The sequence below is a fragment of the Pseudomonas sp. GW821-FHT05H12 genome (genome assembly GCF_059419385.1).
On the sequence record NZ_JBWKRS010000045.1, the window covers coordinates 1 to 44,548 of the forward strand.

At 61.9% G+C, this 44,548-nt stretch carries 43 protein-coding genes and 1 pseudogene; 22 read left to right on the top strand and 22 right to left on the bottom strand.

Annotated elements, in window-relative coordinates; genetic code table 11:
• Positions 1-100 precede the first annotated feature (100 nt).
• Positions 101-517, bottom strand: a complete 417-nt coding sequence (locus tag AC07SU_RS27515) for a PaaI family thioesterase (protein WP_176997551.1) — start codon at positions 515-517, stop codon at positions 101-103.
• Between the two features lie 157 nt (positions 518-674).
• On the opposite strand from AC07SU_RS27515, the gene AC07SU_RS27520 reads away from it, so the two are divergent.
• Positions 675-1,460, top strand: a complete 786-nt coding sequence (locus tag AC07SU_RS27520; protein WP_494998851.1) for a DUF4349 domain-containing protein — start codon at positions 675-677, stop codon at positions 1,458-1,460.
• On the opposite strand, the gene AC07SU_RS27525 is transcribed toward AC07SU_RS27520, so the two are convergent.
• Positions 1,461-2,546: a DUF1615 domain-containing protein gene (locus AC07SU_RS27525; protein WP_494998852.1), complete on the bottom strand. Its 1,086-nt coding sequence runs from the start codon at positions 2,544-2,546 to the stop codon at positions 1,461-1,463.
• 326 nt (positions 2,547-2,872) lie between these two features.
• Here AC07SU_RS27525 and AC07SU_RS27530 point away from each other — a divergent pair, with 326 nt between their 5' ends.
• The 3 genes from AC07SU_RS27530 to AC07SU_RS27540 all read left to right on the top strand — a co-directional run bounded on the left by AC07SU_RS27530 (position 2,873) and on the right by AC07SU_RS27540 (position 8,464).
• Entirely contained in the window at positions 2,873-7,666 is a 4,794-nt protein-coding gene (locus AC07SU_RS27530; RefSeq protein ID WP_494998875.1) for an RHS repeat-associated core domain-containing protein, read from the top strand.
• A complete protein-coding gene (locus AC07SU_RS27535; protein ID WP_494998853.1) occupies positions 7,666-8,043 on the top strand; it encodes a hypothetical protein in 378 nt (125 codons plus the stop codon). Before AC07SU_RS27530 ends, AC07SU_RS27535 begins: the two co-directional genes overlap by 1 nt.
• 64 nt (positions 8,044-8,107) lie before the next feature.
• On the top strand, positions 8,108-8,464 hold the full coding sequence (locus AC07SU_RS27540; protein WP_494998854.1) for a hypothetical protein: 357 nt from the start codon (positions 8,108-8,110) through the stop codon (positions 8,462-8,464).
• Between the two features lie 111 nt (positions 8,465-8,575).
• Here the strand turns inward: AC07SU_RS27540 and hemB are convergent, their stop codons facing one another.
• From hemB to AC07SU_RS27555, 3 genes are all read right to left on the bottom strand, one after another.
• A complete protein-coding gene (gene hemB / locus AC07SU_RS27545; RefSeq protein WP_178925609.1) occupies positions 8,576-9,550 on the bottom strand; it encodes a porphobilinogen synthase in 975 nt (324 codons plus the stop codon).
• A 127-nt stretch (positions 9,551-9,677) separates the two neighbouring features.
• Entirely contained in the window at positions 9,678-10,520 is an 843-nt protein-coding gene (locus tag AC07SU_RS27550; RefSeq protein ID WP_494998855.1) for a PhzF family phenazine biosynthesis protein, read from the bottom strand.
• 3 nt (positions 10,521-10,523) lie between these two features.
• Positions 10,524-11,222: a glutathione S-transferase N-terminal domain-containing protein gene (locus tag AC07SU_RS27555; protein ID WP_494998856.1), complete on the bottom strand. Its 699-nt coding sequence runs from the start codon at positions 11,220-11,222 to the stop codon at positions 10,524-10,526.
• Positions 11,223-11,450: 228 nt separating this feature from the next.
• Between AC07SU_RS27555 and AC07SU_RS27560 the strand changes: the two genes are divergently transcribed.
• Positions 11,451-12,152, top strand: a complete 702-nt coding sequence (locus AC07SU_RS27560; RefSeq protein WP_494998857.1) for a histidine phosphatase family protein — start codon at positions 11,451-11,453, stop codon at positions 12,150-12,152.
• A gap of 52 nt (positions 12,153-12,204) precedes the next feature.
• Here the strand turns inward: AC07SU_RS27560 and AC07SU_RS27565 are convergent, their stop codons facing one another.
• Both AC07SU_RS27565 and AC07SU_RS27570 read right to left on the bottom strand, forming a co-directional pair.
• The gene (locus AC07SU_RS27565) at positions 12,205-12,957 is read right to left on the bottom strand and encodes a TerC family protein (RefSeq protein WP_176997542.1); all 753 of its coding nucleotides are present in this window, start codon (positions 12,955-12,957) and stop codon (positions 12,205-12,207) included.
• Between the two features lie 31 nt (positions 12,958-12,988).
• Entirely contained in the window at positions 12,989-13,234 is a 246-nt protein-coding gene (locus AC07SU_RS27570) for a hypothetical protein (protein WP_178925604.1), read from the bottom strand.
• A 134-nt stretch (positions 13,235-13,368) separates the two neighbouring features.
• Here AC07SU_RS27570 and nhaR point away from each other — a divergent pair, with 134 nt between their 5' ends.
• Positions 13,369-14,271: a transcriptional activator NhaR gene (gene nhaR / locus AC07SU_RS27575; RefSeq protein ID WP_494998858.1), complete on the top strand. Its 903-nt coding sequence runs from the start codon at positions 13,369-13,371 to the stop codon at positions 14,269-14,271.
• A 4-nt stretch (positions 14,272-14,275) separates the two neighbouring features.
• On the opposite strand, the gene AC07SU_RS27580 is transcribed toward nhaR, so the two are convergent.
• Together AC07SU_RS27580 and AC07SU_RS27585 are read right to left on the bottom strand one after the other, a co-directional pair.
• A complete protein-coding gene (locus tag AC07SU_RS27580; RefSeq protein ID WP_176997539.1) occupies positions 14,276-15,433 on the bottom strand; it encodes an MFS transporter in 1,158 nt (385 codons plus the stop codon).
• A 158-nt stretch (positions 15,434-15,591) separates the two neighbouring features.
• Positions 15,592-16,101: a DUF1993 domain-containing protein gene (locus AC07SU_RS27585; protein WP_494998859.1), complete on the bottom strand. Its 510-nt coding sequence runs from the start codon at positions 16,099-16,101 to the stop codon at positions 15,592-15,594.
• Between the two features lie 116 nt (positions 16,102-16,217).
• On the opposite strand from AC07SU_RS27585, the gene AC07SU_RS27590 reads away from it, so the two are divergent.
• The gene (locus tag AC07SU_RS27590) at positions 16,218-16,868 is read left to right on the top strand and encodes a YceH family protein (protein WP_494998860.1); all 651 of its coding nucleotides are present in this window, start codon (positions 16,218-16,220) and stop codon (positions 16,866-16,868) included.
• A 119-nt stretch (positions 16,869-16,987) separates the two neighbouring features.
• Here AC07SU_RS27590 and AC07SU_RS27595 read toward each other — a convergent pair whose 3' ends face one another.
• Positions 16,988-17,806: a shikimate 5-dehydrogenase gene (locus tag AC07SU_RS27595; RefSeq protein ID WP_494998861.1), complete on the bottom strand. Its 819-nt coding sequence runs from the start codon at positions 17,804-17,806 to the stop codon at positions 16,988-16,990.
• Positions 17,807-17,962: 156 nt separating this feature from the next.
• Here AC07SU_RS27595 and AC07SU_RS27600 point away from each other — a divergent pair, with 156 nt between their 5' ends.
• The 3 genes from AC07SU_RS27600 to AC07SU_RS27610 all read left to right on the top strand — a co-directional run bounded on the left by AC07SU_RS27600 (position 17,963) and on the right by AC07SU_RS27610 (position 19,020).
• Positions 17,963-18,316, top strand: coding sequence for a hypothetical protein (locus AC07SU_RS27600; RefSeq protein WP_078741781.1), 354 nt, complete (start codon positions 17,963-17,965; stop codon positions 18,314-18,316).
• A gap of 235 nt (positions 18,317-18,551) precedes the next feature.
• A complete protein-coding gene (locus AC07SU_RS27605) occupies positions 18,552-18,746 on the top strand; it encodes a hypothetical protein (RefSeq protein ID WP_071483469.1) in 195 nt (64 codons plus the stop codon).
• 91 nt (positions 18,747-18,837) lie between these two features.
• On the top strand, positions 18,838-19,020 hold the full coding sequence (locus tag AC07SU_RS27610) for a hypothetical protein (RefSeq protein ID WP_494998862.1): 183 nt from the start codon (positions 18,838-18,840) through the stop codon (positions 19,018-19,020).
• Positions 19,021-19,023: 3 nt separating this feature from the next.
• Here the strand turns inward: AC07SU_RS27610 and AC07SU_RS27615 are convergent, their stop codons facing one another.
• Complete coding sequence (locus tag AC07SU_RS27615; RefSeq protein WP_176997534.1) at positions 19,024-20,091, bottom strand: AI-2E family transporter; 1,068 nt, start codon at positions 20,089-20,091, stop codon at positions 19,024-19,026.
• 172 nt (positions 20,092-20,263) lie between these two features.
• Between AC07SU_RS27615 and AC07SU_RS27620 the strand changes: the two genes are divergently transcribed.
• The 5 genes and pseudogenes from AC07SU_RS27620 to AC07SU_RS27640 all read left to right on the top strand — a co-directional run.
• On the top strand, positions 20,264-21,043 hold the full coding sequence (locus AC07SU_RS27620) for a creatininase family protein (protein ID WP_176997533.1): 780 nt from the start codon (positions 20,264-20,266) through the stop codon (positions 21,041-21,043).
• 79 nt (positions 21,044-21,122) lie between these two features.
• On the top strand, positions 21,123-21,494 hold the full coding sequence (locus AC07SU_RS27625) for a sigma factor (RefSeq protein ID WP_494998863.1): 372 nt from the start codon (positions 21,123-21,125) through the stop codon (positions 21,492-21,494).
• Positions 21,495-21,530: 36 nt separating this feature from the next.
• The gene (locus AC07SU_RS27630) at positions 21,531-21,947 is read left to right on the top strand and encodes an organic hydroperoxide resistance protein (RefSeq protein ID WP_494998864.1); all 417 of its coding nucleotides are present in this window, start codon (positions 21,531-21,533) and stop codon (positions 21,945-21,947) included.
• 91 nt (positions 21,948-22,038) lie between these two features.
• A complete protein-coding gene (locus tag AC07SU_RS27635) occupies positions 22,039-23,472 on the top strand; it encodes a catalase (protein ID WP_494998865.1) in 1,434 nt (477 codons plus the stop codon).
• A gap of 50 nt (positions 23,473-23,522) precedes the next feature.
• Positions 23,523-24,362, top strand: a pseudogene (locus AC07SU_RS27640) (sensor histidine kinase); the annotation flags it as partial.
• Here AC07SU_RS27640 and AC07SU_RS27645 read toward each other — a convergent pair.
• Complete coding sequence (locus AC07SU_RS27645; RefSeq protein WP_494998866.1) at positions 24,333-25,148, bottom strand: AraC family transcriptional regulator; 816 nt, start codon at positions 25,146-25,148, stop codon at positions 24,333-24,335. The pseudogene AC07SU_RS27640 and the gene AC07SU_RS27645 sit on opposite strands and share 30 nt — an antisense overlap.
• Before the next feature lie 102 nt (positions 25,149-25,250).
• Between AC07SU_RS27645 and AC07SU_RS27650 the strand changes: the two genes are divergently transcribed.
• On the top strand, positions 25,251-26,465 hold the full coding sequence (locus AC07SU_RS27650; protein WP_494998867.1) for an MFS transporter: 1,215 nt from the start codon (positions 25,251-25,253) through the stop codon (positions 26,463-26,465).
• Between the two features lie 67 nt (positions 26,466-26,532).
• A complete protein-coding gene (locus AC07SU_RS27655) occupies positions 26,533-29,376 on the top strand; it encodes an ATP-binding protein (protein ID WP_494998876.1) in 2,844 nt (947 codons plus the stop codon).
• On the opposite strand, the gene AC07SU_RS27660 is transcribed toward AC07SU_RS27655, so the two are convergent.
• The gene (locus AC07SU_RS27660) at positions 29,366-30,658 is read right to left on the bottom strand and encodes an epoxide hydrolase family protein (protein ID WP_176997526.1); all 1,293 of its coding nucleotides are present in this window, start codon (positions 30,656-30,658) and stop codon (positions 29,366-29,368) included. The genes AC07SU_RS27655 and AC07SU_RS27660 overlap by 11 nt on opposite strands.
• A gap of 172 nt (positions 30,659-30,830) precedes the next feature.
• Between AC07SU_RS27660 and AC07SU_RS27665 the strand changes: the two genes are divergently transcribed.
• A complete protein-coding gene (locus tag AC07SU_RS27665) occupies positions 30,831-32,060 on the top strand; it encodes an MFS transporter (protein WP_494998868.1) in 1,230 nt (409 codons plus the stop codon).
• Here AC07SU_RS27665 and AC07SU_RS27670 read toward each other — a convergent pair.
• Positions 32,041-33,012 carry a quinone oxidoreductase family protein gene (locus AC07SU_RS27670; protein ID WP_176997524.1) on the bottom strand — a complete coding sequence of 324 codons (972 nt, stop codon included), beginning with the start codon at positions 33,010-33,012 and terminating at the stop codon, positions 32,041-32,043. The genes AC07SU_RS27665 and AC07SU_RS27670 overlap by 20 nt on opposite strands.
• A gap of 148 nt (positions 33,013-33,160) precedes the next feature.
• Entirely contained in the window at positions 33,161-33,577 is a 417-nt protein-coding gene (locus AC07SU_RS27675; protein ID WP_494998869.1) for an organic hydroperoxide resistance protein, read from the bottom strand.
• A gap of 196 nt (positions 33,578-33,773) precedes the next feature.
• Here AC07SU_RS27675 and AC07SU_RS27680 point away from each other — a divergent pair, with 196 nt between their 5' ends.
• From AC07SU_RS27680 to AC07SU_RS27690, 3 genes are read left to right on the top strand one after another with little or no spacing between them, the layout of a single operon-like run.
• Complete coding sequence (locus AC07SU_RS27680; protein ID WP_176997522.1) at positions 33,774-35,693, top strand: PAS domain-containing protein; 1,920 nt, start codon at positions 33,774-33,776, stop codon at positions 35,691-35,693.
• On the top strand, positions 35,693-36,064 hold the full coding sequence (locus AC07SU_RS27685; RefSeq protein ID WP_176997521.1) for a response regulator transcription factor: 372 nt from the start codon (positions 35,693-35,695) through the stop codon (positions 36,062-36,064). The genes AC07SU_RS27680 and AC07SU_RS27685 overlap by 1 nt, the downstream gene beginning before the upstream one ends.
• A gap of 25 nt (positions 36,065-36,089) precedes the next feature.
• Entirely contained in the window at positions 36,090-36,755 is a 666-nt protein-coding gene (locus AC07SU_RS27690; protein WP_494998870.1) for a response regulator transcription factor, read from the top strand.
• 1 nt (position 36,756) lies between these two features.
• Here the strand turns inward: AC07SU_RS27690 and AC07SU_RS27695 are convergent, their stop codons facing one another.
• The 3 genes from AC07SU_RS27695 to AC07SU_RS27705 are packed head-to-tail and all read right to left on the bottom strand — an operon-like array spanning position 36,757 to position 38,517.
• Positions 36,757-37,965, bottom strand: coding sequence for a cytochrome c biogenesis protein DipZ (locus tag AC07SU_RS27695; protein WP_494998871.1), 1,209 nt, complete (start codon positions 37,963-37,965; stop codon positions 36,757-36,759).
• 33 nt (positions 37,966-37,998) lie between these two features.
• Complete coding sequence (locus tag AC07SU_RS27700; RefSeq protein ID WP_176997519.1) at positions 37,999-38,211, bottom strand: hypothetical protein; 213 nt, start codon at positions 38,209-38,211, stop codon at positions 37,999-38,001.
• Between the two features lie 42 nt (positions 38,212-38,253).
• Complete coding sequence (locus tag AC07SU_RS27705; RefSeq protein WP_176997518.1) at positions 38,254-38,517, bottom strand: DUF2790 domain-containing protein; 264 nt, start codon at positions 38,515-38,517, stop codon at positions 38,254-38,256.
• Positions 38,518-38,742: 225 nt separating this feature from the next.
• Here AC07SU_RS27705 and trhP point away from each other — a divergent pair, with 225 nt between their 5' ends.
• Entirely contained in the window at positions 38,743-40,056 is a 1,314-nt protein-coding gene (gene trhP / locus AC07SU_RS27710) for a prephenate-dependent tRNA uridine(34) hydroxylase TrhP (RefSeq protein ID WP_176997517.1), read from the top strand.
• Here the strand turns inward: trhP and AC07SU_RS27715 are convergent.
• The 4 genes from AC07SU_RS27715 to ctpM all read right to left on the bottom strand — a co-directional run bounded on the left by AC07SU_RS27715 (position 40,053) and on the right by ctpM (position 44,358).
• The gene (locus tag AC07SU_RS27715; protein ID WP_494998872.1) at positions 40,053-41,255 is read right to left on the bottom strand and encodes a pyridoxal phosphate-dependent aminotransferase; all 1,203 of its coding nucleotides are present in this window, start codon (positions 41,253-41,255) and stop codon (positions 40,053-40,055) included. The two genes, trhP and AC07SU_RS27715, sit on opposite strands and share 4 nt — an antisense overlap.
• Positions 41,252-41,911: an RraA family protein gene (locus tag AC07SU_RS27720; RefSeq protein ID WP_494998873.1), complete on the bottom strand. Its 660-nt coding sequence runs from the start codon at positions 41,909-41,911 to the stop codon at positions 41,252-41,254. The genes AC07SU_RS27715 and AC07SU_RS27720 overlap by 4 nt, the downstream gene beginning before the upstream one ends.
• Positions 41,908-42,576: an RraA family protein gene (locus AC07SU_RS27725; protein ID WP_176997514.1), complete on the bottom strand. Its 669-nt coding sequence runs from the start codon at positions 42,574-42,576 to the stop codon at positions 41,908-41,910. The genes AC07SU_RS27720 and AC07SU_RS27725 overlap by 4 nt, the downstream gene beginning before the upstream one ends.
• A gap of 102 nt (positions 42,577-42,678) precedes the next feature.
• Positions 42,679-44,358, bottom strand: a complete 1,680-nt coding sequence (gene ctpM, locus AC07SU_RS27730) for a methyl-accepting chemotaxis protein CtpM (protein ID WP_494998874.1) — start codon at positions 44,356-44,358, stop codon at positions 42,679-42,681.
• Between the last annotated feature and the right edge of the window lie 190 nt (positions 44,359-44,548).

Here is a 44,548-nt window from a genome sequence, read left to right on the forward strand (position 1 = left end):
CCGGTCGCCGGTCGTCAGGGAGAGACTGGCGGCATGAACCTTAAATGGTGTCCAAGAATACTTGACCAGTTCAAGCCGGCTCCTACAAGGATCGTTGTTGTCAATCGGTACGGGGCACGGCAAACACCGCGTTCGCCCGCGCCACTACCTTCTCCCCGACCTGCAGGCTCACCGTGGCAAACGCCATCTGCCGCCCTCGCTTGTGATGCTCCAACCGCACCACAATCCACTCCCCCACTTGCACGGCCCCGAGGTAGTCCAGGGTCATGCTCGCCGTGATCAACGGCAGCGGCGGCTCACTGGAAAACGCCATCGCATAGCCCATGCCGACGTCCGCCAGGGTCGCCAGCACCCCACCGTGTACCGTGCCGCGTCCATTGGCATGGCGGTTATCGGCACGCAAGCCTATCTCCAAATGTAAACCCTCACCCCGGCAGTAGGCCGGGCCCAATAAATCGAGCAGTGGACTGCTGCGTGGCAACGAGACAAAACCTTCTGGCACAGTGTGAGCGATCATGGTGAGTTCTTCCTTGGAGTCAGGCTTGAGGTGTACGCCTGGCCACCTCCGTCGGCCATCACCATCAGCCGCGCAAATCCCCGTTGATGCTTTGCGTTAATGCGCCAGACCCGGTTTAATCGCCGTCAAATTTCCCAGCACCTCCCAAGGAACCGCAATGCGCCATCTGGACGGCAAACCAACCCCTTATCTCCTGTGCTTGCTGGCGGTGCTGACCCTTGCGGGCTGCTCCCCCAAAGACCACTCCCGCGCCCGGGTGATCAACGGCGAGCAAAGCCGGGCCGGTGCGCAATTGGCTTATGAACATGAGCTGACCCTCGCCCTGCCCGGCGCCCTGCTCGCGCCGCGCATGCAGGAAACTCGGGAGGCCTGTGAGACCGCGCGTTTCGGTGCCTGCAACATCCTGGGCATCACCGAGGACGGCAACGGTGGCGAGATCATCCTGCGCATCGCCCCTGCCGGGGTGGAGCCCATGGTTGCCATGGCTGCCGAGGGCGGAAAGCTCGGGCAGCGCACCACCACTGCCGAAGACCTGGCCGATGCCGTCGCTGATGTGCGTCGTCGCCAGGACCGCCTGCAGGCCCAACAGCAACGCCTGGATGAGCTGGCCAAGCGCAAGGACATCACCGTCAGCGACCTGATTGCCCTGAGCAAAGAACAAGCGGCCATCGAGAACGAACTGCAGGAACTGGCCCAGGTCGCCGCCGGCCAGCAACGCCGCCTCGACACCAACCGCGTGACCCTGAACTTCCGCTCCTCCGACGGTGCGAACCAACAATCACGCTTCAGCCGGATGTTCAGCAACCTCGGCGACAACCTGGTCAACGGCACGGCAGACGCTCTGGAACGTGCGAGTTATGTGCTGCCGTTTGTGATCCTGGCGTTCCCGGTGGTGTGGCTCTGGGTGTGGTTGTGGCGCCGGTTTGTCAAACGCCGCACGTGATCAGCGTTTCATACAACGCTGGTACCGTTCATCCACCCGCTTGGCAAACCACGCCGTGGTCAGGTTACGGGTGATCTTGGGGCTCTTGAGCACGATGCCCGGCAGGATCGCCCGTGGCATCGGCTTGCCGGCAGCCTTGTCGGCCAGTGCAAACACACGCTTGTAGAGGGTGGTGTCTTCGAAATCCAAGCTCTCACCCTCCTCAAGCTGGCTGCGGATGCTGGGGTTGCGCATATCCAGCTTTGCCCCCAGAGAGCGCACCGCCAGCTCGGTGGTGCCCGGTAGCAATGAACCGTAGCGAATCAGATCACCATCCAACGCCAACTCGGTACCCGTCACTCGGCTGACCGCAGCCTGGAACGCGGCATTGCGGCTGGCGTACCAGCCGGCGTTGAAATCGGCAAAACGGTACAGCGGCTGGTCGTAGTTGACCGGGTAGCCCAGCAAGTGCGCGATACCGAAATACATCCCACCACGGCGGGTGAAGACTTCGCGTCGGAGGGTGCCATCCACCGTGTAGGGATAACCCCGGGCCTGCTTCTGCGCAAAGTCGATGCTGACCTGCATGGGGCCTGCGGTGTGCACCGGGTTGAAGCCGCCAAACAGGGTGTTGCCCAACGGCACCATGCTGATGAAGTCATCGAAAATGCCGCTCAGGTCCTTCTCGGTGCGCGCGGCGCTCAGGCGGTCGGCGTAGGTTTTCCCGGTGGGCGAGCGCAGTTGCAGCGCGCTGCGGACGACAAACGCCGGTACGTGGACTTTCCCCGCACGCCGCAGGATTTCATCCTGGGCGATCTTGCCCATGTTCGGCACGGGCGGGTCGACCTGATAAGTGGACTCCTGCTCGGTCACCGCCAGCACGGCACAGATATTCTCGGTACTCGGGTAGATTTTCTGGGTATCGAAGGCGGTGTAGATGTCCTGGGCCCAGCCGTTGCGGTCGGCCACCGTCGCCGGCAGCAGGCGCACGATTTGCGCCTTCACCTCGGTTTCGCTGCGCTCGGGCTGCTGCGGGTTGCGGGTTGTGGAGCAACCGGCCAGCACCAGCAAAGCGGCAAGGCACAGGATCAGGCGGCTTGGGAACATAGGGCTTCCTTGAAAGGCGACAGGCCGGGTATTGCAGATATCGACCGGTAAGTCTAACCGGCGTTCGCCGGGTTGCTGGGCTTTCGAGTCTTTTCCAAAAATGACAGGTTCCTCCCCCGCTCAAGTAGCACGCAAACGGCTGAAGTGTCCCACGTGATGACGGGACAAGCTCTACAGATATCGCCCAAAAACCACTGCAAAGTCTTCCGCCTGAATACACAGTGCGAGGGATTGCAGATGGCGTTATTTATTAAGCCCCCATTTCATGGGGCATGCTCTTGATCGCCCTTACCAGCCAAACCATTGGCTTTCTGGTACTGGCGGCCATGGATTCAAAGACGCGCGACGTCGAATCCGTTATCAGCGACTTCAAGCGCTGCCTGAATGCCTACGACGCCTGGGCCGAGAGTTTTTTCAGCTTTTCCGCCCTGGATATCGAGCAGGTCTTCAAAGTCGGTGATGAAGTGGCGCTCGTTGCGCCGATCAACCGCTCCATCCTGCCCAGCAGCACCACCGTAACGTGCCAGGCGAAAGGCACGCTGACCCTGGTGCACATGTTCCAGAGCTCTCGGTTCGTGCCCATTGGCAATACGCCGGTGGTGTTGCAGCGCATCGACCCAAACGGCGGCCCGCTGGGCGACCCCATCCATAAAACCATCGGGCCCAGCGGCATACTCGAAGTCACAGAGTGCGACCGTAACCAGCAATACCGGGTCAACTTCTACCCTAATGTCTCCGCCACACATTTCAAGGCGCTGTATGCCTCTTACCAGACGGTCATCGCCCCCCTGGAAGGTTGGCTGCGCAAGGAATGGCGCGACACCTTCGAGCCGCTTTGGAAGGACTACTCCGAAGCCAACTTTCTCAATCGCTACCTCTCGCTTTATCAAGCCTATGTCCGCGGATTCAACGAGGCGCTGTACTCGCTCTGGGACAACCTGAAACAAGTGCTCCAATGGCTGTCAGCTCCGCTGGTCCATGCCGAACAACTGCTGCATTACCTGTCCCAGGTTGAGTTTGAAAACCTGTTGAAGCTCGACACCGATGCCATCGCAAAGGGCTTGCTGGTACTCAGCGATGAGCCGCTGCTGTTTATCTACCTGGCCGCAATGGTCAGTTGGATGCGGATGTTGCCACCTCCGTACATGAACGAATTGCTGGGTGAAATCAGCTTTGAAGTGCTGATCAACCTGGTGCTTATGCTTGCGACGGCCGGAATGGGCACCGCGATCCGCTTGGGTTCGAAGGTGCTGGCGGGCGTCAAGTCGAAAGCTGCCCGCACTTGGCTGAACCACATGGCCAAGCAATTCGGAAAAGCTCGGGTAGATGACCATCTTGAGATGGGCAAACCGATATGGCTGGGTGGGACTGGAACGCCGATCAAGATGATCCCCGATGTGCCGTTGAAGGCCGGGGGCAATCTGGTTTCAAACCCCGTCCCGGTGGTGCGCGAAAAGGCACAACGCACGGTGTTGGTCAGGCAGGAACAGGTCGATGACGTGCCGGCGTCGGGGAAAAACCAGAACGGCGATGCGGCGACCTGCTCGGCGACTACGTGTACTAACGGTTGTCCGGTGTCGATGGTTACGGGCGAGGAATTGCTCACCCTCACCGATGGCACGCTCGATGGGATATTGCCGTTTGAGTGGACGCGGCTGTATCGCACCAGTGCGGTGGAAGTGGATTGCGGGTTGGGGTTTGGTTGGAGCCATGCGCTGGCGCATCGCCTGGTGGTTACGGGTGATTCGGTGGTGTGGACGGATCATGAGAACCGTTCGACAGAGTTTCCGCTGCCCTCCTCCGCCCGCCCTGCGATCACCAACAGCTTGGCCGAGGCGGCGATTTATCTGGGGACGTTGCCGGATGAGTGGGTGCTGGCGCAAGGCTCGCGGTTTTTCCATTTTGTTAATGGTGCGCTGACAGCCATCAGCGATGCCTATGACAACCGGCTGCGTATTTCCCGGGATTTCAGGGGGCGCATTGAGCGGGTGGATAACGGCGTCGGGCAGTCGTTGTTCTTGCGTTATTCGTCGAGCCGCATCGTTGGTGTGGACTACCAGATTCATCGGGCTGAGGGACCGGGTGAGTTTGTCTGGGTTACCGAGTACACCGTTGTTTCCTACGCCTATGACGACCTTGGCCGACTTGTGTGTGCGACTAACGCTGTCGGTGAAAGCGAGGTTTATCGCTACGACGATCAGCACGTCATTCTTGAACGCCAGTTGGCCGGTGGGGCGAGTTTCTTCTGGGAGTGGGAAAGGTCTGGCAAGGCGGCGCGCTGTGTTCGGCACTGGGCCAGCTTTTCGCAGATGGACACGCGCTATGCCTGGGATGACAACGGCCAGGTCACGGTGTTTAACGCCGATGGCAGCCAGGAAGTCTATGTGCATGACGAGCGTGCGCGGCTGGTGCAGCGCATTGATCCGGACGGCGCCGAGCATTTCAAATCCTACGACGACAAAGGCCGGCTGACGGTTGAGCAGGATCCTCTCGGGACGATCACCGCCTATCAGTACGACGAAGCCGGACGTTTGGTGGCGCTGTTTCCGGGGGACGATGAGCCGACGTCCTACGAGCATGACAACGGGTTCGTACGAGCAGTAAGGCGTGGTCAGGCGGTCTGGAAATATGAGCGTAATGACAGGGGCAATATCACCCGCAGGATTGATCCTGAGGGCCACAGCACCGACTACAGCTACGACAAATATGGGCAACTGACGGGGGTTTGGTTTCCGGATAACAGTTGTCAGCGGTTGGTGTGGAATGAGCGGGGGCAGTTGCTTGAGGAGCACCTGCCGGAGGGTGGGATTAAGCGGTATCGCTATGACGACCTTGGCCGGCAGGTGGCGCGGGAGGATGAGCATGGCGCGCTGACCCAGTACCAGTGGGACAGCGTGGGGCGACTGGTTCGGGTGGTGTTGCCGGGGGGTGCAGCGCGGGAATACAGCTACAACCCTTATGGAAAAATCACGTCTGAGCGGGATGAGTTAGGCCGCGTTACCCGCTACGAGTATGCGGATGGGCTGCACCTGATCAGCCGTCGTATTAATTCCGACGGCACCCAGGTCAAGTATCGCTACGACAACACGCGGTTGTTACTGACTGAGATCGAAAATGAAGTCGGTGAGACCTATGGATTGCAGTATCACCCCAATGGCCTGATCCAGCAGGAGATAGGGTTTGACGGTCAGCGCACGGCTTACGTCTACGACCTCAATGGCAATCTGCAGGAAAAGACTGAACACGGCGACGACGGCAGTCAGCTGGTTACCCGCTACGAGCGCGACCACGCCGGCCGCCTTGTACGAAAAACCCTCCCCGACGGCAAAACCGTCGACTACACCTACGACCGCCAGGGCAACCTCCTAGGTGTCGAGGACGGTCACTGGGCTTTAGCCTACGAGTACGACAGCCAAAACCGCCTCACCGCCGAACACCAAGGGTGGGGCACCTTGCGTTATGGCTACGACGCCTGTGGCCAACTCCAGCACCTGCGCCTGCCCGACAACAACCGCCTGGTCTTCAATCATGCCAAAGGCGGCCACCTCGCCACCGTCGAACTCAATGGTGAAGTCCTCACCTCCCACCTGTTCAAAGCCGGCCAGGAACACCAACGCCAACAAGGCCAGCTCCTCAGCCACTACCACTACGACGACCAACAGCGCCTGCACGCCCACACTATCACCCAGCAGGAGCACCAGCTCTACGGACGCCACTACACCTACGACAAGTCCAGCAACCTCACCCGCCTGCTCGACACCCGCAAGGGCCAGCACGACTACACCTACGACCCACTGAACCGCCTCACCCGCGCCGACCACTCCCAGGACCTGCAAGAGCGCTTCGCCCACGACCCGGCCGGCAACCTGCTCATGCAAAACCGCCCCGGCCCGGACATCGTCGCGGGTAATCGGCTGATGATTCAGGGGGACCGGCATTACGACTATGACGCTTTCGGCAATCTGATCCGTGAGCGGCGTGGCAAAGGTCACCTACTCGTCACCGAGTACCGTTACGACTGCCAGCATCGGCTGATCGGTATCACCCAACCCAACGGGCAGACGGCCAGTTACCGTTACGATCCGTTTGGGCGGCGGATCAGCAAAACCGTCGACGGGGTTACGACCGAATTCTTTTGGCAAGGCGACAAGCTGATTGCCGAGCACCACAAGGATCGGCAACGCAGCTACCTCTACGAACCCGGTAGCTTCAGGCCGCTGGCCTTACTGGAAGGCTTTGGCCCCAAACAAACCAAGCCCTTCCACTACCAACTGGATCACCTGGGCACCCCACAAGAACTCACCGCCTCCAACGGCGAAATCGTCTGGTCCGCCCACTACCGCGCCTACGGTGAAATCAGCCGACTGGACATCGGAAAAATCGACAACCCGCTGCGTTTCCAGGGCCAGTACTTCGATCAGGAAAGCGGGCTGCACTACAACCGCCATCGCTACTACAATCCGGATATTGGTCGCTACCTGACACCGGACCCGGTGAAGTTGGCGGGTGGGATCAATGCGTACCGGTATGTGCCGAATCCTACAGGGTGGGTGGATCCGCTAGGTTTAAGCACATGCCCTGGAGAAGATGGCTGCAAGCCAAGCACCACAAATCAACCTCCCAAGGAAAGTGTTAATCACGGAGAACCTGCGCTACCGCAACTGACGCGTGCGCAGCGACAGGCAAGAATTGATGAGTTTGCGGAAGCAAATGCTCACCGGCGGTTAGCAGAACTTGAGGTGTCAATCCCCCGAGCACATTTCTTAGAAAAGCACGGAACCCAAACGTCGTTAGCGTCGCAGCTTGAGCGAGTAAAGACAGCTAAAAATCCCACGACCGGAGAAATAGAGAGATATGTAAGTGGCCCACACATAGGAGAGCCTCGGCCACCTAGTGCAGCTACACATTTTCTAAGCCACAGGGATCAACTCAATGCTATTTACCGCGCACAGCTAATCTTTAAACAGATAAACTTGACGGCTTCCCAAAAACCGATGGACATGGGAAAAGTAATAGCCGAGGGATACAAGAGAGAAAACTATGAATATGGAAAAACAACAAAAGCTAGAGTCTTTTTAACAGAAGACGGACAGCCTATAACCGCCTACGGAGATCTTTAATGAAATTTAAACCAAGCTTATCCATCATCCAAGGCCTCCTATTTACTTACAGCACAGAAAACTTGCACGATCCGATAAAAGAAGCGCTCATCACTTCAATAAACGTTAACAACGAACAAGAACTTAAAGGGCTTTTTGAAAAAATAACCAAGCCTGCGTTCATGAGATACAAATACGATGAAAGGCATTGGCACATCGAAACACTCGAACACTTTCTGGCAACAGAGGAGAATTTCGAATCGGTATTCTATCTATTCGACACGCACTTCAACGATGAAATTTTAGAAAAAAGAAAATTCATGAGAATTTTGCTTGAATCGCTCTTAACATATGATAAAGAAGCAACAACCATCGAATCCATACGAAAGCAAACATAAGTATCCTTTCATGCTTTCGGGCAAGGAGACAGTGAGCTTTTTCAGATAACAGGGAGCCAAGAACATGAAGATCGCCCCAAGTATGTCAATAATCCGTGGTCTACTCTTCACATATGACAAAGAAAATACAGACAACTTAGAAAGGGAGCGATTAATCTCCTCAAAAAACGTAAACGACGAAAAAGAACTTACTGAGCTTTTCGATGAGCTGACGAAGCCGGAATTTCTATTATACACAGAGCCCGATCAAGAATGGTTCATCGGCTCAATCGAACACTTCCTGTCAGCTGACAATACCTTCGATGCAGTTTTCAAAACGATGACGACGTATTTCAGCGAGCTTGTAATTGACCAGAAAAAGTTCATACAAACTCTTCTGAGTCGACTAAGAATTTACAAGTGCTTATCAGCAAAAAACTGACCGTCGCGAGCGAGTTTGCTCCCGACGGCGATGCATCAGCCAACATCCCCAGTGACTGATATACCACTATCGGGGGCAAGCCCCCTCCCACATCTGGTATTGCCGTGAGTGTTAGATCCCAGCCAACGCCAAATCCATCGCAAAATACGTAAAAATCAAATCCGCCCCCGCGCGCTTGATCGATCCCAACGTCTCGCGCACCACCCGCGCTTCGTCAATCGCGCCCGCCTGGGCGCCGAACTTGATCATCGCGTACTCGCCGCTCACTTGGTACGCCGCCACCGGCAGGTGTGAGGCTTCGCGGATGTCGCGGATGATGTCGAGGTAGGCACCGGCCGGCTTGACCATCAGTGCGTCCGCGCCTTCCTGTTCGTCCAGCAGCGATTCGCGCACGGCTTCGCGGCGGTTCATCGGGTTCATCTGGTAGCTTTTGCGATCGCCCTTGAGGGCGCTGCCGCCAGCTTCGCGGAACGGGCCGTAGAGGGCCGAGGCGAATTTGGTGGAGTAGGCCATGATCGGGATGTGGGTGAAGCCGGCGTCATCCAGTGCGCGGCGGATCGCCTGGACCTGGCCGTCCATGGCGGCGGACGGTGCGATGACATCGGCACCGGCGCGAGCGGCCGCCACGGCTTGTTTGCCGAGGTTGACCAGGGTTGCATCGTTGTCGACGTGGGCGCCGTGCATCACGCCACAATGGCCGTGGTCGGTGTATTCGCAGAAGCAGGTGTCGGACATCACGACCATTTCCGGTACGGCGTCCTTGATGATCGAGGACATGCGTGAGACCAGGCCGCGTTCTTTCCAGGTGTCGCTGCCGCTGGCGTCCAGGTGGTGGGACACGCCGAAGGTCATGACCGACTTGATGCCGGCACGGGCATAACGCTCGATTTCGGCGGCGAGTTTTTTCTCAGGGATGCGCTGCACGCCCGGCATGCTGGTGATCGGTACGAAGTCGTCGATTTCTTCTTCGACGAAGATCGGCAGCACCAGGTCGTTCAGGGTGAACTCGGTTTCCTGGAACAAGCCACGCAGCTCCGGGGAGCGGCGCAGGCGGCGTGGGCGGGCTTGGGGGAACTGGCTGGTCATGGCTTTCCTGGCTTCCAAAACGGTAGAGGCACATATATTTGGGGCGAAAGCTTATGCCCCTAGGCCCCCACGGCACAAACGCGCGGGGACCAACAGTGTATTGCGAGGCCTGTAACAATGTATTGATCTAGAGCTGCAGGCGCCCGTCGATGCACACCGCAACCGCACCGCCCACCCATATTTCAGGGCCGTGGCGCTCGATGCGAATGCGCCCCGCCCGCCCCATTGCCGTGCCCTGGCTGACGACATAGCGCTCAGGCGCCAGGCCCTCCCCCAGCAGCCATTGGGCAACGCCCGCGTTCAGGCTGCCGGTGGCCGGGTCTTCCTGGGCGCCGTCACCGGCAATAAAGGCGCGCACTTCGAATTGCGCATCCACGGCATCGCGCACAGGGTCGCAGGCGGCGATCACGCCCACTGCCAGGCCCAGCAGTTGCGAGTAGTCTGGCTGTAAACCCAGCACCTGCTCGCGATCAGCCAGCATCAGCGCCAGCCAACCCGCGCCATTGTCGACCCACTGGCTGCGCAGGATCACTTCGGGCGCCAAACCCAACCCCAGGCGTACGCGCTCCAGCAACGGCGCCTCCACCGCGCCGGAACGTATCAGCGGCGGCGCGATAAAGGCCAGTTCATCCCCTTGGCGGCGGATACGCACCAGGCCGATTTCGCATTCCTGGATGATCTCTTCACCTTTGGGGATGCCCCCCGCCTGCAGCCACGCGTGGCAACTGCCCAGTGTGGGGTGGCCGGCGAACGGCAGCTCCTTGAGGGTGGTGAAAATTCGCACCCGGTAGTCGGCCTTCGGGTCACGCGGGGTCAGCAAAAACGTGGTTTCGCTGAGGTTGGTCCACTTGGCGAAATCGGCCATCTGTTGGTCAGTGAGGCTGTCGGCCCCCAGCACCACCGCCAGCGGGTTGCCCTTGAGCGCGATGCGGCTAAAGACATCCAGCTGCTTGAAATCGAAGGTCGGCATGCGTCAACTCGGAATGTTCAGGCCACGGATCACGGCCGGGCGTGCGACAAAACCGTCCAGCGCACGCAGCACGTTGGGGAAATCAGCGATGCCCACCAAGTCGCCAGACTCATAGAAGCCGATCAGGTTGCGGATCCACGGGAAGGTGGCAATGTCGGCGATGCTGTAGTCATCACCCATGATCCAGGTGCGGCCCAGCAGGCGTTTTTCCAGCACATCCAGCAGGCGTCGGGATTCGGCGACGTAGCGGTCGCGGGGGCGCTTGTCTTCGTAGGCCTTGCCGGCGAATTTGTTGAAAAAACCCAATTGGCCAAACATCGGGCCGATACCGCCCATCTGGAGCATCAGCCACTGGAGGGTTTCGTAGCGGGTGGCCGGGTCTTCGGACAGCAGTTGGCTGGTTTTTTCCGCCAGGTAAATCAGGATCGCGCCGGACTCGAACAGCGCCAACGGCTGCCCGCTCGGGCCATTGGGGTCGATGATCGCCGGGATCTTGTTGTTGGGGTTCAGGGACAGGAACTCGGGTGACAGTTGGTCCTGGGTCTCGAAACTGACTTTGTGCGCTTCATAGGGCAGGCCCAGTTCCTCGAGCATGATCGACACCTTGACGCCGTTGGGCGTGGGCAACGAATACAGCTGCAAACGTTCTGGGTGCTGGGCCGGCCATTTGCTGTTGATCGGGAAAGCGGCGAGTGCGTTCATCGGGAAATCCCTGGGCAGAAAGCCCCCATGATAGTCACCTGAGCGCCACTGTGCATGGGTCATCAATGCGCAACATACCCACGCTAATCTGCGGCGCAGGCGAACCAAAGCGTCAATGCGGACTCATACGTGCGCCCACACGGTGAAAGGAGACACCTCGTACAACGACAAGGAAAACCACAGCGGGCCCATCCGCCTTAATCCGAAGCACGAAGACTCGAACCTACAATGACAATCAAGCCTCTGTGCCTTGCGCAACGCCTCAAACGCTATACCTACCTCTTGCCGTCGCTGCTGTTGCTGGGCGGCGCCATCGGGCTGACGCTCGAATCCCCGTTGAGCAAGGCCGAACAGGTGGACGGCGTGCAAACCCTGGTTTTCCTGCGCCACGGTGAAAAACCCAGCGGCGGCCTCGGCCAGCTCAACTGCCAGGGCCTGAACCGCGCGATGAACCTGGCCACCGTATTGCCGGAAAAATTCGGCAAGGCCAATTTCGTGTTTGCCGCCAACCCGACGCGCAATGTCGAGGAAGGCGAGAAGGACAATTCATACAGCTATATTCGCCCCCTGATGACCATCAGCCCCAGCGCCATCAAGCTGGGCCTGCCGGTGAACATCAAGTTCTCGGCAAATGACACCAGTGCCCTGGCCGACGAACTGGTGGAAGACAAGTATCACAACGCGATCATTTACACCGCCTGGTCACACGGCTACCTGCCGGAGCTGATCAACAAGGTGGCCAGTGAAGCCTCGGGCGAAAAGCACACGATTACCCAGGATTGGTCGGGCAGCGACTACGATACGCTGTACGTACTGACATTGACCTGGCACAACGGCAAGGCTTCGCTGCTGAGCCGCAACTACAAGCAAGGCCTGGACAACGGCGACCAGAATTGCCCTGAACCCACCCAGGTCAGCGCCGAATTGTAATGGGCCGCACACTGAAAACGCCGCATTCTGACCAGCAGAATGCGGCGTTTTTTTATTGGCGGGCGGCGAGCAAGCGCTTGTGGCGGTTGCGTCGTGCGATGTTCAGGCACTCGATCACGGCGGAGAACGCCATGGCGGCATACACGTAGCCTTTTGGCACATGGGCGCCGAAGCCTTCGGCGATCAGCGTCATACCGATCATGATCAAAAAGCCCAGGGCCAGCATGACCACGGTCGGGTTGTCGTTGATGAACTTGGCCAACGGCTCGGCCGCCACCAGCATCACGATCACCGACGTCACCACGGCAATGATCATGATCGGCAAGTGTTCGGTCATGCCAACAGCCGTGATGATGCTGTCGATGGAGAACACCAGGTCGAGCAACAGGATCTGCCCGATGGCCGCAGCAAAGCCGATCGCCACGACGTTGCCAGCACTGGTTTCTTTCTCTTCCGGCTCCGGGTCCATGCTGTGATGGATTTCGGTGGTCGCCTTCCACACCAGGAACAGGCCACCGGCGATCAGGATCATGTCTTTCCACGAAAACGCCTGGCCGAAGATCTCGAACACCGGCGCCGTCAGTTGCACGATGAACGCGATGGTACTCAACAGGCCCAGGCGCAAGACCAACGCCATGCTGATACCGATGCGCCGGGCCTTGGCCCGATGCTTTTCCGGCAATTTGTTGGTGAGGATCGAGATAAAGATCAGGTTATCGATGCCCAGTACGATTTCCATGACGATCAAGGTCGCCAGTGCAACCCAGGCGGTGGGGCTGGCGGCCAGTTGTAAAAGGTAGTCCATAGGTCAGTCCTGACGTGGTAGTGCTGGGGAATTAGGTTTCTTTGGTGTCGGAAGCGTCTTCGGCTTCTTTTTCCGGCTTCTCAGGCTTGATCAGCCCCTGGGTTGCTTCACTCAACGCCTGCTCGGCAGCCTTGTGGGTATCGTCGATCGCTTGCTTGGCCGATTCGGTCGCCTTGCCCAGCACTTGCTGGGCGCTCTTCTCAACCTGATCACAACCACTGACCACTACCAATGAAAGCGCAAGCAACGACGCGGCGCCCAGGGAATTGAGTTTCATGAAGTATTCCTCGTTAGAACCATTGGGTCCAAGTAGTGGCCCCTCGATAGCGAGGCATTCTATGCAGGCGAACACTTCAGGAAAATTCGTATTTTTCTCGCGTATACTTCGGTTTTCACGAAGTGATTGCCATCGTGCTCAATTACCGACAACTGCATTACTTCTGGGTCGTGGCCAAGACCGGCAGCATCGTGCGCGCCTGTGAGCAACTGAACCTCACGCCCCAGACCATCAGCGGGCAGATCAGCCTGCTCGAGCAAACCTTTGGCGTTGCATTGTTCCAACGTGTCGGCCGCCAGCTTGAACTGACCGAGGCCGGGCGCCAGGCCCTGCCCTACGCAGAGCAAATGTTCCAGACCGGCAACGAGCTGGAGGCGATGTTGCGCGCCCAGCCCAATGAACAGCAGATCCTGTTTCGCGTCGGCGTGGCGGATGTGGTGCCCAAATCCATCGTCTACCGGCTGATCGCCCCGACCATGGAGCTCAGTGAACCGATCCGCATCACCTGTCGTGAGGACAAACTCGAACGCTTGTTGGCCGACCTGGCGATCCAGCGCCTGGACCTGGTGATTTCCGACAGCCCCATGCCCTCTCACTTGGACATCAAGGGTTACAGCCAGAAACTGGGGGAATGCGGCATCAGCTTTTTCGCCACCCGGGCGTTGGCTGACCGGTACGGCGGCGATTTCCCACACTGTCTGCAGGGTGCGCCGCTGTTGATTCCTGGCGCAGAGACGGTAGTGCGCAGCCGTTTGCAGCGCTGGTTTGCAGAGCAGCAGATCCAGCCGAAGATCATCGGTGAATTCGACGACAGCGCGTTGATGCAGGCTTTCGGCCAATCCGGCAGCGGGATATTCATCGCCCCCAGCGTGATTGCCGATGAGGTAGTGCGCCAATACGGCGTGGCGCTGATTGGCCAGACCGACGCGGTGACCGAGTCGTTCTACGCGATCTCGGTGGAGCGCAAGGTCAAGCACCCCGGCATCGTGGCGATTACCGAAGGTGCTCGACGGGAGCTGTTTACCGCCCTGCCCTGACTACTCAGGCGCCCGCGGTGTCTGGTTGCCTGGCGGTCATCAGCCACAGGGCCAGCAGGATCGATACGAAGATAAACCCGGACGCCGCAAACCCCAGGCTACCCAGGCCCAGGTTGTCGATCACATGCCCGCCAACCATGGCACCCAAGCCAATCCCCAGGTTGCCCCCGGCAATGTTCAACGACGCGGCAAACGCCGGCGCGTGGGGCGCGGCCTTCATCAAGCGCACGTGGCTGACCAGAAACATCGCGGCCTGAGTCACGCCCCACACTGCCATCGCAGCGGCAAGACCAAGGGTGGAGTGAATCGCGGGCACCAGCGCCACCATGCCGGCAATCATGAACGCGCAGAACACCATCGATGCAATCAACGGGTGACGATCCACCGCACGGCCGCCCAACGCATTGCCGATCAGCCCAACGGCGCCGAAGCCCATCAGGCACCAGCCCACCAGCGTGCCGTCGAACCCGGCCAGGCGCTCGAGGATGTCCGCCAGGTAGGTATAGGCGGTGAACATGCCGCAGAACACCAGGATCGACAGCAGGATATGCCCCTGCATCAGCGGGCTGCGCAGGATCTTGAACTGCGCGCGCAAGGTCACTTGGTCGTTCTTCGGCTTCGTCACCGGCAGGTAGATGAACAACAGCAAGGCCTTGGCCAAGGCCACCACGGCAAGGATGGCAAATGCGGTGCGCCAGCCGAACATGTCGGAAATCAGCGTGCCCACGGGAATCCCGAACACCGTGGCGCAGACAATGCCAAAACCGATCTTCTCGATGGCTCGCCCGGCGTATTCGGGGCCGACGATGTCCACCGCCGTTTCACTGGCCAAGGCCCAGAACACTGGCAACCCCAGGGCCGGGATCAACCGCGCCAATGCCATTACCCAGATATTCGGCGCCAGCGCCGCCACGGTATTGGCTATGCCAAACAGGACCAGGATGACGATAAACAGTCGCTTGCGCTGGAATCGCGCGAAATACGCCGTGAGAAACGGGCCGAATGCCGCGACGGTAAACGCGAATAACGTCACCAGCAGCCCCGCCTGGGGCACGCTGACGTTCAGGTCCCGCGCAATAGAGGGCAGCAGGCCGACAATCACAAACTCTGTGGTCAGCACGGTAAAACCGGCAGCCGACAACAGCAGGATAGGGAACAACATGAAAACTCCAGAAACGACAACATCAACGACAACCCGAGGGTTCGCTGAAAGATAGAGTGATAAAGGGATGTCGAATCTTAACAGAGTGTGTCGAATGCAGCCCATGAAAAAGCCCGGTGGTGCCTGCTGGCACACACCGGGCTTCGACGCATCAAGGCTTAGAACGCGCCCATGTAGTCGCGTTTGCCCACTTCCACACCGTTGTGACGCAGCAGGGCGTACGCGGTGGTGACGTGGAAGAAGAACTGCGGCAGGCCGTAGGTCAGCAGGTAGGACTGGCCGCTGAAGCGCTTCTCTTTAGGAGTGCCTGGGCGGGTGATGATTTCGATGCCTTCCTTGCCGTCGATTTGCTCAGGCTGGATAGTGTCGACAAACGCCAGCACCTTGGCGATCAGCGCCTGCAGGTCGGCGAAGGTCACTTCGCTGTCATCGTATTTAGGCACTTCGATCTCGGCCAGGCGCGCCGAAACGCCCTTGGCGAAGTCGACGGCGATCTGTACCTGGCGCACCAGCTGGAACATGTCCGGGAACAGACGCGCTTGCAGCAGGGCATTGGGCTCGATGTTCTTGGCAGTGGCGTGGGCTTCAGCTTTGGTCAACACACCGCTCAGGGCGGTGAGCATTTGCTTGAAGACCGGAATGGAAGCGGCGTACAGGGAAATAGTCATGGCAGTCTCATGGGTGATGGCACGGTTTGAACAGGCGACGATTATAGACCGGCCCGTCGCTTGTCTTTTATTTTTTCCGGCTTACGCTAGGCACTTCACTGCATAGGGAAAGCGCGATGACCGCCGAGCACGACACCGACACCCCTGAGCCGCGCCTGAACAGCACGGAAATCCGCATCCTGGGCTGCCTGATCGAGAAACAGGCGACCAACCCGGAAACCTACCCCCTGACCCTCAACGCCCTGGTGCTGGCCTGCAACCAGAAAACCAGCCGCGAGCCCGTGACCAACCTCAGCCAGGGCCAGGTCGGCCAGAGCCTGCGGGCGCTGGAAGGCCTGGGTTTTACCCGCTTGGTAATGGGCAGCCGTGCCGATCGCTGGGAGCATCGCGTGGACAAGGCGCTGGAACTGGTGCCGGCCCAGGTGATCCTGATCGGGCTGCTGTTCCTGCGCGGGCCGCAAACCGTCAACGAACTGCTGACCCGCAGCGGGCGCATGCATGACTTTGAAGATGCCGAGCAGGTGGTGCACCAGCTTGAGCGCTTGATTGCACGCGGGCTGGCGCTGCTGGTGCCGCGTCAGGCCGGGCAGCGGGAAGATCGCTACACCCATGCGCTGGGGGATCCGGCGGATATCGAGGCGATACTGTCTGCACGGGGGAATCCGGTGGAGCGTGGGACGGGGGGTGTTTCGGTCGAGCGCATCGAAGAGCTGGAAGCGCGGATTGCAGCGCTGGAAGAGCGCCTGGCCCAGCTGGAACAGGCCTGACGCTATCCAAAATGTAGGAGCTGGCTTGCCTGCGATAGCGGTGTTTCAGTCATAGATATCTAACCTGTTATATCGCTATCGCTGGCAAGCCAGCTCCCACAGGGGCTCTCCAGTGCCCGTTAACCTCGGGCAAAATCCACTGCCGCCTGGAACTGCTCCTGCGTCGGCCGCACCCCGGTATAGAGCACGAACTGCTCCAACGCCTGGATCGCAATCACCTCCAACCCGGTGATCACCCGCTTACCCTGGGCACGACCGCGCACGATCAACGGCGTTTCGGCGGGGATCGCCACCACATCAAACACAGTCTCTGCACGCTCAATCGCATCAGCCTCAAACGCCAGCGCGTCCGCCTCAGGCCCGCCGGTCATGCCGATCGGCGTGACGTTGATCAGCATCTGCGGGCGCAACTCGCCCAGCTCGGCCTGCCACTCATACCCCAGGTTCTGCGCCAGCGCGCGGCCCGCCACTTCGTTGCGCGCCACGATAACGCCATTGGCATACCCACCGTCCCGCAAGGCACTGGCCACGGCTTTGGCCATGCCACCGCTGCCGCGCAGGGCGAACGTCGATGCCTTGGGCACTGCGTGCTTCTTCAGCAGTTGCTCGATGGCGATGTAGTCAGTGTTGTAGGCCTTGAGGTGGCCGTCGGTGTTGACGATGGTGTTCAGGGAGTCGATGGCCTGGACCGACTCATCCAGTTCGTCCACCAGGGCAATGGCGGCTTCCTTGAACGGCATCGAAACCCCGCAACCGCGCACGCCCAGCGCCCGAATACCGCCGATCGCGCCGGGCAAATCCCGGCTGCTGAAAGCCTTATAGTAGAAGTTCAGACCCAGCTGTTCGTACAGGTGGTTATGGAAACGCAAGCCAAAATTCCCGGGACGCGCCGACAATGACATGCACAGTTGGGTGTCTTTGTTGGGGTGCATCTGCATGAATAACTCCTTTGAGTAAGCAAACCGGTACAGACCTTACACAACCTTTACCTATCGGCCGTGCTGTTTTTCAGAAATACGTTGTCTTAAAAGTATCCCCGCGACATTACTTGAGTCTATTGATTGCAGACCACAAGCGCAGGGGCTAACCGAGGAATGACCATGATTCGTAAAATCCCCAAGATCGCCTTGCTTATCGGCGCACTCGCTATGGCAGGCCAAGCCTCCGCCCACGGTGGTGGCTGGGGTGGCCCGGCCATATTGGGTGGTTTGATCGGCGCAGCCGTTGTCGGCTCCGTGGTGGCCAGCCAGTCCCAGCCCGTCTACGTGCAGCAACCCGTGTATGTGCAGCCGCAACCGGTCTATGCCGCGCCGCCACCGGTCTACTACGCACCGCCACCACCGGTGTATGTGCAACAACAGGTTTACTACCGCCCGGCGCCGGTCTACTACGGCCCACCGCGTGGTTATTACGGCCCTCCCCACGGCTACTATGGCCGCGGCTGGTAATACGTGAGTCGACACGACAGGAACAGGCCTCGCCCACACGCGGGGCCTTTTTTTTGCCTGCAAAGTCCGGATTCATCGTGCCAAGGTCGCTGTCAGAACAATGCCCGGGGCGTAATCGCACATGATTGATGGCAATGTCTACTTGCCCGGACACGGCTAGCACTGTCATGTTTGCGTCACGCAACAGTCTCACTATCGACCCTGTCCACCCAATAACAACTAAGGACGACCGACCATGCCCACGCAAAACCCGCACCGCACCGCTGGCCTGTGCACGTCCAGCAAGGTCTACAGCGCCCTGACCGAGCTCAAGCACCTCGAAGGCCACCGCAGCGCCAAATTCCTGGCCCTGCTGGCAGAAAACCTGGTGCGCAAGGGCCTGCTCAGTGAACAGGAAGTGGTGATCATGCTCGACCAGGTGGTGGATTGACGCTTGGCGTTGATGTCGACTATCGAGACAGGTGATTTTTCCCCGGGGCCGCAGCCCCGTAAGGTGACCTCCATAACGATTGGAGGTACGTATGCCCACTGCTCACATAATGTCCGTCATCGGCAGCGCCGTCCCCGCCCCTCTTCGGGAGCGTGGGCTACTGGCTTGCTGGTACGTGGTACGCGATGGCGAAACCATCAGCGGCCCACTCACGTCGCTGTCCGCCGCCGAAAAACAGCTGCAAACCGCCTCGAACTTCAGGCTTCACGCCTGAGCACTACGGCAACGGCAGCTTGACCCGCGGTTTGCTTTCCACAAACAACGCCCAGCTCGACATGAACAACGCCGCCACCAACGGCCCGATCACAAACCCGTTCAGGCCAAACACCGACAGGCCGCCCAGGGTCGAGATCAGGATCAGGTAGTCCGGCATCTTGGTGTCCTTGCCCACCAGGATCGGCCGCAGCACGTTGTCCACCAGGCCAATCACAAACACCCCGAACAACCCCAGCACCACCCCCTGCCAGATCGAACCGCTTAACAGGAAGTAAGCGGCCACCGGCCCCCACACAATCCCTGCACCGACTGCCGGCAGCAGCGACAGAAACGCCATCAACACCGCCCAGAGCAACGCACTGGGGATGTCCAAAAACCAGAAGATCAAACCACCTAACGCGCCCTGGGTCACGGCCACCAGTACGTTGCCCTTGACCGTGGCCCGCACCACCCGGTTGAACTTGAGCTGCAACCGGCGCTTCTGCGGCTCGGCCAGAGGCACCGCCGTGCGCACTTTGCGCACCAGTTCCGGGCCATCGCGCAGCAGGAAAAACAGCAAATACAGCATGATGAAAAAGCTCACCAGGAAATCAAACGTGCCCTGGCCAAAGCTGAACGCCTGGGACGCAAAGAACTGGCTGCCCTGCATCGCGCTCTTGACGATCTTCTCCCGCAAGCCTTCCAGGTTGCCCATGCCGAAGCGATCCAGCAGGTGCTGGAAGTACGGCGGCAAGATGTTCTTGAACTGCTCGATGTACCCCGCCACGTCCAATTTGCCGCTTTCGATGTTCTTGTAGAGTGTCGCGCCCTCCTGCACCAACAAAGCACTGGTGATGATCACCGGCAAAATGGCGATCACCAGGCACACCGTCAGGGTGGCCAGCGAGGTCAGGTTGCGGTTCCAGCCAAATTTCATGTGCAGCCGGCGTTGCATCGGCGCAAAGATGATGCCCAGAATCACCGCCCAGAACACTGCGCCGTAAAACGGCAGCAATATCCAGATAAAGGCGATGGTGACCAGGGCCAGCAGTAACAGCAGGGTCTTGAATTGCAGGTTGGTAGGGTTCATGTCCGGTCCATGTCAGAAAAACAGGACGCGTGTGTGCGCCCTGTTGTTTAGTCCGCGCCAGCAGCGGCGAGTGCCCTTGATCGACACCTACGTGCAATGTCGCCTTGCGAAACCCCGTGATGTGATGCCCACGCACACCTAATGTTCCATCACTGAACCGTGAGGCCTCACCATGCTTTTACATCTGTCGACCTGGTCTGAAATCGAGACATTCCTGCAGCGCAGCCGTACCATCGTCATCCCCATCGGCTCCAACGAACAGCACGGCCCCATCGGCCTGCTGGGCACCGACTGGATGTGCCCACAGATCATTGCGCATCACGCCCAGGAATCCGCCGATATCCTGATCGCCCCCACTTTCAACATCGGCATGGCACAGCATCACCTCGGCTTTCCCGGCACCATCACGCTGCGCCCCTCGACCTTTATTGCCGCCATCGAAGACTGGACCCGCTCGCTGGTGGCCCACGGCTTCGAGAAGATCTATTTCCTCAATGGCCACGGCGGCAATATCGCGTCGATTGAGGCCGCGTTTTCCCAGCTGTATGCCGAAGCCAGCTTCGCCAGGCGGCCTGCCGGGTTTGCCTTGAAACTGACGAACTGGTGGGACCTGGAAGGCGTGGGCGCACTGGCCAACCAGCAATTCCCTAGCGGGCATGGCATTCATGCCACGCCGTCGGAAATCGCCGTGACGCAGTGGGCTTATCCAGACGCGATCAAGTCGGCAGAGTATTCGCCAAAAATCGCCAACTCTGGGCCGATCCGCGAGGCTCACGACTTCCGCTCGCGCTTCCCGGATGGCCGCATGGGCTCCGACCCGGGCCAGGCAACGCCGGATAAAGGCCGCGAACTGGTCCTGCTCGCAGCCCTCGGGCTGGTCAAGGAGCTGGAGGCATTCAGTCGGGAAACGGCACCGTTCGGCGCGGCCAGCGGTTCGACTAACAACTGCTAACAGCACATAACTGGCCGTATCACCGGCAAGGCATCACCCTTGAGGCTCACCACCGTCAGCATTCAAGAGGGATGCCATCATGACCGAAGGGTATCGCGCCAGTTGCCTGTGCAAGGTTGATCGACTCGCCAATGAAGCGCTGCGCACCTTGATGGCGAATGTCGTCAACGGTGACCGCGGTGCTTCGCGGCGACTGTCCACCCAGGTCACGCCGCTGCTCAGCGCGTTTTATGAGGGTCAGGTGCAAGCGGGAAGAGTTCGCCCGGAACAGGTCGAGTACCTGGTCCAACGCGCCTTCAAGACACTCCTGGAAAACCGTGCCCACTACAACCCCGGTCTGCCATTTCGCGCCTGGTTGCTGGATATCGCGCGCGGCACCTTGCTCAGCCATCTGCATGCCAACACCGTCGTCCCTCTGTTGAACCCGCCCGACATCCTGTGGGCTATCTGACCCCACCCCCAACGCCGCCAGCTTCCAGGACAGTCCATGTTGAGCATCGAAAAAGTTCTTTACTCCGGCCACACCCGCACCACCGGCGGTCGTGAGGGCACCGGCCAAAGCGATGATGGCCGGCTGCGGGTCAAACTGTCGCCGCCTGGGGCGCCCGGCAACGGCACCAACCCCGAGCAACTGTTCGCGGTGTGCTGGTCGGCCTCATTCCTGGGCGCCCTGCGCCACGCCTGCAACGCCCGCAAGATCAGTTTCCCGGCCATGGCGGCCGTGGACGCTCACGTTGATTTGTTGCACGGTGAGCAAGGCTTTTTCCTGCAAGCGCGCATCAACGTTTCATTGCCTGACATCGAAGCGGACACCGCCCAGCAATTGATCGAAGCCGCTCACCAGAACTGCCCTTACTCCAAAGCCACCCGTCGCAACATCGAGGTCAGCTTTACGCTCGCCTGAAGGTGCGTCAGTCGATACCTACGTGCAATCGCCCTGCCCCGGGTGCTCTGTTTTGATGTGACACAACAACCAGACATCAGGGGACTCGCGCATGAAAAAACTGACCACAGCCGCCGGCGCACCGGTGGTCGACAACAACCACTCGCAGACTGCCGGCCCCCGCGGCCCCGTGTTGTTGCAGGACGTGTGGTTGCTGGAAAAACTCGCCCACTTCGACCGCGAGGTGATTCCGGAGCGCCGCATGCACGCCAAGGGCTCCGGCGCGTTCGGCACGTTCACCGTCACCCATGACATCAGCCACTTCACCAAGGCCGACCTGTTCTCGCACATCGGCAAGACCACAGAAGTGTTCGTGCGTTTTTCCACAGTGGCGGGCGAGCGCGGGGCGGCGGATGCCGAGCGTGATATCCGCGGCTTTGCCATCAAGTTCTACACTGCCCAAGGCAACTGGGACCTGGTGGGCAATAACACCCCGGTGTTCTTCCTGCGCGACCCCTTGAAATTCCCCGACCTCAATCACGCGGTCAAACGCGCCCCCCGCACCCACATGCGCAGCGCCCGCAATAATTGGGACTTCTGGACCCTGCTGCCCGAAGCCCTGCACCAGGTCACGATTGTGATGAGCGACCGAGGCGTGCCGCAGTCCTACCGGCACATGCATGGTTTCGGCAGCCATACGTTCAGCTTCATCAGCCCGGCAAACCAGCGATTCTGGGTGAAGTTCACCTGGAGAACCGAACAAGGCATCCACAACCTCACCGATGAACAAGCCAGCGCCGTGATCGGACAGGACCGCGAAAGCGCCCAACGCGACCTCTATACCAGCATCGAGGAGGGCCGCTTCCCACGGTGGAAGCTCTATGTGCAGGTCATGCCCGAGGCCGATGCAGCCCACTGCCCGATCAACCCCTTCGACCTGACCAAGGTCTGGCCACACCGGGATTACCCGCTGATCGAAGTGGGCCTGCTGGAGCTTAATCGCAACCCCGACAACTACTTCGCCGACGTCGAACAAGCCGCCTTCAACCCCGCCAACGTAGTGCCGGGCATCAGTTTCTCGCCGGACAAAATGCTCCAGGCGCGCCTGTTTGCCTACGGCGACGCACAGCGCTACCGCGTGGGCGTGAACCACCACCAGATCCCGGTGAATGCGCCGCGCTGCCCGGTCAACAGCTATCACCGCGACGGGCAGATGCGCACCGACGGTAACGCCGGCAGCATCCCGGGCTACGAGCCCAACAGCCAGGCCCAGTGGGCCGAACAAGCGGATTTTCGCGAGCCTCCGTTGGCCCTGCAAGGCAGCGCCGCGCACTGGAACCACCGGGAAGATGACGATTACTTCTCCCAGCCCGGTGCGCTGTTCCGCCTGATGAGTCCGGCGCAACAACAGCTGCTGTTTGCCAACACGGCACGCTCGATCCAGGGCGCCAGCGCCGACGCCAAGACACGTCATATCCAGCACTGCACCCTCGCCGATCCGGCGTACGGCGCAGGTGTTGCCCAAGCCATCGAACGACTGGGGTGAGCCACATGGAACTCAAGCCGCCGCGCTGGCCGCGCACCCTGACGCTGATCTATCTGGCCTGCCTGGTGATCGCACAGGGGCTGGCGTTCGCGATTGAAATCAGTGCGTTGGCCGAGTCACTGTGGCTGACGCCGTTATTGATGGTGCAACTGGCATTGCTGTTCGGCTGCCTTTGGCTGGGATTGCGCCCGTCGCCTCCTGACAACGCGCCGGCCGACGCGCCCGGCAACGGTTTGCAGGAGCGCCTGCAGTTGCTGGCCGCGATCTCCCATGACCTGCAAACTCCGATCACCCGCATGAAACTGCGTGCCGAATTCATGGAAGAATCGGTGGAGCGGGACAAGCTGTGCAACGACCTGTGCGAGATGCAGCACCTGGTCCAGGAAGGCGTGGCCTATGCCCGCAGCCTGGACGGCACGGTCGAAGCCAGTTGCCGTGTGGACCTTCACTCGTTCCTCGACAGCCTGGTGTTCGACTACCAGGATGTCGGGCAAAGCGTGGTACTCAGGGCGCAACTCGGCACCATTATCGACACCCGCCCCCATGCCCTGCGCCGGGTGCTGGTCAACCTGGTGGACAACGCGCTGAAGTTCGGCAGCGAGGTCACGGTCAACGTCGAACCCCTGGTAGACGAACGCCTGGTGATCCAGGTCCTTGACCGTGGCCCCGGCATTCCCGAAGCGCAGTTGCCCGAGGTGATCAAACCGTTCTACCGCCTGGATAACGCCCGCAGTCGCAGCACCAAAGGCACAGGTTTGGGCCTGGCGATCTCGCAACAACTGGCGCAGAGCCTGCAAGGCGCCTTGACCCTGTCCAACCGCGCTGGCGGGGGCCTGTGTGCGCAACTGGCGCTGCCACAATCAGTCGCCCCCCACAAACTCCCGCGGTGAGGCGCCCGTGGCCCGGCGAAACATCGCACTGAACGCGCTGGCACTCACATAACCCAACTCCCGGGCGATCCGGCCAACGGACTCGCCCTTTTCCAGACGCTCCAAGGCACAGGCCAGACGCACCTGCTGCACCCACTGACGGTACGTCAGGCCAGTTTCCTTGAGGAACAGGCGGATCAACGTACGCGAACTGGCCCCCACCTTGTCGGCCCAGTATTCAACCCGATGGCTTTGCCCCGGAGCGTCAAGTATCGCGTTGCACACCGCCAGCAACCGGCGGTCCAGCGGCCAGGGAATCTGCAGCGGCAACGTACGTGCGGCGGCCAGTTCGCTCAGAATCAAGGCCACCACATGGGCATTGCGACCCTCCAGGCAGTACTCGATCGGCTCACTGGCCAGCACCAGGATCAGCTCGCGCAGTAACAACGAAACATCCACCACCCGACAGCTCCTCCCGAAGCGGGCGGCGGCATCGGCCTGGATGTAGATCGAGCGCATCTGCACCGATGTCAGCATCAATTGGTCATGCACTACTCCCGCCGGAATCCACAACGCGCGCTTGGGCGGCAAGAACCACAGGCTGCCATCGGCTTGCGCACGCATCACCCCACTGATCGCATACAACAACTGGCCATGGTGGTGGGTATGAGGCGGGTTGTATTCGCCGCTCGCCTGGTTGCGCACCAGCGCCGTCATGACGCGAGGCACGTCCTGGTAGTCGAGGTAATCCTCGCTGCGGCCGTTCAGGTCGGTGGGTGCGCCGACAGTGCGTGCGTCGTGCTTCATGGTGGCGCCTCAGGTTGTCACTTTGTCGATAGAAGCTGGCATTTGTCGGTTATTTTACATTGCTACGATCGCCCTGACTCCACGATTCAAGGGCACACCGATATGACCTCCACCGAGACCGACAAACACAGCCTGGCAGCCATCATCGGCCTGCTGGTGCTGTCCATCGCCTTACGTCCGGCGATCGTGTCCATGGGCCCGATCCTGCTGTTGATCCAGGATCACTATGACCTGAGCTTCACCCAGGCGGCGCTGCTGACTTCCATCCCGGATGTCTGCATGGGTGTCCTGGCGTTGCTGGCCCCAGACCTGAGCCGGCGCTTCGGCACCGACCGCTGTGTGATTGCCGCGCTGGTGTTGCTGGGGGCTGCGTGCCTGCTGCGCGCAGTGTCGCCGAGTGCCACGTACCTGCTGCTCAGCACCTTTTTGGTCAGTGTTGGCATTGCCATCGCCGGCGCCCTGATCGGCGGCTGGATCAAAGCGCATTTCCCCCACCGGCCCGCGTTTTTCATGGGTATTTATGCCGCAGGCCTCAGTGTAGGGGCTACCCTGTCTGCATTGCTGACCGCCCCCATTACCGAGCTTGCCCAGAGCTGGCGCGTGGGGGCCGGGGTGTGGAGCCTGTTGTGTATCACAGCCGTGATCAGTTGGCGGTGGATGGCCCGACGCTTTGCACGCAGCACCGCCAACGCCGGCTCACACCCCGCTCGCTCGGTACCGTTACCGTGGTGTAACCCCCAGGCCTGGTGGGTAGCGCTGTACTTCGGCGCCAGCCAGTTTGTGGTGTATGCCCTCTTCGCCTGGCTGGCGCCGGCGGCCACCGAGACCGCCGTGACGACCTTGCCCGCCGGAGCCCTGCTGGGCTTGTTTACCGCCGTGTTTGCGGTAGCCAGCGCCGGTGCTGGCATGATCCCAGGCAAAGCCCATGACCGTCGTGGCCTGTTGGCGCTGTGCACCCTGCTGGCCCTGCTGGGCACCGCCGGCATGGCGTTCGCTCCCGGCGCTTGGCCCACTCTGTATGTGCTGCTGGTGTCCACCGGCCTGGGCATGGCGTTCACCGTGGGTATGACGTTGCCCCTGGACAACGCCAACTCCCCGGCAGAAGCCGGCGCCTGGACCGTGTTCATGCTGTTTATCGGCTACCTGATTGCCGCACTCGGCCCGCTGAGCTTTGGCGCCCTGCGCGACTACACCGGCAACTACAACCTGGCTTACGCGATGCTCTTTGCCGTGCTGGTGTTGATGCTGTGCCTGACCCCCGTCCTCAAGCCCGCAACCCGCAGCGCAGTCGCCGCCCGCGAGATTGTCGCGACTTGAACGGAGCGTTAAAACACCTATCATGCTGAAACCCCCACCCCCCTGCCTTTTCGAGAGCGTGATGACCGTGGCGTCCGCCCCTGACGACCTGCACGACCCCGTGACGCTGTACTTTGCCTTCGGCCCGTTCCGTGTGATGCCTGCTGAGCGGTTGCTCACCTGCCAGGGCGTGGCCGTAGAGATCGGCGGCCGTGCCCTCGACCTGCTGATCGCCCTGCTCGAACGCCCGGGACGCGTGGTGTCCAAGCGCGAACTGATCAACCTGGTGTGGCCCGATATAGTCGTCGAGGAAGGCAGCCTGCGCTTTCACATGACCGGGTTGCGCCGCATCCTGGGGGATGGCGAAAACGGCGCACGCTATATCAATACCCAAGTGGGCGTGGGATACGCCTTCGTCGCGCCGATCGAGTGCTCGCCCATCGTCCTGCCCGCCCCGCAGAAAACCAAACGTGTCACCAGCACCGTCGGCGGCCTGCCGCCGCGCCCAAGCCTGATCGGGCGCGACGTCGACGTGGCCCTGGTGATGGAACGCCTGCAGCCGCCCAAGCTGTTTACCATCGTCGGCCCCGGTGGCGTGGGCAAGACCAGCCTGGCGGTTGAGGTCGGCCACTGCCACGACGGGGAAGGCGCCGTGCATTTCGTCGATCTGGCCCAGGTTGAAGATGCCGACCTGGTGCCTTTCGCCCTCGCCAGTTCCCTGGGCATTGCGGTGCAAGCCGAAGAGCCGATGTTCGTGCTGCTCGCGCACCTGCACTCGCAGCAGTTGCTGCTGATCCTCGACAACTGCGAACACCTGGTGGACGCGGTCTGCGCCATCGTCGAGCAGATCCGGGACGCCGCCCCGGCGGTCGCGATCCTCGCCACCAGCCGCGAACCGCTGCGTGCCCGTGGTGAGCACGTGCACCGGCTCAGCCCGCTGGCGTTCCCTGCCGAGTTGCGGGATCTGAACGGCGAACAACTGCTCAGCTTTCCAGCCGTGCAACTGTTTGTCGAACGCATGTCGTCGAGCAATGCCGCCCTGGCCCTCGCGCCGGGCGATGCGCACCTGATTGCCGATATGTGCCAACGCCTGGAAGGCATGGCGCTGCCCATCGAACTGGCGGCGGTGCGTGTGGCCGTGCATGGCCTGCATGCCACCCACGCCCTGCTCGGCGAGCGCTTTTCCCTGGGCTGGGCCGGCCGGCGGACGGCCTCGCCCCGGCACCAGACCCTGCGCTCCATGCTCGATTGGAGCTACGACCTGCTGTCCACCGACGAACGCCTGGTGTTTGATCGCCTGGCGGTGTTTGTCGGGCCGTTTGGCCTCGACGGCGCTTCCCAGATCACCGCCGACGACTGGATCGACCCGATCACAGTGGCCGCCACCCTTGATGAGCTGGCCACCAAAGGGTTGGTCACGGTCAATCGCGACAGTTTCCCGGCCTCTTACCGCCTGCTGGAAATGACCCGTGCCTATGCCCGGGAAAAACTGCAGCTGCGCGGTCCCCAGGAAGTACACGCCCTGGCCTTTCGCCACGCGGCCTACCACGTGGAGCAACTCAAGCACCTGGGCGGCACCCCCCACCAGATCTTCGCCAGTTCGGCACGACTGGGCTGTCAGTTGGGCAATATTCGCAGTGCCCTGGAATGGAGCTTCGGCCCCCAGGGCGACCCCGGCCTGGCCTTGCCGCTGGCAGCCGCCAGTGCGCAGCTGTTCCTGCATTTTTCCCTGCTGGTGGAATGCCGCACCTGGTGCAACCGCGCCATTGAACTGCTGGAGCTCGGTTACTTCGGCACCCCAACGGAAATGGAACTGCAAGCCGCGCTGGGCCTGGTGCTGATGTTCACCAAAGGCAACAGCGCAACGGCGGAAAAAGCCTTGCTGCGCGCCTTGGACATTGCCGTGAACCTGGACGACCACGCCTCTCAACTGCGGCTGTTGGGGCGTTTGCAGATCTTCTATGAACGCATCGGCGACTTTGCCAGCTCACTGGCCTGGGCCGAACGTGCGGTGGAGGTCGGCGCGCAGATCGACCGACCCGAAGCTATTGCCGTGGCCGCCTCCCTGGCCGGCATTGCCTATCACCTGCTGGGCGACCAGACACGCGCACGCCAGGCACTGGAGCACTCGCTGCGCAACAGCTTGCCATCGGAGCGCAGCCTCACCATTCACTATGGTTTCGACCACCGCAACCGCACCGGCCTGGCCCTGGCCCGCACGCTGTGGCTGATGGGGTTCCCCGATCAGGCCCGACTGGGCGCACAACAGGTCGAGGCGCAAGCCGCCACCCTCGACCATGCGGCCACCTACTGCATCGCGTTGGTGTGGACCCTGCAGATCTACATCTGGACCGGCGACCTGGAAAGGGCCGTCGACGGTCTGGAAACCTTCCGGTCTATCGCCCAGGCCAATGCATTCGGCCCGTATGTCGCGGCCGCCATGGGGATCGGCGCCGCCATCGATATTCGCAAAGGGCAACCGGGCGATGCCGTCAACGTGCTGGAAGAAACACTGGCACGTCTGCACACCATGCGTTACGAGTTACTGACCACAACCCTGGAAATGGCCCTGGTCGAAGGCCTGATCCTCGGCGGTCAGTTCGACAAGGCACGGGCGCAGGTCGAGGCCACCATTGCGCATTGCCGTCACAGCGGCGATGCGTTTGCCTTGCCCGAGCTGTTGCGTATCCAGGCCAGTATTCACGCCAGCCCCGAGGCCCTGCTGGAAGAATCCCTGGCACTGAGCCAACAACAGGGCTCACGCAGCTGGACGCTGCGCAGCGCGATGGACTTGGCTGCGCTGTGGCACAAACAAGGTCGCGGCATCGAGGCCCAACAGTTGCTGAACCAGTGCCGCGAGCAATTTTCAGAGGGATTCGACACCCAGGACTTGCGCCAGCTACAGGCACGCCTGGGTGAGGTTACGGCTTAGCCGCAGCACGCAAGGGGCGGAACGCCTCGCGCAACTCTTCGCTGAACAACTGCGGCTGTTCCCACGCGGCGAAGTGCCCGCCCTTGCTGACCTGGCTGTAGTAGGACAACGACGGATACGCGCGCTGCGCCCAGGTTTTCGGCGCCTGGTAGATCTCGTGGGGAAACACGGTGATGCCCACCGGCACCTTGATGGTGTCGGTCTTCTGCGCCGCGGCGCTGAAATTATTGTTGTTGTTTTCCCAGTAGAACCGTGAGGAGGACGCGCCGGTATTGGTCAGCCAGTACAGGCTGATGTCGTCGAGCATCTCATCACGGCTGAGCACGCGTTCGGGCTGGCCGTCACTGTCGGTCCAGGCAGCAAATTTCTCGTACATCCAGGCTGCCGTGCCGGCGGGCGAATCGGCCAGCAGGTAGCCGATGGTTTGCGGACGGGTCACCATCATCGCGCCATAGGCGGCGTTGCGCCCAAAGAAGGTACTCAGTGCGGTGTAAGCCGTGCGCTCGGCATCGGTCAGCGTGGCCGGGGCCGGTTCGCCGCTGTTGATCGGCTTGACCAGTTCCGGTGGCACGGTGGCCGGCATGTTCAGGTGGATCCCCAGCAGGCCGGGCGGCGACAGGCGGCCCAGCGCATCGGAGATCACCGAACCATGGTCTCCACCCTGGGACACATAGTGACGGTAGCCCAGGCGCTTCATCAGCACATCCCAGGCCTTGGCCACTCGGTCGGGGCCCCAGCCCAGCTCGGTGGGTTTGCCGGAAAAACCATGGCCGGGGATCGAGGGGATCACCACATCGAACGAGTCTTCGATGCGGCCACCATAGGCTACGGGGTCGGTGAGCGGGCCGATGGTCTTGAGGAACTCGAATTGTGACCCCGGCCAGCCGTGGGTCAGAATCAGCGGCATGGCATTGGGGTTGCGCGAGCGTACGTGAATGAACTGGATCTCCACGCCGTCAATGGTGGTGATGTACTCCGGCAACGCGTTGAGCCTGGCCTCGGCCTTGCGCCAGTCGTAGCCGTTACCCCAGTACTTGACCAGCGCCTGTACCTGGGCCAGTTGCACGCCTTGGGACGTGTCGTTGACCGTCTCTTTGTCGGGCCAGCGGGTGGCGGCGATACGTTTGTGCAGGTCGGCCAGTTGCGCCTCGTCCACGTGAATGCGGTAAGGGCGAATGGCATTGGAATCGGCCCAGGCACCTGCGCTACCGGCAAGCAGGGCAAGGCCGAACATTGAAAGCCGGCAACGCAGCCGGAAAAACGCGGACGAAGCAGCAAGCATGATGATTCTCCTGTGGGTCAGCAGGCCAAGACGGCCCATGCGGGAGCGATCAGACCACCGGGAGCACCCCGGGACGATTGCACGTAGGTGTCGGTCGATACCTATGTATGACTTGCCAGGGCACCCGGCGAATGCTGCCATTTGCAATCGATAACCGCGGGAACAGACCACCATGAATGAGCAGGCAATCAGCCAGGGCACCCACAGCATTGCGACGGCGCACGCAGCATGGGCCGTGATTGGATTGTGCATGTTGTTCAACGTGATCGATGGCCTGGATGCGATGGCCATGGCGTTCACGGTCAGCCGGGTGGCGGCGCAGTGGGCACTCAATGGCGCACAGGTCGGCCTGCTGCTCAGCGCCAGCCTGGTGGGCATGGCCTGTGGCTCACTGTTTGCGGCGCCGTTGGCCGACCGCCATGGGCGCAGGCCGGTGCTGCTCGCCAGTTTGCTGCTCAGCGGCGTGGCCATGCTGCTGTCGTTCTGGAGCCAGGGCCTGTGCAGCCTGGTGTGCTGGCGAGTACTCACCGGCATCGGCGTTGGCGCGGTGCTGGTGAGCGCCAATGTGCTGACCCATGAATACGCCCCGCCCCACCGGCGCGGCCTGGCAATCGCCTTGCAATCGGTGGCGTTTGCCTTGGGCGCGACCCTGGGTGGGGCACTGGCTCATGTGCTCAATGACAGCGTGGGTTGGCGCTACGTGTTCCTGGCCGGCGGCGGGCTGACCCTGATCGCCGGCTCGGCTGGCGTGCTGTGGCTGCGGGAGTCGCCGTCGCTGAAACCGGGCCGCCCTCGCCTGGCTTATCGGCATCTGTTCCAGCAGGGGCATTGGCGCTGGACCTTGTCGTTGGCAACGGTGTGTTTTTTGCTGATGTTCGGCTTTTACTTCGTGATGAGCTGGACCCCGATACTGCTGACCCAGGGCGGCTTCTCCGAACACCATGGCGTCACGGGCGGCCTGTTGCTCACGGTCGGCGGCATGCTCGGCGCCTTGTTGGTGGGGCTGGCGGCCAATCGGTGCGGCTGCCACCGGCTGTTGCTGGCCTGCCTGTTGCTGGAGGCCCTTCTGCTTCTACTGATGGTGACTGCCACGCGTAACCCGGCGCTGGCGGCGACGGCAGGTTTCGTGGCCGGGTTGTTGCTCTACGGGGCCATTGCGGCACTCTTCGTGATGGCGCCTCAGGCGTTTGCCACGCCGGTACGCACTCGCGGCGTGGGCCTGGTGCTGGCCACCGGACGGCTGGGGGCGATTGTGTCGCCGACCGTTGCCGGCGTGCTGCTCGACGCGCATTGGCGCCCTCAGGACCTGTTCACCTTCTATGCCGGCAGCCAGTTGCTGGCGGCCCTGCTGATCTGGCGCGGCTACCGTCCCATGCGCAGGCTTATTCCTGGGTCAGGATGATCAGCTTGCCGATGCTGCGCCGTGACTCGATATCCCGGTGGGCCTGGTGCGCCTGGGCCAAGGCATAGCGCTGGCCGACCTTGACCGTGAGCCGCCCGGTGCGCACCCAGGTAAACAGCTGCCGGGAATGCGCCAGCAGGGCTTCACGGGTGCGCACATGGTGCATGACTGAGGGATAGGTGAGCTTGATGCTACGCGGTGTGGCGAAGACATCGATGGGGGCCAGGGGGTTCATGAAGGGCCCGTACAACGCCAGGGTGCCAAAGTAATCCAGCAGGCGGACCGACTCGTCAAAGCCCTCGGCACCGGTGCCGTCGTACACCACGTTCACCGCGTGCTCACCGACCAGGCGCTCGACCTGACGGGCGATACCCCGGGCCCGGCCGATCACCACGTAATCGGCGCCGGCCGCCAGCACCGCGTCCACCTTGTCGGCATGGGAAACCCGGCCGATCACCTTGCCACCGAGCAACTTGATCATCTGCGTGAGCATCAACCCTACCCCACCGGCAGCAGCGTGGACAAAGGCAGTGTCGCCCTTCTGCACGGCATGCACCTGGAGCACCAGGTTGCTGGCCGTCAGGCCCTGCATCATCAGGCCTGCGGCGGTTTCGAAGCTGATATCGTCCGGCAGCGGTACCAACTGACTGACCGGGGCGACGACCTGCTCGGCATAGCTGCCGGGGACGTACTGCCAGGCCACGCGGTCGCCAACAGACAGCTCGGTGACACCCGGCCCCACCGCGGCAATCACCCCCGCGCCTTCCACGCCGGGGGTAAGGGGCAAGGGGTTGGCTTGCCCCAAGCCGCGCCGGATGCCGGTGTCCATAAAATTGACGCCAGCCGCCATGACCCGTACCAGCGCTTGCCCGAGCCCCGGCCGGCCCGGTGCAACGTCGTTCACCACCAATGCCTCAGGGCCTCCAAATGCGTTTACCACTACGGCTTTCATAGGTTTCACAGCCTGCAAGATCGTTCGACGCCGGACGGCGCCGAAACCTGCCGTCATGCTGGGCAGTGCATGTATCTGCGGCATGTCGGCAGGCAGGCTGTTTGAATGGCTGTGTAACGCAAACAGCCCGGGATACAGTGGCTTACATTCAGACCAGGTTGAGCACCACGTCGATATTGCCGCGTACCGCCTTGGAGTACGGGCAGGTCTGGTGGGCCGTCTCGATCAGCGCCAGCGCCACGTGGCGCTCCAACCCCGGCAGGCTGATATTCAAGCGCGCACGCAGGAAGTAGGCGTCGCCTTCGGTGCACAGATCCACCTCTGCATCGATCGCCACATCGGCCGGCAGCGCCACCTTCAAGGTGCGCGCCGCCAACCCCAGGGCACCGTCGAAGCAGGCAGACCAGCCAGCTGCGAACAGCTGCTCGGGGTTGGTGCCGCTGCCCTTGGAACCCGGCAGCGAATGCAGGATATCCAGGCGCCCGTCGTCGCTGCGCGAGGTGCCGCCATCGCGTGCGCCGGTGGTGTGGACTTTGGCGGTATAGAGTATTTTCTTGGCAGTCATGGAACAGCTCCAGAGGATGAGGGAATACGCATGCTAGATGCGTAGCGCCATCACAGCACGGCGCCGGGCCTGCCATCGATTACACGATGGTATCGCTCGCCCCTCGCCGGGCCGCCATGTGACACCTAAGTATGATGGGCGAGCGCCGCGCGACAGGGCATTCTCGTTACACGGCGCCTGTAGATAGAGAACCGGTATGTCGAATCAACTCAGCGTCGTCGATGCATTGCCTGGCGTGGCGTTCACCGCACAGAGCGATGGTCGTGCCGACTTCGTCAACCAGGGCTGGAACGCCTACACCGGGCGCAACTGCGCCGAGGCCCATGGCACCGGCTGGCATTCGGCCGTGCATCCGCAAGACCTGCCGGGCCTGATCGTGCACTGGAACGCGACGGTCTGCGGCGCCAAGGCCGTGGATATACACGCCCGCCTGCTGCGCTTCGATGGGGTGTACCGCTGGTGCGTCCTGCGCATGAACCCGCTGGCGCAGGACCAATGGTGCGGGCTGTTCACCGACATCGACGACTACCGAAGCGGCGCCACGCCTGCGCCAATCGATCTGGACCTGCGCACCATCATCGACTGCATCCCTGCGCTGGTGGCCTTGATGACCCCCGAGGGCGCCCTGGAATGTGTCAATTGCCACAACCTCGACTACCTGGGCGCCACCCTCGAAGAACTCCAGCAATGGACCGTGGGTGCAACCGTGCATCCCGACGACCTGCCCGGCGTGATCAACGCGTGGATGCACGCGGTGCGCACCGAAGAACCCTATCGCAATGAACTGCGCCTGCGTCGCGCCGACGGGGCCTACCACTGGTTTGCCGCCCGGGCGCTGCCGATGCGCGATGCCCAGGGCACCGTCACGCGCTGGGTGCTGATCAGCGTCGATATCGACGAACAAAAACGCGACAAGGCCCTGATCGCCCACGCACTGGCCGAAGTCAGCGCTTCGGAGGATCGCCTGAGCACCATCATCAACGCCATTCCCGGGTTTGTGTGGAGCGCGGCCCCCGACGGCAGTGTCGGCTTCGTCAACCAACGCTGGTGCGACTACACCGGCATGACCCTGGAGCAAGCCTGCGGCATCGGGTGGGCGCGCTCGGTACACCCCGACGACGCCGAGCACCTGGCCCGCTACTGGAACGCGCTGTTGCAGTCCGGCGAGGCCGGCGAGTACGAGGCACGCTTGCGACGCTTCGACGGCCACTACCGCTGGTTCCTGGTACGTGCCGTCCCCCAGCGTGACGAATGGGGTGCCGTGGTGCGCTGGTACGGCGAAAACACCGATATCGAAGACCGCAAGCAAGCCGAGATGCTTGCGGCCAGCATCGCCATCGAACGCCAGCAGTCGGAGGAAACCCTGGGCAAGGTGCGCTCGGAACTGGCGCACCTGGCCCGCGTGGCCAGCCTCAGCGCGGTCACGGCGTCCATAGCCCATGAGGTCAACCAGCCACTGGCCGGCATCATCACCAATGCCAGCACCTGCCTGCGCATGCTGGGCGCCGACCCGCCGAACGTGGCTGGCGCCCTGGAAACCGCTCGCCGCACCATCCGCGACGGCAACCGTGCCGCCGACGTAATCAACCGCCTGCGCGCCTTGTTTTCGAAGAAAAGCATCACCATCGAAGACGTCGACCTGAATGAGGCGGCGCGGGAAGTCATCGCCATGCTGCTGGGCGAATTGCAACGCAACGGTGTTGCGTTGCACCCGGACTTCACCGATGACCTGCCCACGGTCAGGGGTGATCGCGTGCAGTTGCAGCAGGTGATCCTCAACTTGATCCTCAATGCCACCGAGGCAATGAACACCATGACTGGCCGCGCGCGGTATCTGCACGTCAGCACCGGCCTGGACGCACACCAGGACGTTTACCTTGCCGTAAAGGACAACGGCAGCGGTTTCGAACCCCTGGATGCCGAGCGCCTGTTCAATGCGTTCTACACCACCAAGAGCGCGGGCATGGGCATTGGCCTGTCCATCAGCCGCTCCATCATCGAGCGGCATGCGGGCGTGCTCTCGGCCACGCTCAATGACGGGCCGGGCGCCACGTTCCAATTTACGATTCCACCGGCAGCGGGCCCGGCTGCCGAAGCGACCAGGGAGGGGAGTTGATGCAAAGGCCTTTACTCGTGGCCGTCGTCGATGATGACGAGTCAGTACGTGAATCCTTGCCGGACCTACTCAAGGAGTTCGGGTTTGCTGTCGAAGCGTTTTCGTCCGGCCAGGCATTTCTCGACTCGCCGTGTGTGGCGCTGACCCGCTGCCTGATTCTGGATGTGGCAATGCCGGGCATGTCTGGTCCGGACCTGCACGCAGCCCTCAAACGGCGCGGCCATGCCATTCCGGTGGTGTTCATCACCGCCCATGGTGATGCCGGCGACCGCCCTGGGCTGCTGGCCTCAGGCGCCGTGGATTGTCTGATGAAGCCCTTCAGCGAAGCACAATTGCTCAGGGCACTGAGTGCGGCCATTCCACTTGATTGAGCCCGCCCACCAAGGAGGTATCCTGATGCACTCAACCCACCTGATGGCCCATGAACGCAGAGCTGCGCCGATGACTGACACCTCTCCCATCGTGTTCGTGGTAGACGATGACATTTCCGTGCGCGAGTCTCTGGAACTGTTGATTCGCTACGCCCAATGGCAGCCGCGCCTGTTCGAGTCGGCCCAGGAGTTTCTCGCCCAACCGCGCACACAGGTGCCCAGTTGCCTGGTGCTGGACATCAACCTGCCCGACCTCAACGGCTTGGACCTGCAAGCTGCCATCGCCAACGAACGCCCCGACACGCCGATCATTTTCATCACCGGCTACGGCGACATCCCTCTCACCGTGCGCGCCATGAAAGCCGGGGCTGTGGAGTTCCTGACCAAGCCGTTCAATGACGATGTATTGCTCCAAGCCATCGCCGATGCCCTGCAGCGCAGCCGCGCCGCCCTGGCCCAGCAGGATCACCTGCGCCTTCTGCAAACTGCGTACGCCAGCCTGACGCCCCGGGAGCAGGAAGTGATGGCCATGGTGGTCGCCGGCCATATGAACAAGGTGATTGCAGCGGACCTGGATATCAGCGAGATCACGGTCAAGGCCCATCGCGGCAAAGCCATGCGAAAGATGAAGGCCCGCTCGTTGGCGGACCTGGTGAAGATGGCGGCCTTGCTGGCAACGCCGCTCAATTGACTCAGCCGGCGGTTTTGGCTTCCTGCAACAGCGACTGGATCATCTTTTCCTGCTCGTCATAACGGCCTTCGCCAAAGTGGGTGTAGCGCACTTGCCCCTTGGCGTCGACCAGGTAGTGGGCAGGCCAGTACTGGTTGTCGAAGCGGCGCCAGATCGCATAGTTGTTGTCGATGGCCACCGGGTAGGTGATACCCAGCTTGCGCACCTGGTCGCGCACGTTACCGATGATGCGTTCATAGCCGTATTCCGGGGTATGCACGCCGATCACCACCAGGCCGTCCTTTTCATACTTGCGCGCCCACTCTTTCACATACGGTAAGGTGTGCTGGCAGTTGATGCAGTCGTAGGTCCAGAAATCCACCAAAACCACTTTGCCTTTGAGCGATTCACGGGTCAGCTCGGTGCCGTTGAGCCATTCTACCGCCCCGGCCAGAGAGGGCATGGCGCCCTGGCTGCTGGCTGCCAACGGCTCGGCCTTGACCTTGCTCACCACGTAATCCACCACCTTGGGCACGGTGTGCAGCACGCCTTGTTCGAGGCGGCTGACACCTTCGGACGATGTCCCCGCCAGCAGGGTTTTATCGGCGCCGGTCGAGATCACCAGCGCAGCGGCGAGTACCGCCCCCCCTGCCCCACGACGCAACCAGCCGGTGACCGGGATCGACGCCTTGAGCCGGTTGACCAGGCCACGTCCAGCGAAGATCAAGGTGCCCAGGGACAGCGCACTGCCCAAGCCATACGCCAGCAGCAGCAGGCTGGTGCCCGCATTGGCGCCCTGCAACATCGCGCCGCTGAGGATCACCCCCAGGATCGGCCCGGCGCACGGCGCCCACAGCAGGCCGGTGGCCACACCGATCGACAGCGACTTGAGCGGCCCGGACAAGGCCCGGGTGCCCGGATCGATGCGGTTGCCCAGCAGCACGAACGGCCGCGCCAGCCAACTGCCCGGGCGTGCGCTGATCAGCGACAGTGCAAACAGCACCATCACGATCAGGGCCACATGGCGGCCGGTGTTGTTGGCCTGCACCACCCACGCGCTGCTGACCACCGCCAGGCTGGCGATCAGGGCAAAGGTCAGGACCATGCCGGCGAGGGTCAGCAGGATCGAGCGACGGCTGCGGTCGACGCCGGCGAACAGAAACGGCACCACCGGCAGGATACAAGGGCTGAGGACGGTCAGGATGCCGCCCAGGAACGCGATGAGTAGCATGGTTATCACCTTAGGGGTTGAGAGGACGACCGGTCAGGCCGTCTGGTTGTCCAGCGCCTGGCCCAGCGGCGTGCGGCGGCTGCCGTCCTCCACCAGCAGGTCATGGCCGGCCGGCTGATTCACCGGGGTCAGTTGGAAGCAGGTGCTGCATGGGGGGCTGGCTTTTTCCACAGCGGCATTGGCGTGTACGGCCGTGCCGGCAAGGGCGAAGGCGCTGGCGGTCAAAAAGCGGGTCAGGTGGTTCATGGCGGTGCTCCTGTATCAGGGAAAGAGGGAAAGGTGAGGTACTCAGTTATCGCCAACACAGCCGTCGCCGAACTTGAGGTAGTCCAGGACCTGGGTCTGGTCGTGGGAGTCCAGGTAGGTCATGCGGGCATTCACCACGCCGCAGGCGGGGCTGGCGTCCTGGGTCATCGACAGCACTTGCTTGACGTCCAGATGAGTGCCGTAGGTGTAGGTGTGTGCAACGGCGGTGGCTTCGGCACGGGCCGACAAGGTGCAGATGTTCAGGGCAGCAAACAGGCAGGCGGCGAAGATGGCTTTGGTGTTCATGGCGATGGGCTCCAGTGCTCGGGGTTGGAGGCGGTGTGCCTCGTTGGAAGCCATTAGAAGCCCGTGACGTATCGCGCCTGTGTCGAAAAAACCCGCGCAGTGATCGCTACGTATCCCAAGTGCCTGTCGATACACAGCGATACAAAAAGCCCGCAACACGACCTGGATCAATAAAACGCCTCTGCGCCTGGTCTACCCTCGCGCCTTTTTTTGCGACCCACGCCCATGCCCCCAGTCATCGCCCCCGAACTGCTCGCCCCTGCCGGCACCCTGAAAAACATGCGCTACGCCTTCGCCTACGGGGCCGATGCGGTCTACGCTGGCCAGCCGCGCTACAGCCTGCGAGTGCGCAACAACGAGTTCGACCACGCCAACCTGGCGCTGGGCATCCAGGAAGCCCATGTGCTGGGCAAGCGTTTCTACGTGGTGGTGAACATCGCGCCGCACAACGCCAAGCTGAAGACCTTCCTCAAGGACCTGGCCCCGGTGATCGCCATGGGCCCGGACGCGCTGATCATGTCCGACCCGGGGCTGATCATGCTGGTGCGTCGGCACTTCCCGCAGATGCCGATTCACTTGTCGGTGCAGGCCAACACGGTGAACTGGGCCAGCGTGGAGTTCTGGCAGCAGCAAGGGATCTGCCGGGTGATCCTGTCGCGGGAGTTGTCACTGGAAGAGATCGGCGAAATCCGCCAGCAGGTACCGGCCATGGAGCTGGAAGTGTTTGTGCACGGTGCGTTGTGCATGGCTTATTCCGGGCGCTGCCTGCTCTCGGGCTACATGAACAAGCGCGACGCCAACCAGGGCACCTGCACCAATGCGTGTCGCTGGAAATACCAGGCTACCCCCGCGGTGGAAAACGCCACCGGAGATATCGTCCAGCAGGTTGAACCCACGCTGGGGATTGGCGCCCCCACCGACCAGGTCTTCCTGTTGCAGGAAGCCAACCGCCCGGACGAACAGATGCCGGCGTTCGAAGACGAACACGGCACCTACATCATGAACGCCAAGGACCTGCGTGCCGTGCAGCATGTGGAGCGCCTGACCCACATGGGCGTGCATTCGCTGAAGATCGAAGGCCGCACCAAATCCCACTTCTATTGCGCACGCACCACCCAGGTGTATCGCCAGGCAATCGATGATGCGGTGGCCGGTCGCGCGTTCGATCGCACCCTGATGACCGACCTCGAGTCCCTGGCCCAACGCGGCTACACCGAAGGTTTCCTGCGCCGTCACGTACACGACGAATACCAGAACTACCAGAACGGCAGCTCGGTCTCCGAGCGCCAACAGTTCGTCGGCGAGTTGACTGGCGAACGCCGAGGCGAGTTGGCCGAGGTCAAGGTGAAGAACCGCTTCGCCGTGGGCAACCACCTGGAGTTGATGACTCCCACCGGCAATTTCCACTTTGACCTGACCACCCTGCACAACACCCGGGGCGAGGCTATCGAAGTGGCGCCGGGAGACGGGCACACGGTGTATGTGCCGCTCCCGACCACGATGGACCTGCGTTTCGGCCTGCTGATGCGCGACCTCTAGCGGGTCGCGGCGCAGAACCGGTGGATCGCCTCGCACGCCTTGCGCAACGCCTCGTCGTCCAAGGCATAGGCGATGCGCAAGTACGGCGCCAAGCCGAATGCGCTCCCGTGCACTACCGCCACATTGGCCTCATCGAGCAAGGCGTGGGCCACGTCTTCGTCGGTTTTCAGCAGCGTGCCAGCCGGCGAGGTGCGTCCCAACAAGCCTGCGCAAGAGGCAAAGGCGTAGAACGCGCCGGACGGGTTCGCGCACGTCAGCCCCGGCGTGGCGTTAAGCAGCGACACCACCAGATCACGACGGCGCTGGAACACCGCCCGCGAGGCCTGCACAAAGTCCTGCGGGCCGCTCAAGGCGGCGATCGCCGCGTGCTGGGAAATCGCACTGGCGCCCGAGGTCTGCTGGCCCTGGAGTTTTTCCATCGCCTCCAGCAACCAGCGCGGGCCGGTGGCAAAGCCGATGCGCCAGCCGGTCATGGCATAGGCCTTGGACACGCCGTTCATGGTCAGCACCCGCGGGGCCAGGCGCGGCTCGACCTGGGCCAGGGTGTAGAAACGCTGGTTGTCGAACAGCAGGTGTTCGTAGATGTCGTCCGCCAGTACCAGCACCTGTGGGTGTTTGAGCAACACCTCGGCCAACCCTTGCAGCTCCTGCAGGCTGTACACCGCCCCCGTGGGATTGGACGGCGAGTTGAGGATCAGCCAGCGGGTGTTCGGCGTGATCGCCTCGTCGAGGGCCGCAGGCGTCAGCTTGAAGCCGTCTTCGGCGCCGCACGCCAGCACCTTCGCCGTACCGCCGCACAGTTCGACCATCTCCGGGTAACTGACCCAGTACGGCGCGGGCACGATCACCTCATCGCCTTCATTGAGGGTGGCGGCCAGGGCGTTGTAGATCACGTGCTTGCCGCCATTGCTGACCAGCGTGTCCTGCCAGGTGACGTCCAGGCCGTTTTCGTGGCGGAACTTCTCGGCCACTGCTTCTCGCAACGCACGCACCCCGGCCACCTGGGTGTAACGCGTATGGCCGTCGCGGATCGCATCGATGCCCGCCTGGCGGATATGCGCCGGGGTGTCGAAATCCGGCTCGCCGGCGCACAGCGAGATGATCTTCGCCCCCTGGGCGCGGCGCTCGGCCACGCGGTCGATGATGCGGTACGTGGCGGACGGCTGGGCCTGGGCCAGGCGCTTGTTCAGGATAGTCACGAAGGCTTCCTCTGCAGGGTGTGATAACCCAGGGACGCCCGCGCTTCCTTGAGAGTCTTGCCCGCTTCGATCTGTGCGCGGATCTGCGCTTCCACGGCTTCGATCTGCCGCGCGACCTCCGCCACTTCGGCGGCACGGGCGCGGGGTACCACCAGCACGCCATTGGCGTCGGCCACCACGATGTCGCGGGCACACACACGGGTCTCGCTGATGGCCACCGGTTGGTTCACCGACAGCACTTCCACACGGTCCTTGCCAGTGCGCATGTAGCGGCCCCGGGTGAACAGCGGGTAGCCGTCGCCCAAGGCTTTGCTCACGTCGCGGCACACGCCGTCGATCACGGTGCCCGCAATCCCGCGAGCCCCGGCGTACTGGGTCATGATGTCGCCCCACACCGTGCAGTCGGTACGGCCGGCGTTCGCGATCACCACCACGTCACCGGGTTGCACGTCTTCGATAAAGTCCCCCACCGAACCCGGTGGCGTGTTGGCAGGCACGTACTGCACGGTGAACGCCGGGCCCACTACGGTGCCGTGGTAGTTATCCAGCGGGGCAATGCCCAGGCACTGGCCGGGGATGCCGAGTTTGTCCATGGCGTCGGAAACGCCGGGGGTGTCGAGGCCTGCAAACAGGGCGACTAACTGTTGATCGTTCATCGGGCAGGCTCCACGCGGATGGCTTCGAATTGGCTGTCATGCATCACATCGGCGACCGAACGGCCGCTGCGTACCGCCTCGACCATGCCGGCTTCACGGGCGGCGATGCGCTCGCTCAGGTCGAGTACCTGTTCGATCACAGCGGCGGGGATGAACACGCTGCCGCAGCGGTCGGCGATCACGTAGTCGTCTTCCGACACCGCCACACCGCCGACGCGCAGGGTCACGCCGGAATCCACCTGCACCACACGGTTGCGGGCGCTGATCATGGTCACGCCACGGCCGTACACCGGGTAGCCGATGGAGGCGCTGCCGTCGATGTCACGGCTGAAACCGTCGATCACCGAGCCGCGGATCTTCTTGGCCACAGCAGCGTTGGCGATGATGTCGCCCCAGCAGGAAATGCCTTCGATGCCGCCGGCAATCACCAGCACGCGGTCGTCGGTGGTGATCGCGTCGATCACTGGCGAGATCAGGTGCACGCCAGGCGCCGCGTCGGTCTTGGGCGCCAGCTTGACCGTGCTGGCGCGGCCCACCACCTTGGGGCAGTCCCACAGCGGGCGAATGCCGACCACGGCGCCCGGCAGTTGCAGGAAGTCCAGGGCGTCGGAGACGGTGTTGGTGTCGAGTTCAGCCAGGCGCTGAAGCGGGTCGGGAAGCGGCATGAGATGAGCCCCTGTTGTGATTGGGGCTCAAGTCTCACTGAGGGGCTGTGATAGGTATATTCGTATTAACGTTAGGCCAACATACGCCAAAGCTATGGTTGATCAGATGCGGAACTGCCCCACCAACTGCCCCAGACGCTGGCCAAGATCGGCCAGGCTGCGGGAGGTCTGGGCGCCCAACTGAGTCTCATCGGCCACGCTGTCCACCGCCACGGCAATCTGGTGCACGCTGCGGTTGATCTCTTCGGCCACGGCGGTCTGCTCCTCGGCGGCGCTGGCGATCTGTGCGTTCATCGAATTGATGGTGCCGATCAGCTGCGCCATGGTGTCCAGGGACGCCCCGGCTTCGTTGGCCTGGGCCGAGGTGCCGTCACCGGCATCGCTGGAGCGGCGCATAGCGTCCACCGCCGCCTCGGTGCCTTTTTGCAGGCGGTCGATCATGCCCTGGATTTCCTGGGTGCTGGTCTGGGTGCGGCTGGCCAGCGCGCGCACTTCGTCGGCCACCACCGCAAACCCGCGCCCGGCCTCCCCTGCCCGCGCGGCTTCAATGGCAGCGTTGAGCGCCAGCAGGTTGGTCTGCTCGGCAATCGAGCGGATCACCCCCAGCACGCTGACGATCGACGACACGTCCTGCTGCAGGCTGTCGAGGGACACGCCGCTGCTGCGGATGTCGCTCACCAGCGCATGGATCTGCGCGATGCTGCCATCCACCACGCGCTTGGCGGCCTGGCCTTCGGCATCGGTCTGTTGCGCGGCCACGGCAGCGCCCTGGGCACTGCGCGCCACTTCGTGGGCGGCCGACGACATCTGGTTGATCGCGGTGGCGACCTGGTCGGTCTCGTGGCGCTGGCGCTCCATGGCCTGCTCGGAGCGCTGGGCCTGGTCGGACACCTGGCTCACCAGGCCGGTGAGTTGCGAGGTCATCTCGGTGATCTGGCGCACCAGGCCGTGGATCTTGTCGACAAAGCGGTTGAACGCGCCGGCCAGGTCACCCAACTCATCCTGGCTGGTAATGGCCAGGCGACGGGTCAGGTCGCCTTCGCCAGCGGCGATGTCGTCGAGGTTGGCTTTCATCAGGTTCAGCGGACGCAAAATGGTGTTGGCCACCACCATACCCACGGCGGCAATCACCAGCAGCACTACCACGGCCACGCCGAGGATGCTCAGCAACACGCCTTCCATGCGCTTCTCAACCTTGGCCTCGACCACCGCCACCTGGGCTTCGATGCCGTCGAGGTTTACCGACGTACCGATCACCATGTCCCACTTGGGCAGGTATTCGGTGTAACCGAGCTTGGGCACCAGTTCGGTCTGCCCGGGCTGGGTCGAGCTGTATTGCAGGTAGTGGGTGCCGTCCTTGCCGACCTTGACCAGGTCGCGGTTGACGTAGACGCCGTTGGGGTCGCGGTTGTCCTTGAAGCTCTTGCCGACGCCGTCGGGGCTGTTGCCCTTGAACAGGCGGATGGTCTCGGAGTCGTAGCCGAAGAAGTAGCCGTCCTTGCCGTAGCTGGTATTCGACAAGAGCTTGACCACCTGCGCCCGCGCGGCGGTGTCGCCTGGGGCGGCGGCGTCGTAGAGCGGCTTGATGGTGGTCATCGCCACCTCGACATAACTTTGCAGGGTGGCCTTGGCGTCGTTGAGCAGGCGCTGGCGGGTTTCTTCCACCTCATTGCGCGCCTGGCCCTGGAGAATCCACACGGTGGTCAGGCTGATGACCACGGCAAACAGCAACACCGGCACGATAGCCAGGGACAGGACTTTGGCCTTGAGGCTCAGACGCATGGCTTTTCTCTCTTATTAGTGGCGACTATGAGAGGTTAACGGCCAGTGGGTGGATATCTGTAGGGGGTTGGGGTTGGAGGCTGGGTACATATCCATTTTTTGGTGATGGCTTGTATTGGTTCCGCTCTTACAGCGGGTCACTTTTGGAAAAGAGCCCGGAATGCCGGCCCAGCCAAAAGTAACCAAAAGG

Bases quoted from the DNA above. Each gene is read 5' to 3' on its own strand.
- AC07SU_RS27580 (WP_176997539.1), bottom strand. From the start codon at position 15,433: ATGTTGTTCCCTATCCTGCTGTTGTCGGCTGCCGGTTTTACCGTGCTG.
- AC07SU_RS27630 (WP_494998864.1), top strand. From the start codon at position 21,531: ATGTTGAGCATCGAAAAAGTTCTTTACTCCGGCCACACCCGCACCACC.
- AC07SU_RS27705 (WP_176997518.1), bottom strand. From the start codon at position 38,517: ATGAACACCAAAGCCATCTTCGCCGCCTGCCTGTTTGCTGCCCTGAAC.
- AC07SU_RS27620 (WP_176997533.1), top strand. From the start codon at position 20,264: ATGCTTTTACATCTGTCGACCTGGTCTGAAATCGAGACATTCCTGCAG.
- AC07SU_RS27550 (WP_494998855.1), bottom strand. From the start codon at position 10,520: ATGCCGACCTTCGATTTCAAGCAGCTGGATGTCTTTAGCCGCATCGCG.
- AC07SU_RS27530 (WP_494998875.1), top strand. From the start codon at position 2,873: ATGGATTCAAAGACGCGCGACGTCGAATCCGTTATCAGCGACTTCAAG.
- hemB (WP_178925609.1), bottom strand. From the start codon at position 9,550: ATGACCAGCCAGTTCCCCCAAGCCCGCCCACGCCGCCTGCGCCGCTCC.
- AC07SU_RS27675 (WP_494998869.1), bottom strand. From the start codon at position 33,577: ATGACTGCCAAGAAAATACTCTATACCGCCAAAGTCCACACCACCGGC.
- AC07SU_RS27615 (WP_176997534.1), bottom strand. From the start codon at position 20,091: ATGAACCCTACCAACCTGCAATTCAAGACCCTGCTGTTACTGCTGGCC.
- AC07SU_RS27555 (WP_494998856.1), bottom strand. From the start codon at position 11,222: ATGAACGCACTCGCCGCTTTCCCGATCAACAGCAAATGGCCGGCCCAG.
- AC07SU_RS27535 (WP_494998853.1), top strand. From the start codon at position 7,666: ATGAAATTTAAACCAAGCTTATCCATCATCCAAGGCCTCCTATTTACT.
- AC07SU_RS27605 (WP_071483469.1), top strand. From the start codon at position 18,552: ATGCCCACGCAAAACCCGCACCGCACCGCTGGCCTGTGCACGTCCAGC.
- AC07SU_RS27525 (WP_494998852.1), bottom strand. From the start codon at position 2,546: ATGTTCCCAAGCCGCCTGATCCTGTGCCTTGCCGCTTTGCTGGTGCTG.
- AC07SU_RS27540 (WP_494998854.1), top strand. From the start codon at position 8,108: ATGAAGATCGCCCCAAGTATGTCAATAATCCGTGGTCTACTCTTCACA.
- trhP (WP_176997517.1), top strand. From the start codon at position 38,743: ATGCCCCCAGTCATCGCCCCCGAACTGCTCGCCCCTGCCGGCACCCTG.
- ctpM (WP_494998874.1), bottom strand. From the start codon at position 44,358: ATGCGTCTGAGCCTCAAGGCCAAAGTCCTGTCCCTGGCTATCGTGCCG.
- AC07SU_RS27660 (WP_176997526.1), bottom strand. From the start codon at position 30,658: ATGCTTGCTGCTTCGTCCGCGTTTTTCCGGCTGCGTTGCCGGCTTTCA.
- AC07SU_RS27665 (WP_494998868.1), top strand. From the start codon at position 30,831: ATGAATGAGCAGGCAATCAGCCAGGGCACCCACAGCATTGCGACGGCG.
- AC07SU_RS27645 (WP_494998866.1), bottom strand. From the start codon at position 25,148: ATGAAGCACGACGCACGCACTGTCGGCGCACCCACCGACCTGAACGGC.
- AC07SU_RS27725 (WP_176997514.1), bottom strand. From the start codon at position 42,576: ATGCCGCTTCCCGACCCGCTTCAGCGCCTGGCTGAACTCGACACCAAC.
- AC07SU_RS27670 (WP_176997524.1), bottom strand. From the start codon at position 33,012: ATGAAAGCCGTAGTGGTAAACGCATTTGGAGGCCCTGAGGCATTGGTG.
- AC07SU_RS27695 (WP_494998871.1), bottom strand. From the start codon at position 37,965: ATGCTACTCATCGCGTTCCTGGGCGGCATCCTGACCGTCCTCAGCCCT.
- AC07SU_RS27685 (WP_176997521.1), top strand. From the start codon at position 35,693: ATGCAAAGGCCTTTACTCGTGGCCGTCGTCGATGATGACGAGTCAGTA.
- AC07SU_RS27720 (WP_494998873.1), bottom strand. From the start codon at position 41,911: ATGAACGATCAACAGTTAGTCGCCCTGTTTGCAGGCCTCGACACCCCC.
- AC07SU_RS27560 (WP_494998857.1), top strand. From the start codon at position 11,451: ATGACAATCAAGCCTCTGTGCCTTGCGCAACGCCTCAAACGCTATACC.
- AC07SU_RS27690 (WP_494998870.1), top strand. From the start codon at position 36,090: ATGCACTCAACCCACCTGATGGCCCATGAACGCAGAGCTGCGCCGATG.
- AC07SU_RS27590 (WP_494998860.1), top strand. From the start codon at position 16,218: ATGACCGCCGAGCACGACACCGACACCCCTGAGCCGCGCCTGAACAGC.
- AC07SU_RS27585 (WP_494998859.1), bottom strand. From the start codon at position 16,101: ATGACTATTTCCCTGTACGCCGCTTCCATTCCGGTCTTCAAGCAAATG.
- AC07SU_RS27625 (WP_494998863.1), top strand. From the start codon at position 21,123: ATGACCGAAGGGTATCGCGCCAGTTGCCTGTGCAAGGTTGATCGACTC.
- AC07SU_RS27570 (WP_178925604.1), bottom strand. From the start codon at position 13,234: ATGAAACTCAATTCCCTGGGCGCCGCGTCGTTGCTTGCGCTTTCATTG.
- AC07SU_RS27635 (WP_494998865.1), top strand. From the start codon at position 22,039: ATGAAAAAACTGACCACAGCCGCCGGCGCACCGGTGGTCGACAACAAC.
- AC07SU_RS27600 (WP_078741781.1), top strand. From the start codon at position 17,963: ATGACCATGATTCGTAAAATCCCCAAGATCGCCTTGCTTATCGGCGCA.
- AC07SU_RS27700 (WP_176997519.1), bottom strand. From the start codon at position 38,211: ATGAACCACCTGACCCGCTTTTTGACCGCCAGCGCCTTCGCCCTTGCC.
- AC07SU_RS27565 (WP_176997542.1), bottom strand. From the start codon at position 12,957: ATGGACTACCTTTTACAACTGGCCGCCAGCCCCACCGCCTGGGTTGCA.
- AC07SU_RS27650 (WP_494998867.1), top strand. From the start codon at position 25,251: ATGACCTCCACCGAGACCGACAAACACAGCCTGGCAGCCATCATCGGC.
- AC07SU_RS27610 (WP_494998862.1), top strand. From the start codon at position 18,838: ATGCCCACTGCTCACATAATGTCCGTCATCGGCAGCGCCGTCCCCGCC.
- AC07SU_RS27680 (WP_176997522.1), top strand. From the start codon at position 33,774: ATGTCGAATCAACTCAGCGTCGTCGATGCATTGCCTGGCGTGGCGTTC.
- AC07SU_RS27515 (WP_176997551.1), bottom strand. From the start codon at position 517: ATGATCGCTCACACTGTGCCAGAAGGTTTTGTCTCGTTGCCACGCAGC.
- AC07SU_RS27595 (WP_494998861.1), bottom strand. From the start codon at position 17,806: ATGCAGATGCACCCCAACAAAGACACCCAACTGTGCATGTCATTGTCG.
- AC07SU_RS27520 (WP_494998851.1), top strand. From the start codon at position 675: ATGCGCCATCTGGACGGCAAACCAACCCCTTATCTCCTGTGCTTGCTG.